Source organism: Natronococcus sp. A-GB1, from assembly GCF_029688845.1.
Lineage (GTDB): Archaea > Halobacteriota > Halobacteria > Halobacteriales > Natrialbaceae > Natronococcus.
On the sequence record NZ_JARUKW010000009.1, the window covers coordinates 54,424 to 109,396 of the forward strand.

At 65.0% G+C, this 54,973-nt stretch carries 58 protein-coding genes and 1 pseudogene (2 of these 59 running past the window's edge); 28 read left to right on the forward strand and 31 right to left on the reverse strand.

The window, feature by feature from the left end; translation table 11 throughout:
* On the reverse strand, positions 1-475 hold the 5' portion of the coding sequence (locus QA600_RS11725) for a transposase (RefSeq protein ID WP_278292128.1). It extends 938 nt beyond the left edge of the window; 475 of the gene's 1,413 nt are visible here — the first part of the coding sequence; its start codon is at positions 473-475; its stop codon lies off the left edge, out of view.
* Positions 476-703: 228 nt separating this feature from the next.
* Here QA600_RS11725 and QA600_RS11730 point away from each other — a divergent pair, with 228 nt between their 5' ends.
* Complete coding sequence (locus QA600_RS11730) at positions 704-1,036, forward strand: 2Fe-2S iron-sulfur cluster binding domain-containing protein (RefSeq protein ID WP_278292129.1); 333 nt, start codon at positions 704-706, stop codon at positions 1,034-1,036.
* A 60-nt stretch (positions 1,037-1,096) separates the two neighbouring features.
* Here the strand turns inward: QA600_RS11730 and QA600_RS11735 are convergent, their stop codons facing one another.
* Positions 1,097-2,632, reverse strand: a complete 1,536-nt coding sequence (locus QA600_RS11735; protein ID WP_278292130.1) for an aldehyde dehydrogenase family protein — start codon at positions 2,630-2,632, stop codon at positions 1,097-1,099.
* A gap of 139 nt (positions 2,633-2,771) precedes the next feature.
* Between QA600_RS11735 and QA600_RS11740 the strand changes: the two genes are divergently transcribed.
* Positions 2,772-3,608, forward strand: a complete 837-nt coding sequence (locus QA600_RS11740) for a proline dehydrogenase family protein (RefSeq protein ID WP_278292131.1) — start codon at positions 2,772-2,774, stop codon at positions 3,606-3,608.
* 489 nt (positions 3,609-4,097) lie between these two features.
* Here QA600_RS11740 and QA600_RS11745 read toward each other — a convergent pair whose 3' ends face one another.
* Both QA600_RS11745 and QA600_RS11750 read right to left on the reverse strand, forming a co-directional pair.
* Complete coding sequence (locus QA600_RS11745; protein ID WP_278292132.1) at positions 4,098-4,820, reverse strand: helix-turn-helix domain-containing protein; 723 nt, start codon at positions 4,818-4,820, stop codon at positions 4,098-4,100.
* Positions 4,821-4,936: 116 nt separating this feature from the next.
* Positions 4,937-6,109, reverse strand: coding sequence for a Xaa-Pro peptidase family protein (locus QA600_RS11750; protein ID WP_278292133.1), 1,173 nt, complete (start codon positions 6,107-6,109; stop codon positions 4,937-4,939).
* A 145-nt stretch (positions 6,110-6,254) separates the two neighbouring features.
* Between QA600_RS11750 and QA600_RS11755 the strand changes: the two genes are divergently transcribed.
* On the forward strand, positions 6,255-7,664 hold the full coding sequence (locus QA600_RS11755; RefSeq protein WP_278292134.1) for a sodium:solute symporter family protein: 1,410 nt from the start codon (positions 6,255-6,257) through the stop codon (positions 7,662-7,664).
* A 52-nt stretch (positions 7,665-7,716) separates the two neighbouring features.
* On the opposite strand, the gene QA600_RS11760 is transcribed toward QA600_RS11755, so the two are convergent.
* Positions 7,717-8,259, reverse strand: coding sequence for a hypothetical protein (locus QA600_RS11760; protein ID WP_278292135.1), 543 nt, complete (start codon positions 8,257-8,259; stop codon positions 7,717-7,719).
* 88 nt (positions 8,260-8,347) lie between these two features.
* A complete protein-coding gene (locus tag QA600_RS11765) occupies positions 8,348-9,160 on the reverse strand; it encodes an RIO1 family regulatory kinase/ATPase (RefSeq protein ID WP_278292136.1) in 813 nt (270 codons plus the stop codon).
* Positions 9,161-9,310: 150 nt separating this feature from the next.
* On the opposite strand from QA600_RS11765, the gene QA600_RS11770 reads away from it, so the two are divergent.
* The 3 genes from QA600_RS11770 (at position 9,311) to QA600_RS11780 (ending at position 11,922) form a co-directional block, all read left to right on the forward strand.
* Positions 9,311-10,495 (forward strand): hypothetical protein, encoded by a 1,185-nt coding sequence (locus QA600_RS11770; RefSeq protein WP_278292137.1) that lies wholly within the window; start codon positions 9,311-9,313, stop codon positions 10,493-10,495.
* Positions 10,496-10,559: 64 nt separating this feature from the next.
* Complete coding sequence (locus QA600_RS11775) at positions 10,560-11,702, forward strand: acyl-CoA dehydrogenase family protein (RefSeq protein WP_278292138.1); 1,143 nt, start codon at positions 10,560-10,562, stop codon at positions 11,700-11,702.
* Position 11,703: 1 nt separating this feature from the next.
* Positions 11,704-11,922, forward strand: coding sequence for a hypothetical protein (locus tag QA600_RS11780; protein WP_278292139.1), 219 nt, complete (start codon positions 11,704-11,706; stop codon positions 11,920-11,922).
* Positions 11,923-12,006: 84 nt separating this feature from the next.
* On the opposite strand, the gene QA600_RS11785 is transcribed toward QA600_RS11780, so the two are convergent.
* The 4 genes from QA600_RS11785 to QA600_RS11800 all read right to left on the reverse strand — a co-directional run bounded on the left by QA600_RS11785 (position 12,007) and on the right by QA600_RS11800 (position 15,517).
* Positions 12,007-12,513, reverse strand: a complete 507-nt coding sequence (locus QA600_RS11785; protein WP_278292140.1) for a DUF2062 domain-containing protein — start codon at positions 12,511-12,513, stop codon at positions 12,007-12,009.
* 85 nt (positions 12,514-12,598) lie between these two features.
* The gene (locus tag QA600_RS11790) at positions 12,599-13,855 is read right to left on the reverse strand and encodes a Glu/Leu/Phe/Val dehydrogenase (RefSeq protein WP_278292141.1); all 1,257 of its coding nucleotides are present in this window, start codon (positions 13,853-13,855) and stop codon (positions 12,599-12,601) included.
* A gap of 97 nt (positions 13,856-13,952) precedes the next feature.
* Positions 13,953-14,807 (reverse strand): CoA ester lyase, encoded by an 855-nt coding sequence (locus tag QA600_RS11795; RefSeq protein ID WP_278292142.1) that lies wholly within the window; start codon positions 14,805-14,807, stop codon positions 13,953-13,955.
* Between the two features lie 50 nt (positions 14,808-14,857).
* Entirely contained in the window at positions 14,858-15,517 is a 660-nt protein-coding gene (locus tag QA600_RS11800) for a helix-turn-helix domain-containing protein (protein ID WP_278292143.1), read from the reverse strand.
* A 167-nt stretch (positions 15,518-15,684) separates the two neighbouring features.
* Here QA600_RS11800 and QA600_RS11805 point away from each other — a divergent pair, with 167 nt between their 5' ends.
* Positions 15,685-15,822 carry an FmdB family zinc ribbon protein gene (locus tag QA600_RS11805; RefSeq protein WP_005553525.1) on the forward strand — a complete coding sequence of 46 codons (138 nt, stop codon included), beginning with the start codon at positions 15,685-15,687 and terminating at the stop codon, positions 15,820-15,822.
* A 65-nt stretch (positions 15,823-15,887) separates the two neighbouring features.
* Here the strand turns inward: QA600_RS11805 and QA600_RS11810 are convergent, their stop codons facing one another.
* The gene (locus tag QA600_RS11810; protein ID WP_278292144.1) at positions 15,888-16,355 is read right to left on the reverse strand and encodes a pyridoxamine 5'-phosphate oxidase family protein; all 468 of its coding nucleotides are present in this window, start codon (positions 16,353-16,355) and stop codon (positions 15,888-15,890) included.
* Between the two features lie 71 nt (positions 16,356-16,426).
* Complete coding sequence (locus tag QA600_RS11815; protein ID WP_278292145.1) at positions 16,427-17,074, reverse strand: helix-turn-helix domain-containing protein; 648 nt, start codon at positions 17,072-17,074, stop codon at positions 16,427-16,429.
* 116 nt (positions 17,075-17,190) lie between these two features.
* Here QA600_RS11815 and QA600_RS11820 point away from each other — a divergent pair, with 116 nt between their 5' ends.
* The 4 genes from QA600_RS11820 to QA600_RS11835 all read left to right on the forward strand — a co-directional run bounded on the left by QA600_RS11820 (position 17,191) and on the right by QA600_RS11835 (position 18,807).
* Complete coding sequence (locus tag QA600_RS11820; RefSeq protein ID WP_278292146.1) at positions 17,191-17,346, forward strand: hypothetical protein; 156 nt, start codon at positions 17,191-17,193, stop codon at positions 17,344-17,346.
* A gap of 111 nt (positions 17,347-17,457) precedes the next feature.
* Positions 17,458-17,826 carry a helix-turn-helix domain-containing protein gene (locus QA600_RS11825; protein ID WP_278292148.1) on the forward strand — a complete coding sequence of 123 codons (369 nt, stop codon included), beginning with the start codon at positions 17,458-17,460 and terminating at the stop codon, positions 17,824-17,826.
* Positions 17,827-17,889: 63 nt separating this feature from the next.
* Positions 17,890-18,150 carry a HalOD1 output domain-containing protein gene (locus tag QA600_RS11830; RefSeq protein ID WP_278292149.1) on the forward strand — a complete coding sequence of 87 codons (261 nt, stop codon included), beginning with the start codon at positions 17,890-17,892 and terminating at the stop codon, positions 18,148-18,150.
* 57 nt (positions 18,151-18,207) lie between these two features.
* A complete protein-coding gene (locus QA600_RS11835; RefSeq protein ID WP_278292150.1) occupies positions 18,208-18,807 on the forward strand; it encodes a DUF420 domain-containing protein in 600 nt (199 codons plus the stop codon).
* A 30-nt stretch (positions 18,808-18,837) separates the two neighbouring features.
* On the opposite strand, the gene QA600_RS11840 is transcribed toward QA600_RS11835, so the two are convergent.
* Entirely contained in the window at positions 18,838-18,990 is a 153-nt protein-coding gene (locus QA600_RS11840) for a hypothetical protein (RefSeq protein WP_160167134.1), read from the reverse strand.
* A gap of 147 nt (positions 18,991-19,137) precedes the next feature.
* Here QA600_RS11840 and QA600_RS11845 point away from each other — a divergent pair, with 147 nt between their 5' ends.
* Together QA600_RS11845 and QA600_RS11850 are read left to right on the forward strand one after the other, a co-directional pair.
* Positions 19,138-20,160 carry a Gfo/Idh/MocA family oxidoreductase gene (locus tag QA600_RS11845; protein ID WP_278292151.1) on the forward strand — a complete coding sequence of 341 codons (1,023 nt, stop codon included), beginning with the start codon at positions 19,138-19,140 and terminating at the stop codon, positions 20,158-20,160.
* Between the two features lie 57 nt (positions 20,161-20,217).
* Complete coding sequence (locus QA600_RS11850) at positions 20,218-20,727, forward strand: pyridoxamine 5'-phosphate oxidase family protein (protein WP_278292152.1); 510 nt, start codon at positions 20,218-20,220, stop codon at positions 20,725-20,727.
* Between the two features lie 35 nt (positions 20,728-20,762).
* Here the strand turns inward: QA600_RS11850 and QA600_RS11855 are convergent, their stop codons facing one another.
* From QA600_RS11855 to QA600_RS11875, 5 genes are all read right to left on the reverse strand, one after another.
* Entirely contained in the window at positions 20,763-22,004 is a 1,242-nt protein-coding gene (locus QA600_RS11855) for a cytochrome P450 (protein ID WP_278292153.1), read from the reverse strand.
* A 46-nt stretch (positions 22,005-22,050) separates the two neighbouring features.
* Positions 22,051-22,824: an ABC transporter permease gene (locus tag QA600_RS11860; RefSeq protein ID WP_278292154.1), complete on the reverse strand. Its 774-nt coding sequence runs from the start codon at positions 22,822-22,824 to the stop codon at positions 22,051-22,053.
* On the reverse strand, positions 22,821-23,756 hold the full coding sequence (locus tag QA600_RS11865) for an ABC transporter ATP-binding protein (RefSeq protein ID WP_278292156.1): 936 nt from the start codon (positions 23,754-23,756) through the stop codon (positions 22,821-22,823). Before QA600_RS11865 ends, QA600_RS11860 begins: the two co-directional genes overlap by 4 nt.
* 66 nt (positions 23,757-23,822) lie before the next feature.
* Positions 23,823-25,922: an alpha-amylase family glycosyl hydrolase gene (locus tag QA600_RS11870; RefSeq protein ID WP_278292157.1), complete on the reverse strand. Its 2,100-nt coding sequence runs from the start codon at positions 25,920-25,922 to the stop codon at positions 23,823-23,825.
* Positions 25,923-26,055: 133 nt separating this feature from the next.
* Positions 26,056-27,180 (reverse strand): ABC transporter ATP-binding protein, encoded by a 1,125-nt coding sequence (locus tag QA600_RS11875; RefSeq protein WP_278292158.1) that lies wholly within the window; start codon positions 27,178-27,180, stop codon positions 26,056-26,058.
* Positions 27,181-27,391: 211 nt separating this feature from the next.
* Here QA600_RS11875 and QA600_RS11880 point away from each other — a divergent pair, with 211 nt between their 5' ends.
* The 6 genes from QA600_RS11880 to QA600_RS11905 all read left to right on the forward strand — a co-directional run bounded on the left by QA600_RS11880 (position 27,392) and on the right by QA600_RS11905 (position 33,920).
* Positions 27,392-28,690, forward strand: a complete 1,299-nt coding sequence (locus tag QA600_RS11880; protein ID WP_278292159.1) for an extracellular solute-binding protein — start codon at positions 27,392-27,394, stop codon at positions 28,688-28,690.
* A 9-nt stretch (positions 28,691-28,699) separates the two neighbouring features.
* Positions 28,700-29,698, forward strand: a complete 999-nt coding sequence (locus tag QA600_RS11885; protein WP_005553502.1) for a sugar ABC transporter permease — start codon at positions 28,700-28,702, stop codon at positions 29,696-29,698.
* Positions 29,695-30,774 (forward strand): ABC transporter permease subunit, encoded by a 1,080-nt coding sequence (locus tag QA600_RS11890; RefSeq protein WP_278292160.1) that lies wholly within the window; start codon positions 29,695-29,697, stop codon positions 30,772-30,774. The genes QA600_RS11885 and QA600_RS11890 overlap by 4 nt, the downstream gene beginning before the upstream one ends.
* Positions 30,775-31,153: 379 nt before the next feature.
* Positions 31,154-32,347 (forward strand): NosD domain-containing protein, encoded by a 1,194-nt coding sequence (locus tag QA600_RS11895; protein WP_278292161.1) that lies wholly within the window; start codon positions 31,154-31,156, stop codon positions 32,345-32,347.
* Between the two features lie 312 nt (positions 32,348-32,659).
* Complete coding sequence (locus tag QA600_RS11900; protein ID WP_278292162.1) at positions 32,660-32,905, forward strand: hypothetical protein; 246 nt, start codon at positions 32,660-32,662, stop codon at positions 32,903-32,905.
* Positions 32,906-32,966: 61 nt separating this feature from the next.
* Complete coding sequence (locus QA600_RS11905) at positions 32,967-33,920, forward strand: TIGR03557 family F420-dependent LLM class oxidoreductase (RefSeq protein WP_278292163.1); 954 nt, start codon at positions 32,967-32,969, stop codon at positions 33,918-33,920.
* A 66-nt stretch (positions 33,921-33,986) separates the two neighbouring features.
* On the opposite strand, the gene QA600_RS11910 is transcribed toward QA600_RS11905, so the two are convergent.
* Positions 33,987-35,474, reverse strand: coding sequence for a geranylgeranyl reductase family protein (locus QA600_RS11910; protein WP_278292164.1), 1,488 nt, complete (start codon positions 35,472-35,474; stop codon positions 33,987-33,989).
* Positions 35,475-35,664: 190 nt separating this feature from the next.
* Here QA600_RS11910 and QA600_RS11915 point away from each other — a divergent pair, with 190 nt between their 5' ends.
* A complete protein-coding gene (locus QA600_RS11915; RefSeq protein WP_278292165.1) occupies positions 35,665-36,669 on the forward strand; it encodes an aldo/keto reductase in 1,005 nt (334 codons plus the stop codon).
* Between the two features lie 58 nt (positions 36,670-36,727).
* Here the strand turns inward: QA600_RS11915 and QA600_RS11920 are convergent, their stop codons facing one another.
* The 5 genes from QA600_RS11920 to QA600_RS11940 all read right to left on the reverse strand — a co-directional run bounded on the left by QA600_RS11920 (position 36,728) and on the right by QA600_RS11940 (position 40,904).
* Complete coding sequence (locus QA600_RS11920) at positions 36,728-37,378, reverse strand: phospholipase D family protein (RefSeq protein WP_278292166.1); 651 nt, start codon at positions 37,376-37,378, stop codon at positions 36,728-36,730.
* A gap of 69 nt (positions 37,379-37,447) precedes the next feature.
* The gene (locus QA600_RS11925) at positions 37,448-38,224 is read right to left on the reverse strand and encodes an endonuclease/exonuclease/phosphatase family protein (RefSeq protein WP_278292167.1); all 777 of its coding nucleotides are present in this window, start codon (positions 38,222-38,224) and stop codon (positions 37,448-37,450) included.
* A gap of 115 nt (positions 38,225-38,339) precedes the next feature.
* Positions 38,340-38,984, reverse strand: coding sequence for a thioredoxin domain-containing protein (locus tag QA600_RS11930; RefSeq protein ID WP_278292168.1), 645 nt, complete (start codon positions 38,982-38,984; stop codon positions 38,340-38,342).
* Between the two features lie 58 nt (positions 38,985-39,042).
* Positions 39,043-40,488 (reverse strand): heme o synthase, encoded by a 1,446-nt coding sequence (locus tag QA600_RS11935; protein ID WP_278292274.1) that lies wholly within the window; start codon positions 40,486-40,488, stop codon positions 39,043-39,045.
* A 110-nt stretch (positions 40,489-40,598) separates the two neighbouring features.
* Entirely contained in the window at positions 40,599-40,904 is a 306-nt protein-coding gene (locus QA600_RS11940) for a hypothetical protein (RefSeq protein WP_278292275.1), read from the reverse strand.
* An 88-nt stretch (positions 40,905-40,992) separates the two neighbouring features.
* Here QA600_RS11940 and QA600_RS11945 point away from each other — a divergent pair, with 88 nt between their 5' ends.
* The 3 genes from QA600_RS11945 to QA600_RS11955 are packed head-to-tail and all read left to right on the forward strand — an operon-like array spanning position 40,993 to position 42,489.
* Entirely contained in the window at positions 40,993-41,925 is a 933-nt protein-coding gene (locus tag QA600_RS11945) for a DUF3267 domain-containing protein (protein ID WP_278292169.1), read from the forward strand.
* Between the two features lie 31 nt (positions 41,926-41,956).
* Positions 41,957-42,244 (forward strand): PadR family transcriptional regulator, encoded by a 288-nt coding sequence (locus tag QA600_RS11950; RefSeq protein ID WP_278292170.1) that lies wholly within the window; start codon positions 41,957-41,959, stop codon positions 42,242-42,244.
* Between the two features lie 29 nt (positions 42,245-42,273).
* The gene (locus QA600_RS11955) at positions 42,274-42,489 is read left to right on the forward strand and encodes a hypothetical protein (protein ID WP_278292171.1); all 216 of its coding nucleotides are present in this window, start codon (positions 42,274-42,276) and stop codon (positions 42,487-42,489) included.
* Between the two features lie 4 nt (positions 42,490-42,493).
* Here the strand turns inward: QA600_RS11955 and QA600_RS11960 are convergent, their stop codons facing one another.
* A complete protein-coding gene (locus tag QA600_RS11960; protein WP_278292172.1) occupies positions 42,494-43,639 on the reverse strand; it encodes an acyl-CoA dehydrogenase in 1,146 nt (381 codons plus the stop codon).
* A 202-nt stretch (positions 43,640-43,841) separates the two neighbouring features.
* Here QA600_RS11960 and QA600_RS11965 point away from each other — a divergent pair, with 202 nt between their 5' ends.
* Complete coding sequence (locus QA600_RS11965; RefSeq protein ID WP_278292173.1) at positions 43,842-44,888, forward strand: phytoene/squalene synthase family protein; 1,047 nt, start codon at positions 43,842-43,844, stop codon at positions 44,886-44,888.
* Here QA600_RS11965 and QA600_RS11970 read toward each other — a convergent pair.
* Together QA600_RS11970 and QA600_RS11975 are read right to left on the reverse strand one after the other, a co-directional pair.
* Entirely contained in the window at positions 44,885-45,316 is a 432-nt protein-coding gene (locus tag QA600_RS11970) for a hypothetical protein (RefSeq protein WP_278292174.1), read from the reverse strand. The two genes, QA600_RS11965 and QA600_RS11970, sit on opposite strands and share 4 nt — an antisense overlap.
* 65 nt (positions 45,317-45,381) lie before the next feature.
* Complete coding sequence (locus QA600_RS11975; protein ID WP_278292175.1) at positions 45,382-46,236, reverse strand: 3-hydroxyacyl-CoA dehydrogenase NAD-binding domain-containing protein; 855 nt, start codon at positions 46,234-46,236, stop codon at positions 45,382-45,384.
* A 212-nt stretch (positions 46,237-46,448) separates the two neighbouring features.
* On the opposite strand from QA600_RS11975, the gene QA600_RS11980 reads away from it, so the two are divergent.
* Positions 46,449-47,237, forward strand: a complete 789-nt coding sequence (locus QA600_RS11980) for a class I fructose-bisphosphate aldolase (RefSeq protein WP_278292176.1) — start codon at positions 46,449-46,451, stop codon at positions 47,235-47,237.
* Positions 47,234-48,103 (forward strand): class 1 fructose-bisphosphatase, encoded by an 870-nt coding sequence (locus QA600_RS11985; protein WP_278292177.1) that lies wholly within the window; start codon positions 47,234-47,236, stop codon positions 48,101-48,103. The genes QA600_RS11980 and QA600_RS11985 overlap by 4 nt, the downstream gene beginning before the upstream one ends.
* A 540-nt stretch (positions 48,104-48,643) precedes the next feature.
* Here the strand turns inward: QA600_RS11985 and ppsA are convergent.
* A complete protein-coding gene (ppsA, locus tag QA600_RS11990) occupies positions 48,644-50,923 on the reverse strand; it encodes a pyruvate, water dikinase (RefSeq protein WP_278292179.1) in 2,280 nt (759 codons plus the stop codon).
* 98 nt (positions 50,924-51,021) lie between these two features.
* Between ppsA and QA600_RS11995 the strand changes: the two genes are divergently transcribed.
* Positions 51,022-52,395, forward strand: a complete 1,374-nt coding sequence (locus QA600_RS11995) for an ADP-dependent glucokinase/phosphofructokinase (RefSeq protein WP_278292180.1) — start codon at positions 51,022-51,024, stop codon at positions 52,393-52,395.
* 40 nt (positions 52,396-52,435) lie between these two features.
* On the opposite strand, the gene QA600_RS12000 is transcribed toward QA600_RS11995, so the two are convergent.
* The 3 genes and pseudogenes from QA600_RS12000 to QA600_RS12010 all read right to left on the reverse strand — a co-directional run bounded on the left by QA600_RS12000 (position 52,436) and on the right by QA600_RS12010 (position 54,662).
* A complete protein-coding gene (locus QA600_RS12000; RefSeq protein ID WP_278292276.1) occupies positions 52,436-53,191 on the reverse strand; it encodes a universal stress protein in 756 nt (251 codons plus the stop codon).
* Entirely contained in the window at positions 53,192-53,326 is a 135-nt protein-coding gene (locus tag QA600_RS12005) for a universal stress protein (protein ID WP_278292182.1), read from the reverse strand.
* A gap of 99 nt (positions 53,327-53,425) precedes the next feature.
* A pseudogene (locus QA600_RS12010) lies at positions 53,426-54,662 on the reverse strand (glycosyltransferase).
* A gap of 138 nt (positions 54,663-54,800) precedes the next feature.
* On the opposite strand from QA600_RS12010, the gene gap reads away from it, so the two are divergent.
* Positions 54,801-54,973, forward strand: partial view of a type I glyceraldehyde-3-phosphate dehydrogenase gene (gap, locus tag QA600_RS12015; protein ID WP_278292183.1) — the 5' portion only. The gene runs 898 nt beyond the window's last position; only the first 173 of its 1,071 coding nucleotides appear in the window; it begins with the start codon at positions 54,801-54,803; its stop codon lies off the right edge, out of view.

The following is a 54,973-nucleotide window of genomic DNA, read 5'->3' on the forward strand; positions in this document are numbered from 1 at the left end:
CGTTGTGGTCGAAGTCGTATTTCTCTTCTAGCACTTCGCCGACGCCGAACTCGAGGGTACTCCGGTGTTCGTCCCAGTCGAACTCGTAGAGGTCGTTGCGGACGAGGCCGTACAGCTCGTAGCCGTCGTCGCGGTTGCCTTTGAATCCGGGCGGAGAGGGTTTCTCGGTGATCGAGGGGGCGTCGGAGTGGTATGTCTCGAGGAGGGCGAAGTGGCTGCGCCACGCGTCGGCGTTTTTGCGGGCGACTTGTTGGCAGGTGGCTTTGCCGAGGACGAGTGCGTACTTGTCGTATAAGTCGGTGTACTCGGCATCCCAGACGTTGCCGTCGGGGTCGAAGTATTGGTCGAGGCGGCGGTAGTTGATCTGGTTCCAGAGGGGTGCGTGGGCGACCAACCATTCGAACAAGCACTGTTTATACCGCTCGCTGGTGGGTGTGACAGTGTACTCGTTCGTGCGCCGCGGTCGGTCGCTCACGTGTCGTCTGTTTGATGTACTGGAGTGTGAACGTTGGGATTGCGGCCGTGTATGGGAGCGTGGTTGTGGTCAGCAGTGACGGATTCATCCCACGACTGAAGTTGTGGGCTTTCTCCTGTTTTCCCTGTAAGCGTGATCGAGAGTCGGTACCGAATCCCGTTCCTGGTGGCCCGCGTCGGGACTGCCGTCTCGCGAACGACTTTGGGTCCGCGTCTCGTACGCCGTTCCATGCCGACGGTTACCTTCGACGGCCGGGAGATCGACTGTGAGGAGGGGGCGATCCTTCGCGACGTCCTGCTCGAGGCGAGGCTGTCGCCGCACAACGGACGATCGTCGCTGCTGAACTGCCGCGGCCACGGCACCTGTGGAACCTGCGCGGTGGAGATCGACGGCTCCACGAACGAGCCGACGAGCCGCGAAAAGCGACGGCTCTCGGTGCCACCTCACGATCCCGACGCCGGACTACGGCTGTCCTGCCAGACGGAAGTGCGGGGCGACCTGACGGTCGAGAAACACGGCGGGTTCTGGGGACAGCACACGGAGAAAACGTCGCGCGACTAGCACCGCCGGCTGTCCGACGGGTCCGGTGCGTCGAAAACGGAGATCGGCTCGAGGACCCGCTCAGTCCTCTCGAGTGAGGATGTCCGCGGAGAGCCCCTGGGCCATCTCGATGTCCTTCGAGTTGTTCATCGTCCAGGCGGTGCGCTCGGTGACGGCCTCGATGGCCTCGCGGGCGCTCGGGTAGCCGTTGCCTGACTTCTTGACGCCGCCGAACGGCAGCTGTACTTCTGCGCCGATACACGGCAGGTTCGCGTAGGCCAGGCCGATCTCGGCGCGATCACGGAAGTAGTTGATCTGGCGGTAGTCCTCCGAGACGATCGCCCCCGCCAGCCCGTAGGGGGTGTCGTTGTGGATCTCGACTGCATCCTCGATATCGCCCGAGTACTCGAGCAAGGCGACGTGGGGGCCGAAACACTCCTCTTTCAGACAGCGCAGGTCTGTGTCGTACTCGATCTCGTAGACGAACGGGCCGACCCAGTGGCCGTCCTCGTGGCCGTCGGGAATCTCGCCGTCCTCGAGTTCGAAGCGGTCGACGAGAACGTCGGCACCCTCCTTGCGGGCGAGCTCGTTGTGCTTCTCGATCTTTTCGACGTGCTCGGCCTCGATGGCCGGCCCCATGAACGTCGACTCCTCGAGGGGGTCGCCGACGGCGACGTCCTCGGCGATCTCGACGAAGCGTTCCTTGAACTCGTCGTAGAGGTCCTCGTGGACGATCAGGCGTTCGCTCGAGACGCAGCGCTGGCCGGTCGTCTTGAAGCTCGACATGATCGCCGAGTGGACGGCGATGTCGAGGTCGGCCTCCTCGGTGACGATGATGCCGTTCTTGCCGCCCATCTCGCAGGCCGCGAGCTTGCCGGGCTCGCCGCCGACCTTGCTAGCGATCTCCTGTCCGACTTCGGCCGAGCCGGTAAAGAGGACGGTGTCGACGCGCTCGTCGTCGGTAATCGCGGCGCCGGCGTCGCCGTACCCCTGGATCATGTTGAACACGCCCTCGGGGATCCCCGAATCTTCGAACATCTCGGCGATGATCTGGCCGCACCACGGCGTCTGCTCGGCTGGCTTCCAGACGACCGTGTTCCCCTCGACCAGGGCGATGGCCATGTGCCAGAACGGGATCGCGACCGGGAAGTTCCACGGGGTGACACAGCCGATCACGCCCCGCGGTTTGCGGCGCATGTAGGCGTCCTTGTTCGCGACCTCGCTCGGCACGACGTCGCCGTGGGGGTGGCGAGCGTTACCGGCGGCCCACTCGACCATATGCCAGGCCTCCGTGACGTCGGCTTTCCCCTCGCTGATCTCCTTGCCACACTCCTGACTGACGATCTCGCCGAGTTCCTCGTGGCGTTCGCGAAGTTCGTGGTAGATGTCCCAGAGGTACTCCGCCCGGTCGATATACGAGAGGCCCCGCCACTCCTCGAAGGCCGACTCCGCGGCCTCGAGGGCGGCGTCGACGTCGTCGGCGGTCCCGCGCTGGAACTCCGCCAGGGTTTCGCCCGTCGCCGGATTCTCACTTGCGAACGTCTCCGAACCGCTTCCGTCGGTCCACTCTCCCGCGATGTAGTGCTGGTGTGGTTGCGTCCCGGTTTGCTGCGACATGGTTCGTACTCACACGCCGTACGTATGTAAGCACCACCGATCATGGTCGGCCCCGTCCGAAGATAATTCCACCCGCTCATCTGTCTAACGCATTGGTCGGGTAGTGGCTTATGCCGACTGTCTCAAGTGATGCGAACGAATGATCCCCCCTATTGCAAGCAAGTTCGTCGCGGGTGAGACGCCCACCGACGCGCTCGAGCACGTTCGGACGCTCAACGAACGCGAGGTCGCGGGCATTCTCAACCTGCTCGGCGAACACTACGAGGACCCGTCGGACGCGGCCGCGGACACGAACGCCTACGTCGAACTGATCGACAGCATCGCGGCGTCGGATCTCGACGCCTGCATCTCGGTGAAACCGTCCCAGATCGGCCTCGGCGTCGACGAGGAGACGTTCGAACGAAACCTCATCGAAATCGTCGACTACGGCGCAAACAGGGGCGTGTTCGTCTGGGTCGACATGGAAGACCACACGACGACCGACGCTACCCTCGACGCCTACGAAGCGCTCGTCCGTCGCCACGGGGGCGGAGCGGGCGTCTGTCTCCAGGCGAACCTCAAGCGCACTCGGGAGGATCTCGAGCGCCTCGCGGACGTTCCCGGCAAGGTCCGACTCGTCAAAGGCGCCTACGACGAACCCGAGGAGATTGCCTACACCGACAAGGACCGCGTCGACGAGGTCTACCGGGAGCTCATCGAGTACATGTTCGAGTCGTTCGACGACGGGATCGCGATCGGGAGCCACGATCCGGCGGCCGTCGCCCACGCACGCGAGCTACACCGGACCCACGGCACGCCCTACGAGGTGCAGATGCTGATGGGCGTTCGGACGGACGCCCAGTACGAGCTGGCCGCCCAGGGGGTCGACGTGTATCAGTACGTTCCCTACGGCTCCAGGTGGCTGTCGTACTTCTATCGACGGGTTCGCGAGCGCAGGGAGAATCTCACGTTCGCGCTGCGGGCGATCCTGAGCTGAGTCGGCGTTCCCCGTTCTCGAGCGGAGACGGTGACGACGAGAGGGGCAACCACGAACCGTCCGTCTACAGAGATACAGCGAGAGTGCCTCGGGGTCGTACGAGAATCTCCGATTTTCGTAATGACGAGACGCCTTTGGCGTCTCGAACCACTTGACCCCGAGGCTGAATCGCGTAAACCATATGACCAATATCACCGTATTGACGAGTACAGTTGCGACGTGGGTTACAGACCGCAATCCGAAGCAACTGCGCGCAGTTGCGAGGAATGCGACACCTCTCAAAGCCCGCGCTCTTGGCGTGGTGAGACGGGTGTTGTCGGGTCGTGGTGGAGCGACCGACCCTCACGGACACAACGGGTGTTCGGGTGTTAATTCCAGCCGACCCATTCCGGGAAGGTCGAGGGGAATTAAATTCGCCTGCGTCCATCCGTCCGTTTCTGGACAGCATGGACAAGACGGTGAAGCCTCGGGACTTGTCCCCGAGGTACTTCACGGATCCAGTAGCTTCGATTCGGCCCTGCGCAGGTGCTCGAGCAGCGTCGATTTCGCGATGTCGAGGTCGGCCGCAAGCTCCCGAGTCGTAGTCTCTCGAGGCCACTCGTAGTACCCCGTTTCGCGGGCGTGTTCGAACACTTCCCGCTGGGCAGCCGTCAGCGTGTCGAGACGCCGGGCACGGGCCGAGTGCCCGGGGGCGTCGGCGGTCGTGATCGACGTTACGGTTACTTCGGCACCGGTCGTCTCGCGGACGTCGTCCAGCGAGGGCTCGATGCCGGACCGATCACCGGCGAAACACAGCTTCCACGTCTCGCTGCCGTCCTCGATCCGAACCGGTGCGCTGTGGACGAACCCGTTCTCGAGCAGGGTCGGACAGACCATCTCAGCGGGATCGTACTCGAGGAAAAACTCGCTAACGACGTTTCCGGGCGCGTTACGGGCACGTCCGAACCGTTCCTGAAGTTCGAACACCTCGCCCGAGTGCTCGGAGTCACGGATCGCGTCCAGAAGCCCCTCGACCTCCGCCGACGTGTCGCCGAAGGCCGTGAACAGTCCTTTGACCGTGTTCGGTCCCTCGCCGTCCGATTTCGGGGAGTTGTAGACCGCGTGAGCGAGCACGCCGCCCCCCGTTCGATCCGTCGCCTCGATAGCCCAGCAGTTCGGGTGCCACAGATCGAGCGTCAGCCGAACGCTCGATAGCTCGCCGTCCAGGCTCATATGTAACCGTGCCTCTAGCGAGGGTTTTTATGTTGCGGTTCCGAGGAGAACGCTTCGAATCGACGCGGCTGGCGTCGGACGGAGAATCGTATCAGCAGCGACCTGTCGTCGACCGCTCAGACAATCAGTCGCCCGAGATCGCGCGGATAGTACGTCAGCGTCTCCGTACCGTTGTCGGTTACTAACACTGTATCGGAGTGGCGGAAGCCGCCCAGGTCGGGAAGATAAAACCCCGGCTCGACGGTGAACAGCTCCCCGGGTTGGATCTCGCCCGCCTGACCAACATCGAGGAACGGCCGCTCGTGTCCTTCCATGCCGATGTTGTGGCCGACGTGGTGTTGTGCGTACTCGGCAACCCCCTGCTCCTCGTAATAGTCGACGACCGCTTCCTCGACGGCGGCGTACTCGACGCCCGGTCCGATCGCGTCGATCGCGATCTCCTGGGACTCCTTCATGATCTCGAAGTATGTCCGCTGGGCGTCCGAGGCTTCGTCGACGAACATCGTCCGCTCGAGTTCGGTCGTGTAGCCGCCGACGGTCGGTTTGACGATGGTGACGACGTTGTCGCCGCGTTCGATCCTGTTCGTCTGGTTCATGCTGTGTGGCAGCGCCGTCACCTCGCCGGTTGTGAACAGACACTGCATCGGGTTCGCCCACGATCGCATCTCGTAGCGGTCGCCCAGCGCGTCGAGCATCGGCTTGACGGCTTCGGCCTCGACTTCCGCGCGGACCTCGATCGGTCGCCGGCCGACTTCGATCCGGTCTTGTAGGAGCTGGTGACCGAGGTTGGCCCAGACGCTCGCCTCTCGAATGAGTTCGATCTCGTGGTCGCTTTTCGTCTCCCGCATCTCCGTCACGTACTCCTCGACGCTAACGTCCGCGGCGACGAGTTCGGAGAGTGAGGGGCCGGTGTATCCGTTTCGCGCCGGGCTCCCGTCTAAATCGACCGCGATCGCGCCGTCGGCGATCTCGAGTCGATCGCACATCTCGGCGACGCGCCCCATCGGATCGCTTTGCGGGTACTCGAAGTATGTCGTCACGTCGTCGATCAGGAAATCGTCCCGGGAGGCGTGTTCCTGTTCCAGACGGGGAACGACTGCCTCGACCCGCTCGTCGGTGACGCCGAGCGCGACCGGCCGCTCTGTCGCCAAGTGGTACATCCCGCTGACGTAGTGGATGTTCAGCGACCCGAACAGGACGACGCCGTCGTACCCGTCGGCGTCCGCACGGTCCAGTAGCTCGCGTTTTCGGTCGCGGTGTGTCGTCTCGGGGATCGTGAGACCGGTCATTGAGTGACACCAGATGAGTCTCCGTATTAAAACCGGACCCGACCGGAGACGGTCACGGGTTCGTTTCTATTTACTATCTATAACGATCGACGGGAAACGATCGGTCGGGCGTGTATTTAACAGACCGGTCTTTCATTCGCACGATATGGCAGTCGAAGCTGACGGTACGTTACTCTATATCGTCGCCAGCTATCTGGTCGTGATGCTCGGCGTCGGCGTCTGGGCGTACAGTAAGACGGACACTGCGGAGGACTTCATGGTCGCCGGCCGAAGCCTCGGTGCGGTGATCATCGCCGGGACGCTGATGGCGACGTGGATGGGGTCCGGAACTGTCACAGGGGGTGCGAACTCGATCGCGTACGCCAACGGGTTCTGGCCCGCGCTCCTGTTCGGAACGGCCGCCCTCATCGGCATCGGGGTCCTGAAAACGCTCGCCCCGCGCATCCGCAGGTTCGACAAGCTTACGATCCCCGAGATGATCGAGGAGGAACTGGGCAAGGAAGGGCGGATCATCAGCCTGCTCGTGATCGCGTTCGCCTACGTCGGCATCGTCTCCTACCAGTTCATCGGTCTCGGCTTCGTGTTGAACGTCACGACCGGGATCTCGGTCGCACAGGGGACGCTCATCGGGACGGTCATCATCATCGCGCTCGCAGCGATGGGCGGGCTCATGTCCGTCGCGTACACGGACGCGATCAGCGCGTTCCTGATGCTCGTCGGTCTCGTTCTCGCCGTGCCGTTCGTGATCCTCGAGGCCGGCGGGATAGACGGAATCGCTGCGAGCGTCCCCGAGACCCACTTCGACGCGCTCGGTGACCTCTCCTTCCTCCAGTTCTTCGCGCTGTGGGCGCCGCCACTGCTGTTGATCCTTGCGGACCAGAACATGTACCAGCGGATCATCGCCGGCGAAACCGACGAGGGAACCAACGCGGGACTCGTCGCCTGGTTCGTCGGCGTGGCCGCGGCGATGACGCTCGTCCCTATCATCGCGTTCGCCTCGCGGGCGATGTTCCCCGAACTCGACCCCGGAATGGCCCTGATAGCGACCACGACTGAGATTCCTGTCTGGGTCGGCGGGATCCTCCTGGCAGCCGCCGCAGCGTTTATCATCACGACCGGCAGCTCCTACCTGCTGTCGGCCTGTACGAACCTCTCACAGGACCTCTATAAGGGCTTCATTAACCCCGACGCCACCGACCAACAGGTCTTCTGGCTGACGCGGGTCTGCGTGGTCGTTCTAGGGATCTTCGCGTTCGTTCTCGGACAGTTCTTCCCGACCATCCTCGAGGTCCAGATGTACTCGTACACAGCCTACGGCGCTGCAATCACGCCGCCCCTGCTGGCGATCTTTCTGATGCGCGAGCGGCTGACTAAAATCGGCGGTCTCACCGGGATGATCGTCGGTGCGACGCTCGCGATCACGTGGGACACGGTGCTCGCGAGCCCGTACGGACTGGATGCGGTGATCATCGCCGCGCCGGTTGCCGGACTGCTCATCGTCGTCGTCAGTCATTTCACGAGTAGTTCGTCGATGCCGTCGGGGACTCACGCCTAATACGAAACGAACCGATATGTCGGCCGGCGTGCTGGAACGTCGAACGCCTCTTCTACCGATCCTCGTCCTTGCCGCGATCCCGCGTCACCGTTCGATCCCCCTCGGGAGGCGCCTCCTCGTTATCGGAGTGGCGCTCGTCGCCGGCCTCGTCCATCCCCTCGGTTTCGGGCTCGAGGGCCTCGCCGGAGCGCCCGTCCTCGTCGGGGAGGTCGTCGGTTCCCGCGGTCCCCTGTCCGGTGTCGCGTCTGCCGTCCCCGGAGCCCTCGTCGTCGATCCGTTCGTCGTGTTCGATGACCGGTTCGCCGTCGTCGCGTCCGGCACTCTCGGCGTCGTCGTCCGCGCTGCCGTCGTCGCCGGCGCGCTCGAGCCGAACCGTCTCGTCCGTGATCCCGCCGACGTCGTCTTCTCCGAACGAAACCGTTTCCGCATCGGTGTCGACGTTCTGACCGAGCGCACCTCTGAGCGACTCGAGGGCGCCGGAGTCGTGGTCGATCTCGGCCGTCGCACCCTCGAGGGAGACGACGACGCCGACCCGTTCGCCGTCCGCGGTCTCGACCGGTTTGCCGACGTCGTTCTCGGTGAGTTGCGTTCCCATGGGCGGGCTAACGGTGAGCGGGAAAAACCGGCAGTGCCTGCACTCGCGGGGTCCGCGAATCGGCGGCTCGCCGGAGCGAACCGGCTCGTCAGCGCTGCTGACCCAGATCCGCCGCCTTCTCGAGTTCGCTTCGTAGCGTCGTCGAGTCGAACTCGTGGTCGGGGCGCAGCCGGACGAAGTCCAGAAAGCGCCGAGCTGACAGCAGCGTCTCCGGATCGTACACCGACAGGGCCGCGTTGACGGCGTCTCGGGGGCCGATCCGGGGCTCGAGCACCGCGAGCGCGCAGGCGATATCGTAGGCGGTCGTCTCGTCGACCCGGTCCTCGTGGACGCTGGTGGCGTCGATGAAGTACAGCTCGCCGTCACACAGCAGGATGTTCTCGGCACGCAGGTCGCCGTGGGCCATCCCGTGGGTGTGCAGCGTCGCCAGCATCTCGAAGAGGTCGACGGCGCGGGCCGCGACGAACTCGTCGGAGACCTCGTCGAGGGACTCGAACGCCGGGAGGTACTCGAGGACGAGCACGCCCAGCCCGTTGACCTCGAAGGCGTCGATCGGCCGGGGCGCGTTGATCCCGATCTCGCGCATTCGCCTGGTCGCCTCGTACTCGTGTTCGACCATCTCGCGGGGCGTGTCGAACCGGTCGAAAAAGCCCTCCGTACCCGAGGAGAAGGCGCCGACGTTACGACCGGTCGTCAGTAGGGCGTGGACCAGCGCGTTCTGTCGGGAGACGATCTTGACGAACCACTCCTCGTCGATGACACACGGCGTCGACAGCCAGTTGTCGGCCTCGAGGAACTCGACGCGGACGTCCTCGCGGCCGTACCGATCCGCCAGCGTCCGGACGACGCGCTCGATGCGGCTCCACTCGACGGTTCCGCGAGCGAGCTGGCGGATATCCATACGTCCAACGAAGGAGCGATGGGGTTAAATGCCTCTCGAACTCCCGCAATCGAGACCGGTTTCGGAGACGAGTTCGCGATCCGACGTTCCCGCTCGCGGACCGTCGGAACAGTATTATTATCAGCGGTGCGACGGTACCGTTCGGTACGCATGGACGCTGTCGACGACCTCGGTGACGCGATCGCCGCGACGCGGAACTTCCTGACGCCAGTCCGGGCCGGGCTGTGGCTCCGGCTGGCGATACTCGCGCTGTTCGTCGGTGGACTGGGCACCGGGTTTCCGTCCGCTCCGACCGGCGACGTCGGCCCGGCGGCAGAGCAAGCCCCCGGTCCCGGAGCCGAGACGATCCCCGAGGAGGCGCTCGCCGCGGCCGCCGTCGCCGTCGGCTTCCTGCTGTTGCTGTGGCTTGGCTACGCGCTCATCGCGGCCGTCATGGAGTTCGTCTTCATCGAGTCGCTTCGCTCCGAGACGGTCCGCGTTCGGCGGTACTCGAACGCGAACGTCGGCCGCGGCATTCGGTTGTTCGGGTTCCGGGTGGCACTTATTGTGATCGCGGCGCTAATCGGTGCGACCCCCGTCGTCGCCTCGATACTCGGCCTCGGCGGGATCGACGGAACGACCGGAGTAGTGGGTCTGGCAGCGCTGTTCGCTGTCGGCGTCTACCTTCTCTACGCCGTGATCAACCGCTTTACCTCCGAGTTCGTTGCCCCCATTATGCTGCTCGAGGAGCGGGGCGTGCTCTCGGCCTGGCGGCGGTTCTGGCCGACGGTTCGGGCGAACTGGCTCGAGTACGTCGTCTACCTCGTTCTCGTCTGGATCATCCAGGCCGCCATCGGGATCGCCGTCAGCATCCTCATGCTGATCGTCGGCATCATCGTCGCGATCCCGTTCGTCGTCGTTGCGGTCCTGCTGTTCGCACTCGGCGACGTCGGCGCGATCCTCGCCGCAGTGGTGGTTCTGACGGGGATCCTCGCGTTCGTACTCGCCGCGTTGCTCATCCAGGTCCCCGTCGTGTCGTACTTCAAGTACTACGCGCTGTTGTTGCTCGGCGACACGAACGCCGAGCTCGATCTGATCCCCGACCAGCGGGCGGCGATCAGAGCCGACGGCGGCGGAGAGCCGTCCGGGCCCGTTCGGGACGACTCGAGTCGACCGCCCGAGACCGACGACTGGGGTGACGACGAGGACGACTGGACGGCCGACTACGGGTGGGTCGACGACGAGGAGGAGATCGACGACTGGGAGGACGCCGGCTGGGGTGAAACGGAGGATCGAACCGACCGCGACGATCCGGACGACCGGGAGGACCGCGAGGACGACGACCGCGGCTGGTAGCCGCCCCCTCCGTAGTTGATCATTTTTCCGGAGCGTTTATTCCGGGGCTCGGCAAGTATTGCATATGGACTTCGAGCTGCCGGACGAACATCGGATGATCCAGGAGACGGTCAGGGAGTTCTGCCAGGGCGAGATCGAGCCGATCGCCCAGGAGATCGAGGACGACCACCGCTTCCCCGAGGAGATCTTCGAGCAGCTCGCCGACCTCGACATGATGGGGGTTCCCATCTCCGAGGAGTACGGCGGGCTCGGCGGCGACACGCTCATGTACTCGCTGGTCGCCGAGGAGATCGGACGCGTCTCCGGCTCGGTCGGACTCTCCTACGTGGCACACATCTCGCTTGCCTCGAAGCCAATCGAGCTGTTCGGAACGCCCGAACAGAAAGAACGCTGGCTGCGCCCGCTCGCGGAAGGCGAGTACATGGGTGGCTGGGCACTGACGGAGCCGAGCAGCGGCTCGGACGCCTCCGACATGGATACCGTCGCCGAAAAGGAGGGCGACGAGTGGGTGATAAACGGCACGAAGCAGTTCATCACGAACGCCTCCGAGGCGGGCTCGGTGCTCGTCAAGGCCGTCACCGACCCCGGCGCGGGCTACGACGGGATCTCGACGTTCATCGTTGACCCCCGCGAGGACGACGGGTTCGAGGTGACGACGATCTGGGACAAGATGGGACTCAACGCCTCGCCGACCTGTGAGATCCAGCTCGAGGACGTCCGCCTCTCGGAGGACCGCCTGCTCGGCGAGGAGGGCGACGGCTGGGACCAGACGAAGAAGACGCTGGACGGTGGGCGGATCTCGATCGCGGCGCTGTCGACGGGACTCGCACAGGGCGCCTACGACCACGCCAAGGCCTACAGCCAGGAGCGCGAGCAGTTCGGCCAGCCCATCTCGCAGTTCGACGCCGTTCGGGACAAGGTCGTCGACATGCACCGCAAGACCGAACGCGCCCGACTGCTCACCCACCAGGCGGCCCACCGCTACGATCAGGGCGAGCCCGTCACCCGCGAGTCCGCGCTGGCGAAACTCGACGCCAGCGAGGCCGCCCGCGAGGTTGCCGAGGACGCGGTGCAGGTGCTGGGCGGCTACGGGTACACCACCGACTTCGCGCCACAGCGGTTCTACCGCGACGCCAAACTGATGGAGATCGGCGAGGGGACGAGCGAGATCCAGCACCTCGTCATCGGCCGCGAACTCGGTCTATAGGATGCTCGCGACGGCTCTCGGGATCGTCTTCCTCACGTTCGGCCTCGCGGGGATCCGGTATGCCCCCGCGATCGTCGAGGCTCAGCGCCGGGAGGGGATGACGCCGTTCGACGACGCCGAACTCGAGGCGTCCGACCGAGTCAGGGTCACGCGGGGAACGGGCGCCGTCGCCGTCCTGATCGGCCTCGCCCTGCTCGTCTACGGGCTGGGCCTCGTCTAGGGACGATCGGAACGCCGACGACGCTGATCCAAGGTTGCACTCGAGCACTCGACGAGCGGTCGACTTCTCAAAAGCATCGGCGCGCTAGCGACGGAACAGCCCGAGGACGGCCGACGCGGACGACCCGTCGGCGGGGTCGTCCGCCCGTTCGCGGTGGAGTCGCGTCAGCCGGGCGACGACGACGTAGCTCGAGGCCGACAGCGCCGCGGCTATCAGGAGGTTGCCGACCAGGAGCTGCCGGACGACGATCCCCGCGGTCTCGAGCAGCGAGGTGTCCGTCGTGCTCGAGCGAAGCGGTCGCTCGCCGAAGATGAGCCCGCCAACCTGGTAGCTGCCGACGTAGACGGCGGGTTTGACCAGCGGGTTGAGCACGGCGATCGCCGCGATGATCGCGGGCTTGCTGACCCACGACCACCACGCCGCGAGCCCGGCGAGCAGACCGATTCCGAGCCCACCGGTCGGCATGGCCGTCACGAAGATCCCGATCGCGAAGCTCAGCCCCACCTCGTGGGGGGTGTGTTCCTCGCGGAGGGCGGTCGTCAGCTCCCGGCGGACGCGCTCGCGGTACCGGGAGAGCCGTTCTCGGATCACGCTCTGTCGATCGGTCCGTCCGGGTCGGCAAAAACATGTCGACGTGCTCGCGGCCGTGTCGCCGGGCCGACAGCTCGAGGCGAGACTACGGGAAGCTGCCGGCTTCCTCGAAGGCGTTCGCGACGCGCTCGATCGCGACCACGTAGGCCGCGGTGCGGGGGTTCTCGAGGTCGTTCTCCTCGATCGTCTCGATGAGAGCGTCGAAGGCGTCGACGATGTGGCCCTCGAGTTCCTCGTTGACCTTCTCCTCGGACCAGTAGAACCGCTGGCGGTTCTGGACCCACTCGAAGTACGAAACGGTGACGCCCCCGGCGTTAGCGAGGATGTCGGGGATAACGAAGGCGTCCCCCTCGGCGAGGATCGCGTCTGCCTCCGGGGTGAGCGGGCCGTTGGCGGCCTCCGAGATGACGTCGGCCGAGACGTCCTCGGCGAGCGCGGCGTCGATCGCGTTCTCAAGGGCCGCAGGGATCAGCAGGTCGACGTCCATCGTCAGGACGTCCTCGTTGGTGAGCTCCTCGTTGCTCTCCTCGTAGCCGGCGATGCTGCCAGTCTCGTTTTTGTGGTCCTTCGCGGCGACGGGGTCGAAGCCGTCGGCGTTGTAGATCCCGCCGCTCGAGTCGCTGGCGGCGACGACGGTCGCGCCCATCTCGTCGATCAGCTTGGCGGCGATCCAGCCGGCGTTGCCGTACCCCTGGACCGCGACGGTCGCGCCCTCGAGGTCCTTCTCGAGGTAGTCGAAGGCCTCGCGGGCGGCGAGCACCGTCGAGCGGCCGGTTGCCTCGACGCGGCCCTCGCTGCCGCCGCTGGCGAGGTTCTTGCCCGTGACGACCCCCGGCTCGGTGGTGTTCTCCAGGGTCTCGTAGGTGTCCTTGATCCAGTTCATCTCCCGCTGACCCGTGTTCACGTCGGGGGCGGGGATGTCGCGGTCCTCGCCGACCATCGGTCGGAGCTCCTTCGCGAACGCGCGGGTGAGGCGCTCGAGTTCGGCTTCCGAGTACTCCGTCGGATCGATGACGATCCCGCCCTTTCCGCCGCCGTAGGGGATGTCGACGGTCGCGCACTTGTAGACCATCCAGCCCGACAGCGCCTTTACCTCATCGCGGTTGACGTCCGGGTGGTATCGGATCCCGCCTTTGTACGGGCCGCGGTCGCCGTTGAACTGCGAGCGGAAGGCCTTGAACCGCTCGAGCGAGCCGTCGTCGAGTTCGATCGTCAGGTTGGTCTCGAGGACCCGCTCGGGGTGTTTGAGCCGCTCGATGACGTCGGCCTCGACGTCAAGGTAGGCGGCGGCCTCGTCGATCTGTGACTGGAGACTCTCGAATGGGTTCGCCTGCCCTGTCATACGGAGGCATTTCTCGGACTGGTGGATAAGCGTAGCGAATATCAGTTACAATCGAATAACCCGCAGATATACTAGGACGTTCTAGGTCCCTTCTTCGTCAGTCGACCACACGAGCTCGCTCGAGGATCCGCTCGGCCTGGGCGATCAACGGTGCGTCGATCATCTCGCCGTCTACCTCGAACACCCCTCGGTTCGCCTCCTCGGCTTCCCGCTCGGCCTCGAGGACGCGCTCGGCCCACTCGATCTCGTCGGGGTCGGGGGAGAACGCCTCGTTGATCGGCTCGACCTGGGCGGGGTGGATCGCCAGCTTCCCGTCGTAGCCCAACTGGACCGAGAACGCGGCGTCCTCGCGCAGGCGCTCCCCGTCGCCGAAGTCGGTAACTAGCGTGTCGATCGCCTCGCAGTCCCGGGCCGCCGCCGCGAGGACGACCCGCTCTCGCGCGTAGAGCACTTCGGTTCCCTCCCTCGTCCGGGTCGCGCCGAGATCTGCCGAGAGGTCCTCGGCGCCGAAAACGAGGGCGTCGGTCGCGTCCGCACCCGCGATCTCGGGCGCCGCGAGCACGCCCGCGGCGTTCTCGATCAGGGCCAACACGGGGCAGGCGAGCCCGCGTTCCTCGAGGTCCCTCGACAGCTCGTGAACGTCGGCGCCCGCCGTCGCCTTCGGGAGCATGACGCTGTCGAGACGGATCGCCTCGGCGTCGGCGCCCGCGAGCGCGTCGAGATCGCGCTCGATCGCATCGGACGTAGCGTTGACCCGGACGCAGACCTCGGGGTCGGGATCGAACCCAGGATCTGAAAGGAGGTCGCGGACGACCTCGCGGGCCTCGTCCTTGTGGCCGGGTGAGACGGCGTCCTCGAGGTCGAACACGATCGCGTCGGCGCCGGAATCGGGCGCCTTGCGGAGCATCTCCGGGCGATCGCCGGGCGTAAATAGCAGGCTTCGACGTACCATACCTCCGTGTGTGCGGACCGTCACCGTCAATGTACGGGTCAGAGCGGGACTCAGGCCTCGAGGATCGCGTCGAGGAGTTTGGTCTGTGCGGCGCCGAGGTGTTCGGAGAACGTCGACCGCGAGATACCGATCGCCTCGGCGACGTCGCCTGCGTTCGCCCGCTTCGGGTACTCGAAGTAACCCATCTCGTGGGCGGTCTCGAGGACCTCCTGCTGGCGGTCGGTCAGCCGACTCCGGTCGACGACGGCGAGATCCGTCGACTCCCGTTCACCGGTCCGGAGCAGTTGCTGGAGTTCGACGGCCTCGAACTGTTCGCGAAGCGCGCCGACGATGTCCGACAGTGCCTCGACATCGGTCGCCCGGACGGTCAGATACAGCGCCCCTTCATCGGCCCGGATCGACGACACCGGCGTCCCCTCCGTCTCGACGACCTCGCAGGCACAGGGGCCGTCGAGATCTCGCGTGAACCGGTACACCTCGCCGTGTTCGTTCGCGGAGACCGTCGACAGCTCGACCCCGACGTCGACCGACTCGAGGGGCTCGCACTCGCCTTCACTCTCGATCGAGAACTCCTCGACAGCCGGCGCCTCCGGACTCGAGGGCGACGACCGGGAGACCGTCTCGACCGATTCTCCGGTCGCGCTCGTGGCGCGGGCGACCGGACAGCTCTCCGGGTCGCGAAGTACGACCGTCGCTGACAATCCACTCATACATCCCGCTTCGAGACGGACCACGATTACTTGGGCCGCCAGTTCCCAGCGCGTGGAAAAAAGGATGGGGACGAGCCGATCCCGATGTTCTCTTAAACCCACCCGGATATGTTGGAGGCGACGACTTCAGTACGGCGCGTCACTTTCCACAGAGGAACACACGAGGGATGTCCGAATACGAGTTTACCTGCCCGGATTGCGGGCAACAGATCGACGTCAACACGCCGGTTCGCGAGGCGACGCTGTCACACGGCTGTCCCGTCTGTGGCGCGTCGGTCTCGCAGGAGCACTTCTCGAGGCAGTAGGCCGAACCCGACTCCGTTCGAGGAACACCGAGACGTATCGCCGGCTGTTTCGCCCGAGGGTTCGGCTACTTGCTCTCGGCGTCGCGGTCGATCTCAGTCCGCCGACCGCTCAGCTCCGTCGGTTCGAACTCGTAGAGCTGGATGTCGAGGTTCTCCTTCGAACTCCCCCAGATCTCGAACAGCGGCTGCTTGGCCTCGCCGTACTGCTCGATGCGGGAGACGGTCAGCTCGGATGGATCGATCTCCTCAAGCGAACCGATGGCAACGACGCTCCGATAGGTCTCGTCCGAATCTCCTTCCTCGTAGACCACGAGTCGGGACTCCGGCGAGGAGGCCAGGAACAGGCGCTTCTCGCTTTCGGGCGTCGAAACCAGTCGCAGATAGAAGCTTCGAGCGTCGGCGTCGTACCCGTAGGAGATCGGAATCGCGTACGGCGTCCGCTCGTTGGCGAGCGCCAGTACGCCCGTCTCGTGGCGGCTGAGAAACGCGTCGATCTCGTCGTCGGTCATCTCGGTCTCCTCGGCAAGTGCCATTAACGTACCCCGAGTGCGCGTAGCACTAAAAAAACACCCTTCGTTGTCCCTGGTGCGAGCGGGTCGCGACGCTACGTCCCGGACTCGAGGATGTCGCCGAGGAGTTTCCGCTGTGCCGCGCCGAGGTGTTCGGTGAACGTCGACTGGGTGATCCCGAGGGACTCCGCGACCTCCGTCGCGTTGGCTTCCTTCGGCCGCTCGAAGTAGCCCATCTCGTAGGCCGTCTCGAGCACCTCGTATTGGCGATCGGTTAGCTTCCCGCGGTTGACGAAGATCCGTTCCTCCGGCGTTCCGCTGAGCGGTGGCTGGAGCAGACTCTGGACGTCGACGCCGGGGTACCGCTCGCGGAACTCGTTCATCACCGTCTGGAGCTGATTGAAGTCTGCCGCGTGGAAGACGACCGTTACGTCGCCGTCTGCCGCCCGGTAGCGGTGAACCGGGCAGTCGTACGATCCCAGACACTCGCAGGGACACGACGCCTCGCTGTCGTGGGAACAGCGGTAGAGGTTCGTCGTTCCGTAGGAGAACACCGGCCCCGAGATCGGCTCGTCGAACTCGACGTCGACATCCGCGAGAAACTCGGTCGTCGACCCGTCCGAGCCACAGGAGACGCTCGTCGACACCTGATCAATCGTCGTTCCGGTTTCCCGCGAAAACCGTGCGATCGGGCAGGCTTCTGGGGAGTCTATTTTTACCGTAGCGCGAATTCCCGACGACATAGATGATACACTCGGCTTCAGCCTCCGTCGTATTTAAAGTGGGTAGCCGAAGTCGATATTCTCACACCCTCGGAACAAGAATCGGTACCTTATGGGTGGAGAGCGTAGTCCGAGCTATGAGCACCCGTGAGAACGCACGGTTCGTCTGTCCGGCCTGCACCCGGTCGATCGCCGTCACCGACGCCGTTCGCGACGCGCTCGTCGAGAGCGGATGCGCCGTCTGTGGCGCCGACGTGGATCTCGGCGCCTTCGACGCCGCGGAAACCGCGTGACGAACGAGGAACTTCGAACACCGTCTGTGTGAGGATGTATAAAACCCCATTATAAAGGGTCCCCGATATCGGTGGTCAACACTGGTGGCGCTCCGGTCCCCACGGTGTAGTATGAGCCAATCGCTGACTGGAACCCCGGAGACGTACGGCCGCGACCGACTGACGGACGAGCCGCGGACCGTTTCCAGCGAGGACGAGATCAGAACGGTTCTCACCGCGCTCAACGACGCCGACTGTCGCGCTATTCTCGAGGAGCTCGGCGACAGCGAGCCTTACCTCTCGGCAGCGGAGCTCTCCGATCGCTGTGGGGTCCCCCTCTCGACGACCTACCGAAAGCTCGAGCTCCTCGAGGAGGCCGACCTGCTCGAGGAGAAGCTGCGGATCCGCCAGTCCGGGCGTCACGCGAGCGAGTACAACCAGCGCGTCGACGACGTCACGATTTCGGTCGACGACGGCGGGATCGCGCTCGAGCTCTCGTGAGCGCTCGGTTCGATCGGTCGCGACGAGGGATACCGTTATCCGCTCTCGGAGGGTAGGTCCACCGTGAGTCGCAGTTACGACGGAACGGAATCGAAACCGCCGAGCCTGGCGGTCGTCGAGGCCGTCGCCGACGCGGAGGGTGTTCGGTACGACCGGCTCACGATGCCAGCGTACGACCCTCTCCACTCCGCCGTCGATCCGACCGCGCTCGACGAACTGTTCGCCCCGCTGCGGGACGGACGGCCGCGTACCGGTTCCGTCTCGTTTTCCTACTGCGGGTACGACGTCACCGTCGATCACCGCGGGAACGTCACACTCGAGTGACCGGGACGGGTTCCGAAACGGCAAGACAAATACGCGCCCTCTCCTAACCGTCGCCCGATGGCAACCGCCGACGCGAGAGAGCGACTTCGGGAGCGACCGATCGGCGCAACGATCCTGTTGACGATCGTCGGCTACACGCTCGTCATCGGAACCTTCGTCGCGGACGTCCCGATCTATCCGGATCTGACGAACGCGCAGGTCAACCTGTTTACCCACGCGATCGCGGTGATCAACGCCGTGACGACCGTGTTCCTCGTCGCAGGCTGGTACTGGATCCGAGCCGGCGACGTCGACAAACACCGCGCGGCGATGACGGGCGCGTTCGCGACGATCCTCCTGTTTCTGGTCGTCTACCTGATCCGGGTCGGCGGCGGCGGAACGAAGGAGTTCGTCGGCCCCTCCCCGGAGTACGAGCTCTACCTCGCGATGCTCGCGATCCACATCGTGCTCTCGATCATCGCGGTCCCGGTCGTGCTGTACGCGCTGATCCTGGGGCTCACCCACTCCCCGTCCGAGCTTCGGGAGACCATCCACGCTCGCGTCGGCCGCATCGCTGCCGGCTCGTGGATCCTGAGCCTCGTCCTCGGAATCGTCACCTACCTTATGCTCAACCACATCTACGGCTACGAGTTCGCGATGCTCGTTCCTCTCCTCTGAACGGGATCGTCCCTCGTCGTCGGCCGCGGGTTACTGCTCCCGATCGCGGAGTTCTCGAAGGAGTTGCTCCCCCCATCGCGACTCCCGCTCGGGAGCGCTGCTCCAGAGCCACTTGCAGTACCGCAGGTGCGCGAGACACTCCTCGTGAGTGAGCTGACTCTTACAGCCGGGACAGGTCGGCATATCCGTCGAAACGCGTCCGAAGGGAGAGTAGCTTCCGGTGACCCTCGCTCCCGACCGGTCGACAACAAAGACTACCGGGACGATCCGAGAGTCTACCTGTGTTATGTGTTAGCAAGTGCTTTTCCTCGTGGAGAGCGCGGTAGCGATATGCAGTTCCGCGCAGCGGCAATCGGACTCGGGGGGCTCGGGCAACTCGAACTCGAGGTGCTGGTCGGGCTCGAGGGTGTCGAGCTGGTCGCGGGGGCCGACGTCTCTGGCGACGCACGGGACGTTTTCGAACGGGAGTTCGGCGCGCCGGCGTACGCCGACCACGACGCGATGCTCGCTGACCACGGGGACAGGATCGATATCGCGCTGATCGTCACCCCCCACACCCTCCACTTCGAACAGGCTCGAGCGTGTCTCGAGGCCGACGTCCACGTCTACCTCGAGAAGCCGATGGTGACCGACGTCGGCGACGCGGTCGAACTGCTCGAACTGGCCGACGGTCGGGGGCTCGTCGTACAGGTGGGGTACCAGCGACGCTTTCATCCGGGGTTCGCCGAGGTCAAACGGGTCGTCGACGACGGTCGTGTCGGGGAGATCCACGCCGCGAACGCGTTCCTCGGCCAGAACTGGCTCGGGCTCCACGAGGGAACCTGGCGCGTCGATCCGACGCTCTCTGGCGGCGGACAGCTGTACGATACGGGATCGCACCTGCTCGACGTACTCTGCTGGATTGTCGGCGGAGGGCCGACTCGCGTCTCCGCGGACGTAACGTACGCGAAAGCCGAGGTCGACGTTAACAGCGCGCTGTCGATCGAATTCGAACGCGACGACCGGTCGATCCTCGCGGGTGTCACGATCAGCGGGGACGGCGTCGAACTCACGCCGGCAGAGGGGTACACGATCTGGGGGACGGACGGCCGGGTCACCTTCGACGGCGAGCGGATTCGTCTCGCCGAACGCGGCGCAACGGTCTACGAGAGCACGATCGACGCCCGAACGGATTTCACGACGCTGACGACCGCGAAACTCGGCAACTTCCTCGAGTCGATCGCGGGAACCGCCGACCCGGCCGTTCCGGGGACGGACGGACTCCGCGTGGTCGCGCTGACGGAGGCGGCCTACCGGGCCGACGATCGAGAGCGTCGAGTCGACGTGCAGGCGTTGATCGAGGAGGCACGGTAAGCCGGGCTCGGGAGCCCAGCCCCTGGGATTGGTATGGGAGGGCCCCGTCCATCGAGTATGAAGGTTCGAGGCTCGCTCTCCCACACGGACGTCACGACGTTTCTCGACGAACGGACGGTTCCGATCCGGCTCGGCTGCCGAACGCCCGCCGACCATCCCTGGATGGTGTCGCTGTGGTACCGCCGACGGCTCCTCGAGGCGGGACCGACGGACACCGAAGGCGACGAGGCCGACCGAGAGAGCGGCGAAGCCGGCGAGAGCGACCGCTGGATCCTCGAGTGTGCCACTGCCGCCTCGGCCGACGTCGTCACCTACCTCCGTGAGACGCCCGAGGTGTCGTTCGAGGTTTCGACGAACGACCCGCCCTACGCCGGAGTTCGCGGACGAGGTACGGCGTCGCTCGAGCCCGATCCTAAAAAAGAGGTACTCCGAGACCTCCTCGAGCGCTACCTCGGCGGTACTGACTCGGAGCTGGCACAAACGCTGCTTCGTGAGGACCGCGAGGAGGTGACGATCGCGATCGAACCCGCGGTCGTCTACGGCTGGGACTTCTCCGATCGGATGTAGGACCCGCCACGACGGAGGGTTCCAGGAGACGAGTTTCAGTTCGCCGACGATCGCTCGTACCGGATCGGCAGCGACTCGACGCCGTAGATCAGCGAGCTGCGAACCGGCTGCAGGTCGGTGTCGACCGTCTCGATCGTCGCTGTTCGGGCGCACAGCTCCTCGAGGGCGACCGACGCCTCGAGGCGAGCCAGCGGGGCGCCGAGACAGTAGTGGGTCCCGTGGCCGAACCCGAGGTGCTGGTTGGGCGATCGGTTGGGAACAAACGCGTCGGCGTCCTCGAACTGCCGTTCGTCCCGGTTCGCGGAGCCGAGCCAGACGACGACGCGGTCGCCCGATTCGATCTCGGTGTCTCGAAGCGTCACGTCTTCCGTCGCAACCCGGGACATCGCCTGGACCGGGGAGCGGTAGCGCAACACCTCCTCGATCGCCCGCCCGATCGCGTCCGGCTCCGCGCGGAGCTCGTCGAACAGGTCGTGGGCGTCGAAACAGCGGACGGCGTTCGTCACGAGGTTCGTCGTCGTGATGTTGCCGGCGATGAGCAACAGGATACAGGTGCCGAGCGCTTCCTCCTCCGAGAGGCGTGATCCGTCCTCGAGCTCCCGCGTGACGATCTGGCTCATGAGATCGTCCCGGGGCGACTCGCGTCGGTCGGCGATCATCTCGAAGAAGTAGCTCGCCATCTCCATCTGGGCCTCCCGCTGTCGCTGGGTGAACGCCTCGGTCTCGTCGTCCGTGCTCGAAGACTCGACGAGCGTGTCCGACCAGCGCTTGAACTGCTCGCGGTCCTCGGCGGGAACGCCGAGCAGCTGGGCGATGACGACGACTGGAAGCGGGTACGCGAAGTCGTCGACGATGTCGAGCTCGCCCCGATCGTCGGCCAGCGCATCCGAGAGGAGGTCGGTCGCCAGCTCGCGGATCTCCGGCTCGAGCGCCCGGATTGCCCGTGGCTCGAACGCGTCGTCGACGACGCCGCGGAGCTCGTCGTGACGGGGCGGATCCTTGAACAGCATCGTCTCGAAGAGCAGCCCCTCCTCGGGGCGCTCCGGTTCCTGAAAGTCGTCGGCCAGCCGCGGATTCACCGAGAACGTTCCGTCGTCGTCGAGGATCCGTTTGACGTCGGCGTACCGGAAGACGTCCCAGCACCCCCGGGACGGGTCGTACCGGACAGGGGCGTTCTCGCGCATCTCACGGTACCAGTCGAACGGCTCGAGCCACGCCTCCCGGGAGGAGAGCTCGTCGGGGAACGCCTGCAATCCCTGTGGGTCTGCACTACTCATAGCCCGTAGACGAGGGGAACGAACAAAACGTTCGGGGACGATTCGCTCAGTCGGTCGTCGGAATCGAACGGGCGCCGAGCGCGAAGAAGACCACCGCGAGGACTGCAAGGATCCCCAGGTTCGCCAGCGCGGGATCGACCCCCGCGATCGCGGACGTCGCCGCGTTCGGGTCGGTCGCCGCCCGAACCCCGCGGGCGAAGTAGGTCAGCGGCGAGAGGTTCACGAGCGGTTCGAACCAGCCAGGTAGTTGCTCGAGCGAGACGAACGTCTCGGAGAGAAAGAGCAGCGGGAGCCCGATCGCGTTGCTGGCGGCGACGGCGCCGTCCTGGGAGTCGGTGTAGCTGCCAAGCATCGCACCGACGCCGCAGAAACAGACGACGCCGACGAGAACGTAGGGGACCAGCAGCGGCGAGAAGACGATCTCGGCGCCCGTCAGGACGACCACGAGCGCGAGGATCAGCAGGCTCGCCAGCCCGATGATGACGGCGTTGACGACCGTCTGGGCAAGCAGCCACTCGGCTCGCGTCTGTGGGGTCGTCGCGAGCTTTTCGAAGCGACTCCCCTCGCGATGGCGCGCGACCTCGCTACCGAGTCGCGACAGCGGGGTAAAGAGGACGACCACCGCCAGGTAGCCCGGGACGTAGTACGCCGGGTGCTCGGCGAACAGTCCGCCCCCGCCGGGATCGGTTCGGATCAGCGCGCCGAAGATGACGATCAGGATCACCGGGAAGAAGAACGTGAAGAAGACCGCAGTTCGGCGACGGACGAACGCCCGCCAGCCGGCGGCGGCCTCGGCGCGGACGCGACCGAGCCGGCTCACGCCGTCTCACCCGCGCGAGCGAGAGCCGTCCCGTCGGTTCGCTCGAGTTCGGTTTCGTCTGCCAGCTCGAGGTAGACGTCCTCCAGATCGGGCTCGGCCCAGGAGAGCCCGGAGTAGTCGATCCCTCGCTGCTCGAGGTAGTCGACGACGCGCCCGATCTCGGCGGGCGAGACCTCGCGAACGACGACCTCGCTTCCCCGCGTCGTCGTCGGGAACGGCAGATCCTCGAACGCGGTCTGGTCGGCAGGCGTCTCGATCGTCAGCCGGCTCGAGCCGGCGTGGTCGGCGACCAGTCCCATGGGGGTCCCTCGGGCGACGAGTTCGCCGTCGGCGAGCAGTCCGACGCGGTCGGCGAGGCGTTCCGCCTCTGCCATATCGTGGGTCGTCAGGAAGACTGTGGTTCCCGAGTCGGCGAGGTCCTCGATCAGCCGCCAGACGGTTCGCCGACCCGCGGGGTCGATGCCCGTGGTCGGCTCGTCCAGGAAGAGCACGTCGGGGTCGTTGACCAGCGCGGTGCCGACGCAGACCCGTCGCTGCTGGCCACCCGAGAGGTTCTCGTACCAGGTGTCGTCGGCGTTGGCGAGACCGACGTCGGCCAGCACGGCCTCGGGGTCGCGGTGGTCGTCGTACAACCCCGCGTAGTAGGCCACCAGCTCCCGGGCAGTGAGTCGATCCGGGGGCGAGAACGACTGCGGGAGCACGCCCAGCCGGTCGCGGTCGACGGCCGAGGGCGCCGCCTCGAGGACGCGCGCGCTGCCCGAATCGGGCTCGGTCGTCCCGGTGAGCGCGCGAACGAGCGTCGTCTTGCCCGCGCCGTTGGGGCCGATGAGCGCGAACACCTCGCCGCGCTCGACCGACAGCGTCACGCCCGCCAGCGCCGTGGTCCCGTCGTATCGCTTCTCGAGTCCCTCGGCGACGACCGCGGTATCCATACGGGTCGCTATCGGCGCGGCCGGCGTAAGGGGTTCGATTCGTCGCTTTCGGATCAATGGGACGTGTTACTCGAGGCAGACAACGACGACGTCTTCGACCTCGAGGGTCGGGCTCGTGGTTCCGCCTTCGACGGCGAGTTCGTCGCCGGTGACGAGGTCGACGGGATCGACGGGGACGTCGAAGGTCACCTCGACGGGATCGCTCCCGAAGTTCAGCGCGACGGCGACGCGCTCGGCGTCGGCCTCGCGGGTGAACGCAACGACGCGCTCGGAGTCGGCTTCGTACTCGAGATCCGCGAGGGTGCCCCGAGAGAGCGCCTCGGAGTCGCGCCTGGCCGTGACGAGCCGTCGGTGGTACGTCATCGCGCGGCTGTCGCCCTCCCAGGGCATCCGCTGGCGGTACTTGGTCGCACCCCGCTCCTGGCCGTAGTAGATCATCGGAACGCCCGGCAGCGTGAGGACGGCCGCGACCGCGGCCCGTTGGGCGTCCTCGCCACAGTCGGACAGGTACCGCGTTTCGTCGTGGTTCTCGACGTAGCGCATCTGCAGCGACCAGTCGGGAAACCCCTCCCGCTCGGGAGCCCGTGCGGCCTCGAGCAGGTCGTCAGCCGCCCGCTGACCGTTGCCGATCTCCCGGAGCGCGTAGTACAGCGTCGTATCGTAGTGGACGCTGAACTCGCCCTCGGCGTACTCGGGTTCCCTGGGAATGGTCTCGTCCAGCAACAGGAACTCGTCGTTGCGGTCTCGAGCGAGATCGGCGACCTCCTTCCAGAAGCCGTGAGGGACGCCCCAGGCGACGTCGCAGCGAAAGCCGTCGACGACGTCAGCCCACTCCTCGACGACCGATCGGAAGAACGACCGCACCGCGAGCGAATCGTAGTTGACGTTCGGAATGCCGTGCCAGTTGAAGTAGTAGTCGGCGACCTCGATGCGGCCATCCTCGGTGTGTCGCGACGGCGGCGCATCGGCGTCCCGTCCGCCCTCGAGGTCCGCCGCGTCGATCCCGACGTCCTCGAGGGACTCCCAGACGTACCAGTCGTCGTACTCGGGAACCCGGGCTGCGCTCATGTCGAAGGCCGCGTGCTCGCGGGCGGTGTGGTTGATGACGAGGTCGAATACGACCCTGATCCCCGCCTCGTGACACCGATCGACGAACGACTCGAACTCCTCGCGCGTGCCGAGGTCCGAAGCGGTGTCGAAGTAGTCAGTCGTGTGGTAACCGTGTTCAGTCGGGCTCTCGAGGATCGGCGTCAGCCAGAGACAGTCGATACCCAGCGACTCGAGGTAGGGAACCCGCCGCTCGAGCGCTCGGAAGCTTGCGGGATCGGTAAACGAGCGCACGAAAATTTCGTAGACGATCGCGTCCTCGGCCCACCCCGGTGGATCGTTCGCTCGGTCGATCTGCCCGTCGGGGTGGACGACGACACAGTCGGCGACGCTGTGGCGCTCGCCGACCGCGACGGCGTGGACGCGAGCCAGTTCGTCGAGGTCCGCGAGATCGATCCGGACCTCGGAGCCGTCGACCTCGAGATCGGCATCCGAGAGCGGATCCCGGCCGTCGGCGTAGAACTCGACCTCGAGGTCCGCCGCGGCGTACTCGCTGTCCGTACCGGGTGTCACCTCGGCTGTAACGGTAACCGCCTCGTCGTCTTCGTCGGCCTCGCCTTCGAGACGAACTCGCGGTCGGCCTGGCCCGGGGATCTCGACGTTCGTCCAGACGGCGTTCTCGAAGTCCTTGCCCGGAACGTAGCCGTAGCGGTGCGTTCCCGGCTGGACCTCGATCTCGTAGCGATAGGTGCCCTTCTCGAGGGTCGGCCACTCCCGCGCGAACCGGTGTTCGTTGAACGGCCCCATGATCGAGACCTCGTCGGGATCGTGGTCGGGGAGCTCCGTTCGGTCGAGGTCGAAGCTCGTCTCCCGGCGGACGTCCGGAAAGACCCGAACACGTTGTTCGTGCATGCCGGCAGGCGACTCGAGCTCGAATTGATAGTTACCTGGTAAATCGGGTTCGATCTCCGCGACCGCTGTCTCGGGCGCCGATAGTTCGCTCTCGGCCGGTTTTTCTACGAGTGCCCACTCGTAATCGGCGTCGGGATCCGGCGCTCGCGGTGCGAGTTCGACGGTTTCGCCAACGGCACAGAACCGCGGCGGCCCTGGATGGTGCATGCGATGCCAGACACCCCCCATTCACTTCACTGTTATCAGTGAACTACTATTACAACACCTTTCTAGTCCGGGTCGGCTCGCCGACGAGTACGGACCCAGCCGCAGTGTGACGACGAAACCGAACAATGGTCGCTCAGGGTTCGGGCGTCGGCACCGCCTTGCTCGAGTGTAACAGCGATTCGCCAGTCGAGTCGTCAAAGAGCCGAATCTTCGATTCGTCAAACGTGACGTCGACGACGTCGCCGACCGCCGGTTCGAAGTCAGCGCTAACCCGCGCCATGAACTGCTCGCCGATGTCCAGATAGAGGTAGTTGTCGCTGCCGATCGGCTCGACGACGTCGACGGTCGTTCGGATTCCGTTCGGTCCGTCCGCCGGATGGACGTCTTCCGGGCGGATGCCGAGAACCGCCTCCTCGCCGTTGTCGACGTTCACTTCCTGTGAGTAGGCGGACGAAAGCGAGTACTGGAACGCCTCGCCGCCGTCCAGAACGATTCGATCGCCCGATCGCCGGGCGACGACGTTGACGAAGTTCATCGACGGCGAACCGATGAAGCCGCCGACGAACCGGTTCGCCGGTTCGTCATAGACGTCTTTCGGGGGACCGACCTGCTGGAGTTCGCCGTCGTTGAGGATGACGATCCTGTCGCCCATCGTCATCGCTTCCTCTTGATCGTGTGTGACGTAGACTGATGTGATACCGAGTTCCTCCTGCAGGCGCTGGATCTCCGCACGCATCGTCGTTCGGAGTTTGGCATCGAGGTTCGAGAGCGGTTCGTCGAACAGGAAGAGCTTGGGCTCGCGAACGATCGCCCGACCGAGCGCGACCCGCTGTTGCTGGCCACCCGAGAGCTCGTCGGGTGTATCGTCCAGCAACTCCTCGATGTCCATCATCCGGGCCGCCCACTCGACCTTCTCCCGGCGTTCGGCCTTCGAGAGGTCGGTGCTCATCCGAAGCCCGAACTCCATGTTCTTGAACACCGTCTTGTGCGGGTACAGCGCGTAGTTCTGGAACACCATCGCGATATCACGCGTTCGTGCACTCTGATCTGTGACGTCCTCGCCTCCGAGGGTAATCGAGCCGGAAGTCGGCTCCTCGAGTCCAGCGATCATCCGCAGTGTCGTCGTCTTTCCACAGCCCGAGGGACCGACGACGGTGACGAACTCGCCGTCCTCGACCTCGAGACCGAGGTCGTCGACGGCCACGATCGACCCTCTATCGAACTCCTTCCGGAGATCCTCCACGTACAAACGCGCCATTTGTGTACTGTCTGGTGATATCGTACATAATTCTTTTCCCCATTTTTCGATGGTTGATGCACTATTTCATCCTAGCTCGAGATCAGCAGCTGTGCGCTGAGCCTCGATAATTACTTGATTGGGGACTTCTACTCCGTGCTCTGCTCCCGTGAGGTGGCACCGATACCCACAACTACTAAATATATGAAGTTATAATTCATCATGTATCGCCATGACCATGGATCGGAGAACGACGATGAAGTACCTCGCGGGCGCTTCCGCCGTCGGCGTCCTTGCGGGATGTATCAGCACCGAAGAGCCCGAGTCAGACGACGACGGAAACGGTGACGACGCCGGAGACTACGAGGAACACGACGACTGGGAAACGGTCGAGCCGGACGGTGTCTCCGGCGATGCGTCGCTCTGGCACTCGCTCTCCGGCGGCGAGCAGGACGACTTCGAGTCTCACCTCGAGTCGTTCAACGACCAGTTCGACGCCGACGTCGCGCCCGATCACATCTCGGACCTCGAAGAGCAGACGATGGCCGCGATTCCGGCCGGTGACGGTCCCGAACTGTTCATCTGGGCCCACGACTGGATCGGCGACTACCACCAGAACGGCTTTTTGAGTGACCAGTCGGACGAAGTGAGCTTCGACCTCGAGGAATACTTCGGTGAGAACGCCGAATCCGGAATGTTCAACGACGAACTCCACGGCCTCCCTCACGCTGCGGAGACGGTCGGACTCATCTACAACACGGAGTACGTCGACGAACCACCCGAGACGTTCGACGAACTGCTCGAGATCGCCGAGGAACACCACGACCCTGACGGCGGAACCTACGGCCTGGGCTGGCCGATGGACGCCTACCACGTGAGCGCGCTCCCACACGGTTTCGGCGGCTACTACTACGACGACGACTCGGGCGAACTCGGCCTCACGAACGACGAGACGGTCGAGGGCTTCGAGTACGTTCTCGAGGAGGTCTGGGAGTACATGCCAAACGATCCCGATGGCGAAGCACAGGAAGCCGTCTTCCTCGAGGGGAACGCACCGTTTCTCTTCAGCGGTCCCTGGCAGCTCGGGCAGCTCGATGAAGACGAGTTCGAGTGGGGCGTCGCCCCGTGGCCCGAGGTCGAGGGACACACGCCGAGTCCGTTCACCGGCGTGCAGCTCATCTACTTCGCGGCCGCGATGGACGAGGACGACGAGCGTGCGGGGGCCGCCCGCGCGTTCGCCGAGTGGTACACGACGAACACCGCGGCTATCGCCCAGATGGCCGACGAACACGGATTCATCCCGGTCCACAACGCGTTCGCCGACGACGGTGAAGAGGAGGACGAACTCAGCGACGACCTCCAGGGCTTTGCCGCCGCGGTCGACCAGGGCGAGCCGATGCCGACCGATCCGGACTTCCAGCCGGTCTGGGAGCCCCTCGAGGACGAGTGGTGGGAGGCGCTGAACGGGAACAAGTCGGTCGCGGACGCAATGGCCGACGCCGAGAGCCGAATCGAGGACGCCTGGGACTGAACTCGACACATGAGTCTTTCTTCAGTTGGAGATCGGACACGCGAGCGCTATCAGGCGACCGTTCCGGAACACGTCAGGGATCGTCTCGAGGAACACCGACCGCTGTTGCTCGTTCTGCCGGGGCTGATAGCGTTCTCCCTGTTCATGTTTTTCCCGCTCGCGTACACGATCTACCTCTCGTTTACGGACGCGGAACCGGCAACCGTCTTTCAGGACGGGCCGGGCGGCCTGACTGGCTTTTTCGGGCTTCGAGGCGAGGAGTCGTTCGTCGGTCTCGAGAACTACATCGCGGTGTTCTCCGATCCGACGTTCTGGAACTCGCTGGGAGTCACTTGGCTGTTCGTCATCTGTAGCGTGGCGCTGAAGGTGCTGTTTGGCGTCGGCATCGCGATGATCATGACGAGCGACCGGGTGAAGGGAAGACGGTACATGCGCTCGATCATCATTATCCCGTGGGCACTACCACCGATTTTCACCATCACGATCTGGAGCGGCATCTTCAGCTCCGCGCAGTTCGGGCTGGCCAATCAGGCCGTCATCTTCCTCGGATTCAGTGAGCAGGCCTGGCTCAACGACCGGTGGATGGCCTTCGCGAGCTACCTCCTGACGGAGATGTGGCTGGCGTACCCGTTCATGGTGATTATCACCGTCAGTGCCCTACAAGCGGTTTCGGATGAGCTCATGGACGCGGCGAAGGTTGACGGAGCGGGCTACTTCCATCGGTTCTGGCACGTGACCGTGCCATCGATCAAACGGCCGGTGATGTTCGCAGCGATCCTCACAGCCGCAGCCTCGTTTACCCAGTTTCTCATCCCCTATGTGTTCAACCGGGGCGGACCGAACCGTGCGAACGAACTGATCGTCCTTCACGGCTACCAGGAGGCGTTCAACTTCAACGCCTACGGAGCCGGTGCGGCGATCATGATGTCGGCAGTTGCCTTTATCGGAGCGTTCATGATAGTTGCAGTCTGGAAAGGCCGTCTCGCCGAGGGGGTAGACGGTCCATGACGGTGCGCGAATGGTTCTCGAACAGGATCCGTAACGACGTCCGGACCGTCGTCCAGAAGCCCGCGGAGTGGCGCGAGGACGTCGCCTACACCGTCGACGGGATGCGACGGGGAACGATCGATCCGCTGGACGTCGCGAAGACGGTCCTCGCCACGCTGGCGACGATCGTGTTCGTGTTCGTGCTGTTGATCCCGGTCTACTGGATCTTCATCATCGCACTCCAGGGAGAAGGTGCGACCCTGTACTCGACCGACAGCGCCGGACTCATTCCCAGCCAGTTCGACCCCGCGGCGTTCGTCTGGGTGATCGGCGATATTGCCATCCCCGGCGCGATCGTCGGAATCACCATCCCGTTTACCGACGTCGAGTTCTACATCTCGTGGCCGCGAATCGTCTTTCTGGACGCGAGCAACTACGTCGACTCGACGTCTGACTTCCCCCGGTACTTCCGCAACAGCATGTTCATCAGCTTCTGGACGGTCGTGTTCGCGATGCTGATGATCGTCCCGGCCGCCTACGCGTTCTCGCGGCGGGAGTTCGCGGGCCGGATGAAACTCCTGTACGGCTACATCCTGTTCACCCAGGTCGGCGCCGGACTGGGAATCGCCTCGGTGATCGCCCTGTACACCATCTTCTCGAGTATGGGCGTGACGAACAATCGGCTCGTGCTCTCGTTTTACTACGCGGCGATGGCCGTGCCGTTCAACACGTGGCTGCTCAAGACCTACATGGACTCGATCCCCACCTCGCTGGAGGAGGCGGCGATCATGGACGGCGCATCGCCGTTCCGGGTCGCCTGGGAGGTCGTGTTGCCGCTGGCAAAGCCCGGTATCGCCACGATCTTCATATTCATCTTCCTCGTGGGCTGGATGGAGTTCATCATCGCCCAGCTGATCCTCTCGCCGGAACACTACACCCTGCCGGTCGGGTTGTTCTCCCTCATCGACGAACACAACGTCCCGTGGGGACAGTTCTCAGCGTTCGCACTCGTCTACGCGTCGCCGGTCGTCTTCATCTACATGTTCGCTCAGCGCTACATCGAGGACGGGTTCTCCTTCGGCGGTACGAAGGGATAGCCCCTCTCGACTCCACTCGGCGACCGCTACGTCGTACGCCCGTTCCGGACGCATTTCGCCCCGCTGCTTCTCACGATCGGGTCCGACGCCGGTTCGCCTGCGATTGCGTTTGCGTTTGCGTTTGCGTTTTCGGCTACCGACCTCGAGTCGGTGTCGGAACACTGGTGGGACGGCTGCTCGAAGAGGCACGGAAGATCCACAAGCAACGGTCGATCTTAGAAGAGACGCTCGCTACCGCTACGCAACCGAGGTGTGAGGCTCAGCTAAAGACGAATGGTTTGGTCTGATAGTAACTTTTCGACGAATTCTCGCTCAACCAACTGTTGTGTAAATGTATAAATAATCGGCAACAATACGGGCGCCGTGTCGGGATTTGACTATGCGAGACGACAGTGTGAACGAGTCGAGTCTCGGCCGACGAACGATGCTGCGTCGAGGAACCGTCGCCACGGCGGGGTTAGTCGCGCTCGGCACGAGCGCCAGCGCCGACGGGACTGACGAGGACGACCCGACCGTCATCACGGAGTGTACAACGATCACCGAACCGGGCGACTACGTCCTCGGCGCCGATCTGGAAGCTCCGGACGGCGAATCGGGTCTCACGATCGGAGCAAGCAACGTCACGCTCGACGGGCGCGGGCACACGATCACCCGACCCAGGGACCGTCCGCTCCCGGATCCCGACCGTCCGAACCCGGAGACCGCCGGCATAGGGACGACACCACCTGGTATGGGAACGCTCTCGAACGTGACCGTCGAGAACTTCGAAGCGGGAGTTCACTTCGTTCGGGTACGGAACGGCCGAATCAGTGCGACGACGACCTGCGAGAACAACGTCGGCATCGCTCTCGAAGCGTCGACCGCGAACACGGTTATCGACAACGAGGGGATCCGAAACCGGAGGCGAGGGATCGCGCTATTCGAGTCGGACGAGAATACGATCACCGAAAACACCAGCAGCGACGGGAGCCATCCCCTCAGTCGCGGAATCGAACTGCTCCACTCGAACCGGAACGCGATCGAGGAAAACACGTTCGACGACAATCAGATCGGCGTCGAACTTGACGGCTCGGACGACAACGAAATTGAGCGAAACACCGTCCGCGATAACTTCCGGAATATCGTCCTTCGAGAGGACGACGAGAACACGATCCGTGACAACACCGCTACAGGAGCCGACCTGATCGGCGTCGAGGTGTCGGGAACGGGGAACGAACTCGTCGGCAACGAGGTGCGCGACACGCGAGGGTTCGGTTGCAGGATCTCCGGGTCCGGGACCCTGCTCCGGGAGAACGAGGTCACCGACAACGCCGCGTCCAGGATCACTGTCGAGGGCGTGGCGGGCCGTCTCGAGGCGAACACGGCCTCGGCGAACGAACTGTCCGGAATCCAGGTCAGCGGCCGTGCGTACGTCCTCGAGGACAACGTCGCGGCCGAGAACGGTCAGGCGGGGCTGTTGTTCGACGAGGAATCGGCCGATAATACAGGAAGTGGGAACGTCCTCGTCGACAACGAGGACGCGGAACTCATCGACGACGGGACGGACAACAGCGTCGAGTACACGACCGAGTAATCGCTCCGAATACGGAGAGGGCGGCCCGTGGACGTGGTAGAGTTCTCGACAGCTCCCGCAATCGATCCCGCGAACGATCACACCACCCGGTTCGTCGCCGCCTCGTCCTCGACGAACCGCTCGACGTTCTCCTGGATGAGATTCCGACGGGCCGGTAGTAGTCCTCGGTGTAAGCCGCACAGTGGAGTGTGACAATTACCTCATCAAAACGCTGGGTCTGTCGGTTTCGCTCCGTAATCGAACACGGATGGAGTATTAGCTACAGACGAATGGTTCGTCAACTACCGGAGCCGGGACCACGCGCGGACGCCAATGCAGTGGGACGACTTGCCGGGAACCGGCTTCACCGACGGCGAACCCTGGCTCAAGGTGAACGAGAACCGTTCGAGAGTCAACGCCGAGGCCGCGCTCGCCGACGAGGACTCGAGCTGGCACTTCTACCACCGGCTGATCGAGCTGCGGGGCGCCGAGGACGTGCTGGTCTACGGCGAGTCGCCCGCGAATCCGACCGGTGCCGAGTTTCGACCCTACGAGGCGAACGTCTACCGCCTCAAGTAGGGTTCGCTTCTTGCTTTCGCAGGGCCAACCGTTAGACGCGCGTTCGTGCTATCCCGAGTCGATGGTTCAACTCGGATACACGCTCTCGAGCGAGGAACACGAGCCGAACGAGCTCGTTTCCATCGCACAGCGGGCCGAAACGGCCGGCTTCGACTTCCTCTCGATCTCGGATCACTTCCACCCGTGGGTTCCGGCCCAGGGGGAGTCCCCGTTCGTCTGGTCGACGCTGGGCGGGATCGCGACCGCGACGGACGACATCGAGGTCGGCGTCGGCGTCACCTGTCCGACGACCCGGATTCACCCGCTCAACGTCGCCCACGCGGTCGCGACCGTCGACGAGATGTTCGGCGACCGCTTTACGTTCGGGGTCGGTACGGGCGAGAACCTGAACGAACACGTCACGGGCGAGCGCTGGCCCGAACACGACGTCCGCCTCGAGAAGCTCGACGAGGCGATGGACGTGATGGAGCAGCTCTGGACCGGTGAGACGACGAGCCACCACGGCGAACACTACACGGTCGAGAACGCCCGCCTGTACACCTGCCCCGACGAGCAGCCGACGACGATCGGGAGCGCGTTCGGGCCCCAGACCGCCCAGTGGGTCGCCGACAACACCGACGGGCTCTGGTGTTCAGGGCCGAAAGAAGAGCCAGTCGAGGCCTACGAGGACGCTGGCGGCGACGGACCGAAGTACACCCAGCTGCACGGCTGTTACGCCGACAGCGAGGAGGAGGCCGTCGAGACGGTCTACGAGTACTGGCCGAACGGCTCGGTTCCGGGCGAACTCGGCCAGGAGCTGCCGATGCCGGCTCACTTCGATCAGGCCGCCCAGATGGTCGAGAAGGAGGACATCGCCGAGTCGGGGACGACGACCAGTCCGGACCCGCAGGACCACATCGACAGCATCGAGCAGGCGGTCGACGCCGGCTACGACCACGTCCACTACCACCAGGTCGGTCCGGACCAGGAGTCGGCGATCGAGCTCTACGAGGAAGAAGTGTTGCCGTCGTTCTGAAACGCTCGAGTCCACCGCCGACGTCCTATCGGTGCGAAAACCGCGTACCCAACTCGAGCCGGCGTCTCAGTACTTGCGCTCGTCGGGGGAGAGCTCGAGGGCGTCATAGAACTCCCGGTCGAGACGGTCGCGCTCGGAGCGCCAGCGTTCGAACGACGAACGCTCCGCCGGATAGGCCTCGTACCGTCGTTCGTACTCGGAGACGTAGTCCCGCGTTCGCTTGAGGCCGAGGACCGCCTCGTACAGTTCGGTCCTGTCCACGCCGAGCTCGTCGAAGGTACCCTTGCGGGTCTCCGTCGCGAAGTTCCTGAGGACGCCAGCACCCACCAGCAGCTTGCTCTTGAGTCCGTCCACCTCGGTCGACGTGCCGACGATCTCCCGGAGCTCCTTCTCGGGAAGCAACGCGGTGACGGCTCGGAGGACGCTCACGTCGATGGAGCTCGCGGCGACGTTGTACGCGTCCCACGAGGCGAGCTTCGCGGCCTCGCCGTGCTCGCGGTACAGCCAGCGGTTGTGCTCCCAGAGCCCGGCCTCGGAGACGTCGCCGTCTTCGACCGCGAGGGCGGCGGCGCGCCCGGCGGAGTAGCCGGAGTAGGCCGCCCCGCGGATCCCCTTGCCGGTGATCGGGTGGGTCGTCCCCGCCGCGCCGCCCGCGGTCAGGTAGCCGGGGGCGACCATCGAGTCCAGCGGGCGCCGGAGGGCGATCGCCGAGCCGAGTTTGTTCTTCCTATCGAACCGCTCGGCGACGCTCGCACCGCGGAACTCGGGCCGGCTCTCGACGTCGCGGCGCAGACGGTCGGCGAGCGGGATCGGCTCCTTGTTCATCTGGAACCCGAGGCCGACGTTGATCTGCGTCGGCGTGCGCGGGAAGTACCAGATGTAGCCCATCTCCTCGAGCGGCTTGCCGACGATCGCGTTGTGGTAGTCGACCGGCTCCTCGGTCTCGATGATCTCGCGGTAGGCCGACCCGAAGTGGGTGTAGTGGGGCATCTCGAACGTCGGCTCGGCGGGCGTGTCGAGCGCCTCGAAGTCGACCATGTCCTGCAGGATCGACTGTGCGCCCGCGGTGTCGATCAACACGTCACACTCGTAGGTGACCGGCTCGCCGGCACGGATCGCCTTGACGCCGGTGACGCGACCGTCCTGAACGACCTCGTTGACCACCGTGTCGTAGTGCTGTTCGACGCCGTGATCAGCGGCCTGCTCGAGCAGGCGCTGGCCGAACTCGTATCGGTCGATAACGTTGCTCCCGTTCTGGTAGGGCAACACCTTCCGCACGCCGAGGTCCTCGTCCCACCACTCGATCTGGTCGATGTTGTTGTCGATCAGGACCGATTCGTCGTTCGCAACCGCGTCCATGTCGATCGGCCCCGGATAGTTGGTCGGATTTCGAGGACTCTTTATCGCGTCGCCACAGGCGATAAACCCGCCCTCTTCGCGGGGTTTTCGTTCCAGTTGGACGACGTCGACTCCCTCGGCTGCTGCTGTCGCCGCCGCAAAACAGCCCGCTATCCCACCCCCGACGACGATCACGTCGTGTTGGCTGTCCACCATTGGGTTACTGTTCATGCCTTGGGAAATACGGAACGTAACTCTTGCTCTTGCGGTGGTGGAGGGGACGAGTTGGCAGCCCACAGCGAGACCGCTCTGGCGGAGGGAGTAACCGCGACGGTCGGCGTCTCGAGTTTCCGACCCCCTTTCCGCAGCCCAATCCGTTTTACCACTCGCAGCGAAACCCTCGAGCATGGAGTACACCACGCTCGGCAACACGGGCACGACCGTCTCCCAGCTGTGTTTCGGCACCTGGCGGTTCGGTCGCTCGACGGGCGACCTCGAGAACGAGACGACCCGCGAGGAGGCCCACGAACTGCTCGACGCCTGCGTCGACCACGGGATCAACTTCATCGACACCGCCAACGTCTACGGCACCCCCGACGGCACCAGCGAGGAGTGGATCGGCGAGTGGCTCGAGGGACAGGATCGCGAGGATCTGGTCATCGCCTCGAAGGTGTACTTCGAGTTCGACGGCTGGGGCGACCCCGGACCGAACGACTCGGGGCTCGGTCGCAAACACATCCGCGCCCAGATCGAGGGCACGCTCGAGCGACTCGGCACCGACTACCTCGACCTGTACTACATCCACCGCTGGGACGACGAGACCCCGATCGAGGAGACGATGTCCGTCCTCACCGACCTCGTCCGCGAGGGGAAGGTCAACCACCTCGGCGCGTCGACGATGGCCGCCTGGCAGCTCACGAAGGCGCTGTGGACCAGCGACGTCGAGGGACTCGAGCGCTTCGACGTCACCCAGCCGATGGTCAACGCCGCCCACTACGACGCCGTCGGCGACTACCTCGACGTCTGTGCCGACCGGGAGCTCGCCGTCTGCCCGTACTCGCCGCTGGCCGGTGGGTTCCTGACGGGCAAGTACGAGCGCACCGACGACGGCGGCGTCGAGGCCCCCGACGGCTCGCGGGGCAGCCTGGACGACCTCTTCGAGGACCGCTACGCGACCGACCGGGCGTGGGACGTCCTCGAGGCTGTCGAGTCGGTCGCCGACGAGGTCGATGCCTCCCCCGCGCAGGTCTCGCTGCGCTGGCTCATGGACCAGGACCGCTTTACCTGCGTGCCGATCGTCGGCGCGCGCTCGCCCGACCAACTCGAGGAGAACGTCGGTGCCGTCGACGTCGAACTCAGCGGCGAGCAGCTCGAGCGGATCGACGCGGCGCGGACGGCCACTGAGAACTAACCACCTCGAATGAACTTGCGGACCTTCGCGTTGCATCCGTCGAGACAGGTGCGAGCGTTCAAACGAAGCGAAAGACGCTCGCGAGCAACACGACGAGGAGCAGGACGGGGACGACCCTGAGCGCAACGTCTCGAAGCGGGAGCAGCCGCGCCTTGTTCGACCAGTTAACGAACGAGCTCCCGATCTGAACGGGGCTCAGGATATCGCGCCGCCGAAGGGGTTGAGACGCCGCGACCGTATCCTGGAGCCACTCGTAAAACGGCCGTAGATCGGGGTGATCGATGCTCGGTCGCGTCAGCTCGACGTTGAGCTCGATATTGTACTCGAAGGCGACCTGGGTGATGTTCCCGGAGCCGACGATACACGTCGGGTTCGGCCCGTTGCGCAGGTAGAGCTTCGCGTGAAGTCCCTTCGGCTGTTTGTACAGCTGTACCTGATCGTGCTCGTCGAGCGACCAGAGGTCGTGAGCGATCCGGGCCGAGAACTGGTCCGACGCGGGACCGACGATCGCGACCAGCTCGTTGTTCCTGGAGCGCTCGAGAAACGAAACGATGTCGTCGCGAATCGAGAGATATCCCTGATAGGTGAAGTAGCCGCTGACCAGATAGATCGTACCGTCGCCAGTAAACAGCTCGGAGAGAGCGTTCTGAAACCGTCGGTCGGAGGAATCGGTCGCCAGAACGCCGACGCTCGGTTCGACTTCGATCATATCACTAGGAACATTTCCGCTACTGCTACTATTGAAGGATCGGTATCGTTTCAGCTTCCAGGGAGGCGGTTAGCCGGTCGTCTCGAGGACGATCGGTCGGTGATCGGACAGCTGTACATCGAGGACGTCACACCGCTCGACGTCGATCGACGATGAACAGCAGAACAGATCGAGGCTGCGCGAGTCAACGAACAGGTCGTCGAGCGGCCGCGGCGGAACGGTTTCGCCGGGAACGCGAAGCTCGAGTCCGGTCCGATCGGTGAAGTCGGCCAGCGCACCGTTCTCTGCGAAGGTGTTGAAATCACCGGTGACGACGACGTCCCGGTCGTCGGCTCGTCGCGCGATTAGCTCCGAGAGCTGGTCGAGCTGGCGGGCTCTGCTTCGCGCGCCGAGCGAGAGGTGCACCGCGAACAGCACAGTTTCGCCGAGGTCGACCTCGATGACGAGCCGTTTGCGACCGGCGGCGAGGTAGTGCGTCGTCACCGCCGAATCGAACCGCGAGAGGACCGCGTTGCCGAGGTGACTGTAGAACGGCAGCGACTCCACGATCGTTCCATCGCCGTACTTGTTCGCAGCGGCGCCCTCGTAGGAGAGATTTCGATCGCGAAGCGACTCGACGAGCGTCCGAAGCTGGCTGTCGGTGGCCGTCCGGTGAGAGCCCCGGTCGACCTCGAGCAGCGAAACCACGTCGGGTCGCTCGCGGTCAATGATCGACGCGAGCTGCTCGAGCTTTCGGCGTTCGATCTCCGTATCACCGAGCAGCGAGGGTATCGGCGGCGGGACGTACCCCCCGAGGATGTTCTGATATCCAAGCAGGTAGCCGGCGTTACAAGTGAGGATCTTCATGCGAGACGAACTGGCCGAGAGCCAGGTATCGCGCATTAGCACTGGATCGATATGAGCGTTTCACCGCTTGCCGCCCGGCGTGAACCGTCCCGAGGAGACAGTGACACTGCGCGGCTCAGTTGGCGTCCTCGGCCATCGTGATGATCTCGTCGGCGTCGAGCGGATCCTCGACTTCCTCGTCGTCGACGAACACCGTCGGGGTACGGTCGACGCCCCGGTCGTCGGCATCCTCCCACCCGGCGGCCAGCGTCGGGTAGTAGCTGTTCTCCTCGAGGGCGTCTTCGACGACCGAGGGGTCGACGTCGGTCTCCGCATCTGCGATCTCGACCAGCTCCTCGTCGCTCGGCGTCCCCGCGTCCATCGCGAACCGCTTGTACTGGAAGAACTCCCCCGGATCGTCCTCGCTCCCGGACGCCGACTGGACCGCCCGCGCGGCGTTTGCCATCGGGATCGACCGCTCCTCGTCGGCCGGCAGTGGGAAGTCGTGGTGACGGTAGGTCGCCCCGTCGTCCTCGAGGAGGCGAGCCTCGAGCTCGGGGAAGACGGCGGCTTGGAACTCCTGACAGCTCGGGCAGGCGAGGTCCTCGTAGACGTCGATCGAAACGGTCCCCGAGCCGACCGTCGGCGTCGGGAGCTGGTCGGGGTCGGAGTCGACGCCGTCAAGTTCGTCGGGGAGCGACGCGCCGAACAGCGCCGTACAGCCGGCGAGCGCGACCGATCCGGTCACGGCGGTAGCAGTGAGAAACGAGCGGCGGTTCATTCGGCCGAACGTAGGGAGTCGGGCCTGTTATCGGTGACGCTTCTCGCTCGAGCGATCCTCAGAACACCGGCGTCGTCAGCACGAGCGCGTCGACGAGGATCGCGACCAGCACCGCGCCGAGGAACGCGTTCGAGGCGTGGAACGACCGGAACGCCGCGGCCTCGGTCTGCTCGAAGTGGAGGCCGACGGCGCTCCAGAGGAAGATCCCGCCGAAGACGAGGACCGTCGCCGCGTACAGCGCGCCCAGGTTGGCAATCCAGGCGAGCGCGACCGTCCCTGCGAGCGTCGCGGCGATGTAGTAAACGATGTGTTTTCGGGTCTCGGTCTCGCCCCGAACGACGGGCATCATCGGGAACCCGCCGCGGGCGTAGTCGTCCTTGTACGCCAGCGCGAGGTTGTAGAAGTGCGCCGGCGTCCAGAGGAAGATGACGCCCGCCAGCGCGAGCCCCGGGAGGCCGATCTCGTTCGTGACCGCGGCCCAGCCGATCAGCGCCGGGAGCGCGCCCGCGGCGCCGCCGATCACCGTGTTCTGGACGGTGTTGGGTTTGAGCAACAGCGTGTAGACGACGCTGTAGAAGATGATCGCGGCGAGGCCGAGCGCGGCCGCGAGCGCGTTGATCGTCAGGAAGACCGTCAGCGAGGCCGCGGTCAGGAACAGCCCGAACAGCAGGGCGTTTCGAACCGGGATCAGGTCGGTCGCCAGCGGCCGATCGGCCGTGCGGGACATCCGCTGGTCGACGTCGCGCTCTAAGACGTGGTTGAACGTCCCCGAGGCGCCGATCGCGAGGACGCCGCCGCCGAGCGTGGCGACGATCGTGTAGCGGTCGAGCGCCGGGCCCGCGGCCAGGGCCATCCCCGCGGCGGCGACGAGACAGAGCAGCCACATCAGGCGGGGCTTCATCATCTTGAAGTAGGCGAAGGCGGTCAGCCGGGTGCGGGCGAGCCGGCTCGAGGGAAGCGTTCGGCCTCCCCCGGCCGTCGCGGACGGCTCGGGATCGATCGGCTCTGGCGTCTCGATGATATCGTCCTCACTGCCGGTGGCAAGCTCGAGGTCCCAGGCGAGCGCCAGGACGACGGTCGTAAAGATCACGACGCCCAGCGTGAGGTGGAGGCCGGGAACGATCGCGGCGGGACCGAGCGTGGCGGTCGCGGCGCCGACGCCGACCTGCACGACGTAGAGGACGGCGCCGACGACCAGGACGGCCATAACGCGGCTCGAGGCCGCACCGAGCATCGCAGTGACTACGGACGCGGCGACGAGCGCTCCGACGAGGACGGCGGCGAGGCGGTGGCCCCAGGCGATCGCCAGATCGGTCTGGCTCAGGGGATCGACAGGGGTGTGGCAGGCCGGCCACGTCGAACACGCCGTCGCCGCGTTCGTAATCGACGTCGTGGCACCGATGATCAACAGCAGGTAGACGCCGAGGGCGGTCGCTGCGAGCAGTGCGGAGAAACGACGACGCGTCCGAATCGGACGGGGAAACGGGTCGGTTGCCACGGCTATTCTCGTCTACACCGTTCGACTCCGCGTATTTAGGGTTCCCGCTTTTTTCGCCGGCGAACCCGCTTGCCCGGCTCCGTTCGGTCGCCGACCGAACAACTCCGGTCTTCCGCTTACATTCCCATGTCAGCAGCGGCCTCCGGCACCGGGAGCTCGCAGGGCGAGACGCCGAGCAGCTCGCCGACGTGATCGAGCGCCATATCGAAGCCGTAGTAGCGCTCGAGCTCGTCGCCCGCCGCCGTCGGGCGCACCTTCAGCATGGCGTACCCCTCGAGGTTCTGGGCGATCGCCGCCGTCGAACCGGCTCGGGCTCCCTCGCTGGCGTCGGTCGTCTCGAAGGAGAGGCGTCGCTCGCCGTCGACCACCTCGTAGCTTGCTCTGATCCCGTTCGCCTCGGCGGTTTGATCGTCGTCGGTCATACCCCCATCTGTGGAGTCGATAACCGGGAAGCTGTCGGTTTCGTCGGCGACCGACACCCCTTTCGCCTCGCTCACGAGAGGAGAGAGCGTGTCAGCTGCGACGCCGAGCGGAACCGCAATCGACGGCGCCTCGCTCGGGCCGATCGAGACGGTTCGGCTCAGTCGGTCGGTCGCCGTCGGACTAGTTCTCGTCTCGGTCGTCGGCTTCTTCGCGTCGGCGTACGCGTTCGGCGTCGTCCTCGCCGCGATCCACGGAGCCACCCTCGAGCCGATCGTCCTCTCGATCGGGATGCTGTCCTACGGCGGGCCGACCCTGCTCGCCGCGATCGGACTCGGGGTGCTCTCGGTCGTCGCCCACGAACTCGTCCACGGGCTGTTCATGGCCCGCTACGGCGACTCGCCATCCTACGGGATCGGCGTCTCGCTCGTCTTTCCCTATGCCTACGCTCGAGGCGGCGCCGCCAGCTACGGACGGAACCAGCTCCTCGTCGTCCTCCTTGCACCGCTCGGAATCGGTACCGCGGCGGGGTTGCTCGCGATGGCGATCCACCCGTCCCCGATTTGGCTCGTCCCGCTGGCGGTCAACGCGGCGGGTTCGGTCGGCGACCTCTGGATGGCGCTCGCGCTCTGGCGGTATCCGGCCGACGTGCGCGTCGGCGATCACCCGCGAGCGGACGCTCGAGGGTTCGGGATCTACCCTCCCGCAGGCCCAGGCGGGTCCGAACGGAACCCCGTCGAACGGCTCCCCGGACGCGAGTTCCTCTCGCGAACCGCCGTCGGCGCTGCGGCAACGGCGGTCGCGCTCGCGGCGATCCTGGTCGGCCTGGTCTTTCGATCGCTCGCGGTCGGCACGGGGACCGTCGTCGTCGATCTCGGTGGGTGGACGCTGCTTCGCCACGAGATGTACACGGGGGTCGTCGTCCTCGAGGTCGGCGCTCGATACCTCGCCGCGGTAACCGTCGGCGGGGGACTCGCCTTGGCGATCGCCGGCGCCGTCCGAAACGGACTCGCGAAACCGTAACGCTCGAGCGAGCGCGGATCGATCGCCTGGTATGAGCAAGTGGCTCCAGAGCGGCCGGCGGCGGGATCTCTGTTTCCTGCTCGCGGCCGAGGGCGAACTGCGTGGCCAGCAACTCAAGTCCCGCCTCGAGTCCCACTACGACGAGCGCCTCGAGCCGAAGTCGTTCTACGGCTCGCTGTCGGCGCTGCTCGAGACGGGGTTCGTCGAGAAACGGACGGAGGGGCTCCACGACGTCTACGCGCTGACCGAGACTGGCGAGCGGCGGGTTCGCGAACACGGCGAGTGGGTTCGGACGTGTATCGAGGAGACGGCCGAATAGCATATGTGTTCGATCGCATAGTAGTAAGCATGGTTGACACTCGGCTGAAGAGACAATTAAACGCGATCATCCTGCTGCTCGTGATTCTCGTGGGCGCCGCGCTGGGCCTCGCGACCGCACTCGGTTCAGACGCGATCTTCGGATCGGTGTTCGGCGCGGCGATCCTGGCCGCCGTGACGGTCCCCTACGCGATGGGGGGATCCGACGCGGCCGCCGAGCGGGACGAGGAGCGAACGGCCGACTGATCCCCTACTCTTCGAGGACCTGATCGCCGATCGTGTTCCGCAGCACCTCGCTCGTGCCCTCATAAATCTCGTTGAGCTTGGCGTCGCGGTAGAACCGCTCGGCGGGGAAGTCCTTGGTGTAGCCGTACCCGCCGTGGATCTGGATCCCCTCATTCGCGACCTCGCGGCTCACCTCGGAGGCGTACAGCTTGGCCTGGGCGGAGGCCTTGATGTAGTCCTCGCCGCGGATCTTCCGGTCGGCGGCCTTGTGCATGAGCAGCTTCGCGGCCTGGATCTTCGTGTCCATGTCGGCGAGCTTGTGTTTGATCGCCTGGAACTCGCCGATCGGCTGGTCGAACTGTTCGCGCTCGTTGGCGTAGTCGCGAGCCTCGTCCAGGGCTGCGCGGGCGATGCCGACCCCGCGGGCCGCGATGGTGATCCGCCCCCCATTGAGGGTCTTCAGCGCCTGGACGAACCCCTCGCCCTCCTCGCCGAGCAGGCGGTCCTCGGGAATCCGGAGGTCGTCGAAGCGCAGTTCCGCGGTCGGACAGCCCTTGTCGCCGAGCTTCTCCTCGGTACCCTCGACGTGGAAGCCGTCATCCTCGTCGGGGCGGACGACGAACGACGAGATCCCCCTGTTGCCCGCGTCGGGATCGGTCTTGGCGAAGACGGTGACGGTGTCGGCGACCGAGCCGTTCGAGATCCAGAGCTTGCCGCCGTCGATAACGTACTCGTCGCCCTCTTTCTCGGCGGTGGTCTCCATCGCCGGTACGTCGCTGCCTGCGCCGGCCTCCGAGAGCGCGAACGCGCCGACGTCGGTGCCCTCGGCAAGCGGCGTCAGGTACTCCTCCTTCTGGGCCTCGTCGCCGAACTCGTAGAGCATGTTACCCGCCAGCGAGATGTGGGCGGCGACGACCGTTCCCAGGCCGCCCGAACCCCGCGAGATCTCCTCGAGGCCGATCGCGTAGGAGTGGTAGTCGAGTCCGGCGCCGCCATACTCCTCGGGGAACGGCATCCCCATCAGCCCCAGCTCGGCCATCTCGTCGACGAGGTCGGCGGGGAACTCGTCGTCGTGATCGATCTCGCTCGCGACGGGGACGACCTCCTCGTCGACGAACTCCGAGACCATATCCCGAATCTGGCGCTGCTCGGTCGAGAGTGCAAACTCCATACGCAGATATTGCGAGTTGATTATTTATTACTGTCTCTCCACGGGGATGTCGGCTTCCGGCCCGTCGTTCGGCGTTTCCGGGCGGCGAGACGAGCGCTTCGGTCGGATTCGGTGACCAGTCGGCACCGCGAGTATCCGTAACGGAACGACGCGCCGCGACCGCGGCGCTTTTCCGGGATGGGAACCAAACCGTATCGAGTAGATGACAACGGGCCAGCCTGAAACAAACCTCGATACCGACCTCGAGTGGTGCTACGAGGCGGTACACGGGGTCTCTCGGACCTTCTCGATCACGATCGATCGCCTCGACGAACCGATGGCGAGACATATCTGCCTCGGGTATCTCCTCTGTCGCGTCGCCGACACGATCGAGGATGCGGGTCACATTCCGCCCGAGACCCAGACGGAACTATTGAGCGCGTACGACCGGCTGCTCGATCCGGCCGACCCGCTCGAGGTCGAGCAGTTCATGGCCGACATCGAGCCCTGGATCCCGGAGGAGGCAAACGCCGACTGGGAGGTCGTCGCCGAGACGCCCCGCGTCCTGCGAACCTTCGAGGCGCTCGACGAGGAGCCCCGCGAGATCATGCGCGACCCGGTTCGAGAGCTCGTCGACGGGATGGCGATGTTTACCGATCGGTACGCCGAGGAGGGCGGCCTGCGCCTGCAGACCCTCGAAGAGCTCGAGGAGTACTGCTGGTACGCCGCCGGCACCGTCGGCACCCTGATCACGGGACTGGTCGCCCGCAGCGCCTCGCCCGATCGGGCAGAGGAGATGCGCAAGAACGCCCGCTCGTTCGCCCTCCTCTTACAACTCGTCAACATCGCCAAGGACGTCGAGAGCGACTATCACGAGGAGAACAACGTCTACCTCCCCGAGGAGTGGCTCGCCGAGGAGAACGTCGACGCCGACGCCGTCACCGAACCCGACAACCAGCGCGGCGTCACCAACGTCATCCAGCGGGTGACCGGCCGCGCGGAGAACTACCTCGACGACGCCCACCGCTACCTCGAGATCGTCCCCGAGCGCCACGGCAACCGGCTCTCGGCGTGGGCGATCCCCTACCTGCTCGCGGTCGGCACCCTACGGGAACTCCAAGAACGACCCGAAGACGTCGTCCGCGAGGGTGACGTGAAGATCTGCCGTGCGGAGGTGTTCGCCGTCATCCAGCAGTTCGAGGACGGCGTCTCCCGCGCTCAGCTACGCGATCTCCGCCAGGAAATGGCCGAGAAACCGCTGCACCGTTAACAGGGGCCGACCCGCGTCTCCAGATCACCGGTCGCCGTCACGACCAGCGCGACGCGCGCACAGTCCGGCCCCCAACCCGCTCCCTCGAGTCGCTCGGTGATCTCGCTGGCCCGGATCTCGAGCGTCTCACCCTCGTACTCGGCCCTGACGGTCCACTCGGCCGTGTTTTTTATCCACCGACCCGAAAGATGCGTCGCCCCCTCCTCGTCCGCTGGCGCCAGCCGGACCGTCCGCTGGGCTTCGATTCCGTTCCCCTCGACGGCGAACTCGAGCGTCAGGGGGTCGGCCGTCTCGTTGATGGCCTCGAGCGGTTGAAGCCGAAGGTGGTAGCGCGTCGCGTATCGGTTCCACGCGTATCCGCCCGCGAGAACCGACGCGGTGCCGGTCGCGCCCGCGCCGACGAGCTGGCGGCGACTGTACCCGGGCATCGGACGACCGTTCTCGCGGTCTGATAAAAAGCTTGCCGCGCGCCGCCGGGTCGGCTAGAGGGTCGTCAGTCGTGTTCGTAAAACCCCTTGCCCGTCTTCTTCCCGAGGTCGCCGGCCTCGACCTTCCGCTTGAGCAGGTAGGCCGGTTTGTACCGGTCGCCGAGCTCCTCGTGGAGGGTCTCGGAGGCGTGGAGACAGATGTCGAGACCGATGTGATCGGCGAGCGTGAGCGGCCCCATCGGGACGTTCGTGCCGAGTTCCATTCCCGCATCGATGTCCTCCTTCGTCGCGACGCCCTCGTCGTAGGCCCGGATCCCCTCGTTGATCCAGGGCATCAGGATCCGGTTCGTGACGAAGCCGGGTTTGTCGTCGGACTCCCAGGTCGTCTTCCCAAGGTCCTCGGCGAGGTCGTGAGCCAGTTCGGTCGCGTCGTCGGTCGTCTTCTCGCCGACGACGACCTCGACGCCCTCCATGATCGGCACGGGGTTCATGAAGTGCAGCCCGATCACGCGCTCCGGGCGGTCGAGTTCGGAGGCGATCGTCGTGATCGAGAGGGTGCTCGTGTTCGTCGCGAGCAACACGTCCTCGTCGCAGACTCGCTCCAGCTCCGCGAAGATCTCCTGTTTGACGTTCATCTCCTCGAGGGCAGCCTCGACGACGAGGTCGCAGTCGCCGAGTTCGTCGATGGCGGTCGTCCCCTCGATTCGGCCGCGAATCGTCTCGGGGTCCTCCTCGAGAGCGTCACGTCCCTCGAGGCGGCCGAGGCTGTCCTCGATCGTCTCGAAGCCGTTCTCGACGAACTCCCGCTCGATGTCCCGGAGCACGACGTCGTAGCCGATCGTCGCGGCGACCTGTGCGATCCCGCTGCCCATCGTTCCCGCGCCGACGACACCGATCCGGTCGATCTGGTCGCGTACCATACGCTTGCCTTCACTCATCGGGCTCGTAAACGTGCCGATCGATCGTGTGGATCCGCTGCTCGAGGGAGACGAACTGTTGCTTTCGAGAGGGGGTGTTCAGAGGGATATTTCCGGACAGTGGACGACCGACTGAGTCGCTTACTACGACTGTAAGTAATTTATATCAGGCAGACCACCAGAGATATATAGCGACACGGTGGACCGTCTAACAGATGATTCCGATCGACGACTCTCCGATCGTTCGCGACGGTAAGTCACTGATTCTCGCGATGGACCACGGCCTCGAGCACGGTCCGGTCGACTTCGAGGACGTCCCGGAGAAGCTCGACCCGTCGACGGTGTTCGAGACGGCGACCCACGACGCCGTCACCTGCATGGCCGTTCAGAAGGGGATCGCCGAGGGCTACTACCCCAGCTACGAGGACGACGTCAACCTCCTGTTGAAGGTAAACGGCACCTCGAACCTCTGGATGGGCGAGTACGACTCCGCGGTGAACTGCTCGGTCGACTACGCGGCCGAACTCGGCGCCGACGCTATCGGGTTCACCCTCTACGGCGGTTCGAACCACGAGGTTGAGATGGCAGAAGAGTTCCGCGACGTCCAGGAGGACGCCCGCGAGCACGACCTGCCCGTCGTCATGTGGTCGTACCCCCGTGGACAGGGGCTGAAAAACGACACCAAGCCGAGCACTATCTCCTACGCGACCCGCCTCGGCCTCGAGCTGGGCGCCGACATCGCGAAGGTCAAGTACCCCGGTAGCTCCGAGGCGATGGAACACGCCTGCAAGGCCGCGGGCGACATGAACGTCGTCATGAGCGGCGGCTCGAAGACTTCGGACTACGAGTTCCTCTCGACGGTCGAGTCCGCCGTCAGCGCCGGCGCGAAGGGACTGGCCGTCGGCCGCAACGTCTGGCAGCGCGAGAACCCGACCCGAATCCTCGACGCCCTCGAGAAGGTGATCTTCGAGGAGGAGACCGCCGACGCCGCGCTCGAGGAATGACCGGACCCGACGACGGTCGCGTGGTCGACGAGGTGGTCGAGACGATTGCGGAATCGGCACCGGAGATCAGGCAGGGTCTTGTCGGCCGCCGCGAGGACGCCGACGCGGAGAACCCAAGCGGTGAGACCCAGGCCGAAGCCGACGTCTGGGCCGACGAGCTGCTCGCCGACCGTCTCTCGGCGATCGACGGCATCTACCAGTATGCGAGCGAGGAACGTCTCGAGACGATCGACTGCGGCAGCGAGGACGGCCTCTCGGTCGGGGTCGACCCGCTCGACGGCTCCTCGAACCTCAAGTCGAACAACACGATGGGGACGGTGTTCGGAATCTACGACGAATCCCTTCCCGCGCCGGGGTCCTCACTCGTCGCCTCCGGCTGGATCCTCTACGGCCCGATCACGACGATGGCGCTCGCTCGCAACGGCACGGTCGAGAAGTACGAGCTCACGGGCGACGATCGAACCCTCGTCGACGACGACGTCACCCTCCCCGACGATCCCCTCGTCTACGGCTTCGGCGGCCGCGTCCCCCACTGGTCGGACGAGTTCGAGGCCTACGTCCGGGAGATCGAGTCCGACCCGAGCCACAAGCTCCGCTACGGCGGCGCGATGATCGGCGACGTCAACCAGGTGCTCACCTACGGCGGGATCTTCGCCTACCCCGCCCTCGAGGGCAGCTCCCGGGGCAAGCTCCGCCTGCAGTTCGAGGGGAACCCGATCGCGCACCTCGTCGAGACCGCCGGCGGCAGCTCCACGGACGGAGCCCGGTCGATCCTCGAGGTCGAACCGGACGAGCTCCACGACCGTGTGCCGCTGCACGTCGGCAACGACGAGCTGATCGACCGCCTCGAGGACGCGCTCGCCTAATACGAGCCTCTATTTTGGTCATCGATTGCCGTCGACGGATGCGTTCGGTGAATCGATGCCCAGTGACGTCTACGAGGCTATCTCGAGTACCATCGGCTCGAGGCTGCGGCGTGTACGAGCCAGTCCGATTAGTTCCAGCGTCGGAGCACAACTCGCTGAACCGGGGGTCGTTCTTCGACGACTCAGAATTTATATCTTGCTGGCATAAATTCCCCGCCAATAGCGAGTTCGAAAACGGAGTCACGGTCGCGCTGGTTCGCGTGAATATTCGAGGAACCGGCCGGCTGGCCGGCCAACGCACTCCTCTTTTGCCGGCAGCTACCTGCTTCACACTGTCGTTCGTTCGCGGTTACTCCGGCTGGTTTGTCGACTTCGATCACGCGAATGCCGTTGAGTGCACTCTTATACTTCAGACTCCAGTCCCTCGCACCCATCCGACTGATACGGTTTACTGTAAGTCAGTACCGGCGCAACCGCCGCACGGGTCGCGGTTACGCCGGTACATCGGTACAGCAATCCGTATGAAACGGAGCCACGGAACTACTCCGAGGATTCGAACTCCGAGACCGTCAGCATCGTCTCCACCGCGACGTCCGGCGAGACCGAAATCGAATCGATGTCTTCCTCGAGCAGGAACTCGGTGTACTCCGGAATCGTCGAAGGTGCGTCGCCGCAGATCCCGACCGGTCGGTCGTGACGGTGGGCCTCCTCGATGAGCGAACTGATCGACCGCGTCACCGAGTCGTCGGTCTCGTCGAACAGCGGTGCGAGTTTCTCCGAGTTGCGGTCGACGCCGAGGACGAGCTGTGTGAGATCGTTCGAGCCGATCGAGAACCCGTCGAACAGGTCCGCAAACTGATCTGCAAGCACGATGTTCGCGGGCAGTTCGGCCATCACATAGACATCCATCTCGTCGCTCGAGAGACCGTACTCGGCCATGATCTCAAGCACGCGCTCGCCTTCCTCGGGCGTTCGACAGAACGGAACCATCAGGATGACATTGTCGAGTCCCACCTCCTCGCGAACCTGTCGGAGCGCCTCGCACTCGAGGCGGAACGCCTCCCGAAACGCCTCGTCGTAGTACCGGGAGGCGCCGCGCCAGCCGAGCATCGGGTTCGCCTCGTCGGGTTCGTACTTCCAGCCGCCCTCCAGGTTACGGTACTCGTCGGTTTTGAAGTCGCTGAGTCGGAAGATGACCTCGTCGGGGTAGAACGCGGCGCCGATCTTCGCAATCCCCGTCCGGAGGGCGTCGACGAACTGCTCCTCCTCGCCGCGCTCGAGCAACTCGAGCGGGTGGAAACCGACGTGGGAAGTGACGATGAACTCCTCGCGGGCCAGGCCGACGCCGTCGACGGGGAGGTTCGCGAGCGCGAACGCCCGCCCGGGATCGCCGAGGATCAGCTTGACGTCGGTGTCGGTTGCGGGAAGGTCGTCGACGACCTCCTCGGTGACGTCATACTCGAGTTCGCCCTCGTAGATGCGACCGGTGTCGGTCGAACAGTCGACGGTGACGGTGTCGCCGTTCGACAGCGACTCCGTCGCCGTTCCGGTCCGAACGATCGCGGGGATGCCCAGTTCGCGGGAGACGATCGCGGCGTGAGAGGTTTTGCCCCCTCTGTCGGTGACGATGGCGCTCGCGCGCTTCATCACCGGCACCCAGTCGGGATCGGTCATCTCGGTGACGAGGACGTCGTCCTCTTCGACCCGGTCCATCTCCCGGTGGTCCGAGAGCACGCGAACGGTGCCGCTTCCGATTGCGTTCCCGATTGCGACCCCCTCGAGCAGTGGCTCGTCGGTTTCCTCGAGGCTGTACGTCCGGAGGACGTTCCCCTCGGCCGCCCCGTGGACCGTCTCGGGCCTGGCCTGGACGACGAACAGTTCGTCGAGATCGCCGTCGACGAGCCACTCGATGTCCTGTGGCGTCCCGAAGTGGTCCTCGATCCGGGTCGCGTACCGCGCCAGTTCCCGGATCCGGTCGTCCGAGAGCGCGAACTCCTCGCGTTTTTCGTCCGGCACCGACTCGAGTTTGGTCCCGCCGTTTCGGCGGACCATCCGCTGGGACTTGCCGCCACACTCCTTCTCGACGATCCCGGTCGTCGGCTTGAAGACGACGTACCGGTCGGGGTCGACGACGCCCTGGACGATCGGTTCGCCGAAGCCGTAGGCGGCCTCGATCGTGACGACCTCGTCGAACCCCGTATCGGGGTCGAGCGTGAACAGGACGCCCGACGAGGCCAGGTCCGCCCGGCCCATCTTCTGGACGGCACAGGCCAGTTTGACGTCGAAGTGGTCGAAGTCGTTGTTCTCACGGTAGACGATCGCGCGGTCGGTAAACAGCGAGGCGAAGCAGTGTTTGATCGACTCGAGCAGTTCCGTCTCGCCGGCGACGTTGAGGAACGTCTCCTGCTGACCGGCGAAGGAGGCCTCCGGGAGGTCCTCCGCGGTCGCGGAACTCCTGACGGCGACCTCCGGGTCGTCGATCCCGAGGTCGTCGCCCAGTTCGGCGTACCGCTCGCGGATCGCCGACTCGAGTGTCAGCGGCATCGACGCCTCCGAAACCGTGCGCCTGATCCGATCGCCGCGTCGCTGGAGGTCCGCGACGTCGTCGACGTTCAGCTCCTCGAGTTGCGACTCGATCTCGGCGTGGATCCCGGTCTCCTCGATGTAGTAGTCGTAGGCCGACGCGGTCGTCGTGAATCCCGGCAGGACGGGGATATCGAAGTCGGCAAGTTCGCCGAGGTTCGCGCTCTTGCCGCCGACGCTGTCGGTGTCGTCGCCGCTCAACCCTTCTAGCGATCGGATGAACGAGTTTCGTGACATCGGACTGTCACTCGGACCACGCGGACGATAATAAGTTCGCAGGGGCGACGGACGAGCACCCCAGGATTAACTCCCTGCGTCAGGGAGGGAGCCCTGCTATGCAGGATGCCCACGCCCAACTGGAGGCGGACGTCGCCGCACTCGAGGAGTTGCCCGTATTCATCGCTTACAACGCGAACGTCGACGCGATCGTTCGGGTCGACAAGGAACTCGAGTCGTTCCTCGAGCGACCGACCGATCCCGGTGCGGACGTCCCGCCGAGCCCGCTGACTTCGAAACGAGAACTCGCGGCGGCGATCGCACACACGATGGCCGCCGGCCGGGGCGACGAGATCGCGATGGCCGACGAGTTCGCCGCGACACTCGAGTCGGAACTGGACCCCGACAGCCAGCAGATGGGCGGCCAGGCGGGGATCATGACGAACCTGCTCACCGCGCTGGGAACGGCGCCGATCTCGTACACCTACCTGATCTCCGAGCGACAGCTGTCGATGTTCGACCATCCCGACGAGGTACAGTATCCGACCGTCGAGGACGGCCAGGTGCGCTACGTACCCCTCTCCGAGGCCGTCAACACGGATCGGACGAAGATCAACTGGGTGTTTGAGTTCAGGGAGGGAGACGAGTTTTTCGGCGTGACCGCGCCGGAAGACACCCGGTTCATCGCCGCCTCGAGGCCGCCTGAGTTCGACCTCTCTGCGGGGGAACTCGACGAGGCAATCGATCAGGTCGGCGAGAACGTCGATGGCGCGCTCCTGGCGGGGTATCACAACCTCACGCCCGACCACGTCGAAGAGGGGTACGAGGAGACCCACCGTCACGCGAGAGACGTCATCCATCGACTCCGGTCTGGGAGCGACGTCGACGTCCACGTCGAGTACGCGGTCACCCACGACAACGACCTCAGGGAGAGCATGTACGAGTGGATCCTGCCGGAGGCGAACGTCGTCGGTGCGGACAGCCACGAATTGACGATGTTACACGACGACGCGGGGATCGACGCCGTCGAGGAGCCGCCGTCGGAAGCGACGCCGTTCGAACCCGAGGAGATCCTCAACCACTACAGAATGCTCGAGGCGGTCCGCGAGGAACTCGGTGTCGACTGTCTCCAGTTACACGCGATGGAGTACCACCTCGCCGTGATGGAGTCGTACCACTCGCCGGAGGCGCTCCGACGGGGCCTCGAGTTTTCCGCCGTCAACGCCGCCACCAAGGCGGCACTGGGACACGTCTCGGAACCCGAGGACCTCGAGACAGGGCTGGAGTACGAGCCCTCGAAGATGGGGCGGGAGGCGATCGAACTGCTGGCCGATCACGTCGGCGAGACGGCCGAGGACGGCGTCCTCGAGACCCCCTCGGTCGCTGCTTGTCCAAACCGCGTCGTCGACGAACCGGCAGGAACGGTCGGTATCGGCGACATTGTCTCCGCCTCGAGTTTCGTCCTGGAACTCGCCGTGGCCAGCGGCCGATAGCGGCTCCGGGACGGCGGCAAGCGGTAGTCGCCGGAGGACGTCACGGCTCCTGGGCGCTGACCGGCACGCAAAACACCGGCACGTCTGCCTGGCGGACGACGTTTTCGGTCACGCTCCCGAGGAACCACTGGCCGATCCCCGTCCGGCCGTGGGTCCCCATAACAATCAGGTCGATGTTGGTCTCGGTCGCGTAGGAGGGGATCTCCCTCGCCGGAGCGCCGGTCACAGTCGCTCCCGAGACGGTCACCCCGACGTCCTCGCCGCGCTCTCGGACCTCGTCGAGTGCCTCTTCGCCCCTGTGCTCGAGAGCCTCGAGGAATTCGTCAGCCTCCGACTCGTCGGCGAAACTCGTGTCGATCGAGTAGAGCACGTGTAGCGACGATTCGAGCCGACTCGCGAGTTCAATACCCCACTCGGTCGCGATCGCCGCGCCGTCGCTCCCGTCCGTGGGAAGAAGGAGCCGCTCGAACGGGATCTTGTCGATTGCGGGCTCGTCTGCGTTCGGCGGAACCGCGAGTACGGGACTCCGTGCCGTTCGAAGGACGTTCTCAGTCACGCTGTCGAGGAGCACCCTGTCGAGTCCCGTTCGGCCCTTCGTTCCCATAACGATGACGTCGATCTCGCGTTGCTTGGCGTACTCTCTGATCGACTGGAACGGAGTGCCTTTTCTGATCGTTGTCGTAACGTCGATTTCCTCGTCGTGGTCTGCGGTCAGCCGGGCGATCTCCTCGACCGCGTTCTCGGCGCGCTCCTCGAGTGACTGGAACTCGAACTCGTCGGACTCCCCCGTACGCAGTCAAGATTCGACAACCGATAGCACGTGGATGTCGGCATCAACCCGCGACGCGAGCGCGATCCCGCGTTTAGCTCCGGCCAGCGCTCCGTCGCTGCCGTCGGTTGGTATCAGTACCACTTCGATGAACCGGCTCATGGGTGGGTCCCGGGTTGCTTCACCACCTCGGCGGATAACTGTGTGGGGGTGGTCGGCCGACAGAATCTGACTGGAACGAACCCAACGATCGGGGCCATATCAGGACTCGAGCGTTGCTTCAGCGACAAAAATCTCGAGCAGGTCGCCGAGCTGTCGAGGCAGCAAGAATCGCTCCCGAACGTGTTCCCGGGCGTTATCGCCGAAGGTTCGCCGACGCCTGTCGTCCCCGAGAAGGTCGACGATCCGATCGCCAGCACCCGTCGCGTCATCGGGATCGACGAGGTAGCCGTTACGGTCGTCCTCCACCTGGAGCGGGATCCCGCCGACCGTCGAGTCGACGACCGGTGTGCGCTTCCAGAGCGCCTCCGAGACGACGAGGCCGAACCCCTCGCGCAATGACTTCTGGACGACGACGTCCGACAGCCGCTGGAGAGCGTTTATCGTCGTGTCTGGGAGGTCAGTCAGGACGTGAACGTCCGGATCGCCGACCGCATTTTCGGCGACCTGTTCGTACAGCTCCAGTCCTTCCGGATCGTCCCCGGCCATCCCGCCGGCCAACGCCAGCTGGAGCTCCGGCACCTCCTCCGTGGCGGTTCGGTACGCCTCGAGCGTACCGAACTGATCCTTCCACGGGTCGAAACGGGACACCTGCGTCACCACCGGCGCGTCGAACGAGAGCGGTTCCAGCCGGTCGCGTTCGGCCGCCAGCTCTTCGTCCTCGAGCGAGCGGTTCTTCTCCGTCACCGGGTCGATCGACGGGTAAACGATGCTCGTCGACGGCGTGTCGATCGCCGCGTACTTCGAGCGACTGAAGATCGCGTGGTCGATCGGTGTACTCCGAGACGAACGCGAGATAGTCGTCGACCGGGTCGGTGAGATCGACGTGACATCGCCAGAGGATGGGTGCGTCCGGAAGCCGTTCTTCGAGTCGCTCGAGCATGCCAAGCGGCTGTGGATCGTGAGCCAGCACGAGGTCGTACTCGTCTTCGATCTCGGCTGCGTTCCGCGCTGTCACCTCGCGATAGGTCGCTTTCATCTCGTCGGTCAGCGGCACGCCGCTACCCTGGAGGCCGTTGTGGACCGCTTTCGTGACCTCGAAGAAATCGTCGTCTGCGTCCATAACGTGCCAGTCAGTGTCGATTCCAAGGTCGTTACAGACCGGCACTATCGAGCGGAGCAACTCCGCGACGCCACCGCCCATCGCGGTCGAATTGACGTGCAGGATTCGGACGTCCGACAGCGTCTCGGCAAGCTCACGGAGTCGCTCGAGGCGGTCGCCATCCGTCACGGTGGCGTAGTCCTCGATCGATCGGTCCGGGAGTGAGGGACGATGCATCGTCGGTGCACGTCACCACCACGACGACGCTCGCATCAGTTGGGGTCAGGAACGCGGAGCGACGGGTTAGAGGGTGTTTATCTCCAGACATCCGACGGTCGCACCAACAAATTTACCCGCAAGGGTGGAGCCTCGACCATGGAAGGAGAGACGAACGGCAGCTCGGAAACCGGCGAAACGCTTCGAATCGGACTCAACGGCTTCGGACGGGTCGGGCGGTGTCTCCTCCGTGCGTCGCTGACACACGACGACGTCGATATCGTGGCGATCAACGACGTGATGGACGACGACGACATGGAGTACCTGCTCAC

What these genes read in the sequence shown, in the direction of transcription:
- QA600_RS11790 (WP_278292141.1), bottom strand. Translation starts at nt 13,855, where the DNA reads ATGACAGGGCAGGCGAACCCATTCGAGAGTCTCCAGTCACAGATCGAC.
- QA600_RS11735 (WP_278292130.1), bottom strand. Translation starts at nt 2,632, where the DNA reads ATGTCGCAGCAAACCGGGACGCAACCACACCAGCACTACATCGCGGGA.
- QA600_RS11810 (WP_278292144.1), bottom strand. Translation starts at nt 16,355, where the DNA reads ATGGCACTTGCCGAGGAGACCGAGATGACCGACGACGAGATCGACGCG.
- QA600_RS11820 (WP_278292146.1), top strand. Translation starts at nt 17,191, where the DNA reads ATGAGCACCCGTGAGAACGCACGGTTCGTCTGTCCGGCCTGCACCCGG.
- QA600_RS11765 (WP_278292136.1), bottom strand. Translation starts at nt 9,160, where the DNA reads ATGGATATCCGCCAGCTCGCTCGCGGAACCGTCGAGTGGAGCCGCATC.
- QA600_RS11800 (WP_278292143.1), bottom strand. Translation starts at nt 15,517, where the DNA reads ATGAGTGGATTGTCAGCGACGGTCGTACTTCGCGACCCGGAGAGCTGT.
- QA600_RS11840 (WP_160167134.1), bottom strand. Translation starts at nt 18,990, where the DNA reads ATGCCGACCTGTCCCGGCTGTAAGAGTCAGCTCACTCACGAGGAGTGT.
- QA600_RS11925 (WP_278292167.1), bottom strand. Translation starts at nt 38,224, where the DNA reads ATGAAGATCCTCACTTGTAACGCCGGCTACCTGCTTGGATATCAGAAC.
- QA600_RS11835 (WP_278292150.1), top strand. Translation starts at nt 18,208, where the DNA reads ATGGCAACCGCCGACGCGAGAGAGCGACTTCGGGAGCGACCGATCGGC.
- QA600_RS11980 (WP_278292176.1), top strand. Translation starts at nt 46,449, where the DNA reads ATGATTCCGATCGACGACTCTCCGATCGTTCGCGACGGTAAGTCACTG.
- QA600_RS11760 (WP_278292135.1), bottom strand. Translation starts at nt 8,259, where the DNA reads ATGGGAACGCAACTCACCGAGAACGACGTCGGCAAACCGGTCGAGACC.
- QA600_RS11885 (WP_005553502.1), top strand. Translation starts at nt 28,700, where the DNA reads ATGAGTCTTTCTTCAGTTGGAGATCGGACACGCGAGCGCTATCAGGCG.
- QA600_RS12005 (WP_278292182.1), bottom strand. Translation starts at nt 53,326, where the DNA reads ATGAGCCGGTTCATCGAAGTGGTACTGATACCAACCGACGGCAGCGAC.
- QA600_RS11815 (WP_278292145.1), bottom strand. Translation starts at nt 17,074, where the DNA reads ATGTCGTCGGGAATTCGCGCTACGGTAAAAATAGACTCCCCAGAAGCC.
- QA600_RS11965 (WP_278292173.1), top strand. Translation starts at nt 43,842, where the DNA reads ATGACAACGGGCCAGCCTGAAACAAACCTCGATACCGACCTCGAGTGG.
- QA600_RS11745 (WP_278292132.1), bottom strand. Translation starts at nt 4,820, where the DNA reads ATGAGCCTGGACGGCGAGCTATCGAGCGTTCGGCTGACGCTCGATCTG.
- QA600_RS11910 (WP_278292164.1), bottom strand. Translation starts at nt 35,474, where the DNA reads ATGGTGGACAGCCAACACGACGTGATCGTCGTCGGGGGTGGGATAGCG.
- QA600_RS11895 (WP_278292161.1), top strand. Translation starts at nt 31,154, where the DNA reads ATGCGAGACGACAGTGTGAACGAGTCGAGTCTCGGCCGACGAACGATG.
- QA600_RS11970 (WP_278292174.1), bottom strand. Translation starts at nt 45,316, where the DNA reads ATGCCCGGGTACAGTCGCCGCCAGCTCGTCGGCGCGGGCGCGACCGGC.
- QA600_RS11995 (WP_278292180.1), top strand. Translation starts at nt 51,022, where the DNA reads ATGCAGGATGCCCACGCCCAACTGGAGGCGGACGTCGCCGCACTCGAG.
- QA600_RS11740 (WP_278292131.1), top strand. Translation starts at nt 2,772, where the DNA reads ATGATCCCCCCTATTGCAAGCAAGTTCGTCGCGGGTGAGACGCCCACC.
- QA600_RS11940 (WP_278292275.1), bottom strand. Translation starts at nt 40,904, where the DNA reads ATGACCGACGACGATCAAACCGCCGAGGCGAACGGGATCAGAGCAAGC.
- ppsA (WP_278292179.1), bottom strand. Translation starts at nt 50,923, where the DNA reads ATGTCACGAAACTCGTTCATCCGATCGCTAGAAGGGTTGAGCGGCGAC.
- QA600_RS11770 (WP_278292137.1), top strand. Translation starts at nt 9,311, where the DNA reads ATGGACGCTGTCGACGACCTCGGTGACGCGATCGCCGCGACGCGGAAC.
- QA600_RS11920 (WP_278292166.1), bottom strand. Translation starts at nt 37,378, where the DNA reads ATGATCGAAGTCGAACCGAGCGTCGGCGTTCTGGCGACCGATTCCTCC.
- QA600_RS11875 (WP_278292158.1), bottom strand. Translation starts at nt 27,180, where the DNA reads ATGGCGCGTTTGTACGTGGAGGATCTCCGGAAGGAGTTCGATAGAGGG.
- QA600_RS11960 (WP_278292172.1), bottom strand. Translation starts at nt 43,639, where the DNA reads ATGGAGTTTGCACTCTCGACCGAGCAGCGCCAGATTCGGGATATGGTC.
- QA600_RS11905 (WP_278292163.1), top strand. Translation starts at nt 32,967, where the DNA reads ATGGTTCAACTCGGATACACGCTCTCGAGCGAGGAACACGAGCCGAAC.
- QA600_RS11850 (WP_278292152.1), top strand. Translation starts at nt 20,218, where the DNA reads ATGAAGGTTCGAGGCTCGCTCTCCCACACGGACGTCACGACGTTTCTC.
- QA600_RS11775 (WP_278292138.1), top strand. Translation starts at nt 10,560, where the DNA reads ATGGACTTCGAGCTGCCGGACGAACATCGGATGATCCAGGAGACGGTC.
- QA600_RS11730 (WP_278292129.1), top strand. Translation starts at nt 704, where the DNA reads ATGCCGACGGTTACCTTCGACGGCCGGGAGATCGACTGTGAGGAGGGG.
- QA600_RS11900 (WP_278292162.1), top strand. Translation starts at nt 32,660, where the DNA reads ATGCAGTGGGACGACTTGCCGGGAACCGGCTTCACCGACGGCGAACCC.
- QA600_RS11865 (WP_278292156.1), bottom strand. Translation starts at nt 23,756, where the DNA reads ATGGATACCGCGGTCGTCGCCGAGGGACTCGAGAAGCGATACGACGGG.
- QA600_RS11755 (WP_278292134.1), top strand. Translation starts at nt 6,255, where the DNA reads ATGGCAGTCGAAGCTGACGGTACGTTACTCTATATCGTCGCCAGCTAT.
- QA600_RS11975 (WP_278292175.1), bottom strand. Translation starts at nt 46,236, where the DNA reads ATGGTACGCGACCAGATCGACCGGATCGGTGTCGTCGGCGCGGGAACG.
- QA600_RS11955 (WP_278292171.1), top strand. Translation starts at nt 42,274, where the DNA reads ATGGTTGACACTCGGCTGAAGAGACAATTAAACGCGATCATCCTGCTG.
- QA600_RS11845 (WP_278292151.1), top strand. Translation starts at nt 19,138, where the DNA reads ATGCAGTTCCGCGCAGCGGCAATCGGACTCGGGGGGCTCGGGCAACTC.
- QA600_RS11825 (WP_278292148.1), top strand. Translation starts at nt 17,458, where the DNA reads ATGAGCCAATCGCTGACTGGAACCCCGGAGACGTACGGCCGCGACCGA.
- QA600_RS11795 (WP_278292142.1), bottom strand. Translation starts at nt 14,807, where the DNA reads ATGGTACGTCGAAGCCTGCTATTTACGCCCGGCGATCGCCCGGAGATG.
- QA600_RS11780 (WP_278292139.1), top strand. Translation starts at nt 11,704, where the DNA reads ATGCTCGCGACGGCTCTCGGGATCGTCTTCCTCACGTTCGGCCTCGCG.
- QA600_RS11805 (WP_005553525.1), top strand. Translation starts at nt 15,685, where the DNA reads ATGTCCGAATACGAGTTTACCTGCCCGGATTGCGGGCAACAGATCGAC.
- QA600_RS11950 (WP_278292170.1), top strand. Translation starts at nt 41,957, where the DNA reads ATGAGCAAGTGGCTCCAGAGCGGCCGGCGGCGGGATCTCTGTTTCCTG.
- QA600_RS11870 (WP_278292157.1), bottom strand. Translation starts at nt 25,922, where the DNA reads ATGCACCATCCAGGGCCGCCGCGGTTCTGTGCCGTTGGCGAAACCGTC.
- QA600_RS11915 (WP_278292165.1), top strand. Translation starts at nt 35,665, where the DNA reads ATGGAGTACACCACGCTCGGCAACACGGGCACGACCGTCTCCCAGCTG.
- QA600_RS11855 (WP_278292153.1), bottom strand. Translation starts at nt 22,004, where the DNA reads ATGAGTAGTGCAGACCCACAGGGATTGCAGGCGTTCCCCGACGAGCTC.
- QA600_RS11930 (WP_278292168.1), bottom strand. Translation starts at nt 38,984, where the DNA reads ATGAACCGCCGCTCGTTTCTCACTGCTACCGCCGTGACCGGATCGGTC.
- QA600_RS11750 (WP_278292133.1), bottom strand. Translation starts at nt 6,109, where the DNA reads ATGACCGGTCTCACGATCCCCGAGACGACACACCGCGACCGAAAACGC.
- QA600_RS11890 (WP_278292160.1), top strand. Translation starts at nt 29,695, where the DNA reads ATGACGGTGCGCGAATGGTTCTCGAACAGGATCCGTAACGACGTCCGG.
- QA600_RS11985 (WP_278292177.1), top strand. Translation starts at nt 47,234, where the DNA reads ATGACCGGACCCGACGACGGTCGCGTGGTCGACGAGGTGGTCGAGACG.
- QA600_RS11880 (WP_278292159.1), top strand. Translation starts at nt 27,392, where the DNA reads ATGACCATGGATCGGAGAACGACGATGAAGTACCTCGCGGGCGCTTCC.